Source organism: Brevundimonas sp., assembly GCF_036676055.1.
Taxonomy (GTDB): Bacteria; Pseudomonadota; Alphaproteobacteria; order Caulobacterales; family Caulobacteraceae; genus Brevundimonas.
Map to the genome: position 1 here is coordinate 110,946 of NZ_JAKFDS010000016.1, position 57,671 is coordinate 168,616.

General features: G+C 67.2%; 46 protein-coding genes (2 of these 46 cut by a window edge). 27 read left to right on the forward strand and 19 right to left on the reverse strand.

Features of this window, described 5'->3' with window-relative positions; all coding sequences use genetic code 11:
• The 8 genes from V6M45_RS02800 to V6M45_RS02835 all read left to right on the forward strand — a co-directional run.
• Nucleotides 1-812 carry the 3' portion of a homoserine dehydrogenase gene (locus tag V6M45_RS02800; RefSeq protein ID WP_332653852.1) on the forward strand. The gene continues 421 nt to the left of window position 1, outside the view, so 812 of the gene's 1,233 nt are visible here — the last part of the coding sequence; its start codon lies beyond the left edge, outside the window; the stop codon is at nucleotides 810-812.
• A 266-nt stretch (nucleotides 813-1,078) separates the two neighbouring features.
• Nucleotides 1,079-2,383, forward strand: coding sequence for a UDP-glucose dehydrogenase family protein (locus V6M45_RS02805; RefSeq protein WP_332653853.1), 1,305 nt, complete (start codon nucleotides 1,079-1,081; stop codon nucleotides 2,381-2,383).
• Nucleotides 2,384-2,529: 146 nt separating this feature from the next.
• A complete protein-coding gene (locus V6M45_RS02810; RefSeq protein WP_332653855.1) occupies nucleotides 2,530-4,047 on the forward strand; it encodes an NAD(P)H-dependent oxidoreductase in 1,518 nt (505 codons plus the stop codon).
• 30 nt (nucleotides 4,048-4,077) lie between these two features.
• Entirely contained in the window at nucleotides 4,078-4,311 is a 234-nt protein-coding gene (locus V6M45_RS02815) for an acyl carrier protein (RefSeq protein ID WP_332653856.1), read from the forward strand.
• Nucleotides 4,312-4,519: 208 nt separating this feature from the next.
• Nucleotides 4,520-5,713, forward strand: a complete 1,194-nt coding sequence (locus V6M45_RS02820; RefSeq protein WP_332653858.1) for a class I adenylate-forming enzyme family protein — start codon at nucleotides 4,520-4,522, stop codon at nucleotides 5,711-5,713.
• Complete coding sequence (locus V6M45_RS02825; RefSeq protein ID WP_332653860.1) at nucleotides 5,710-5,883, forward strand: hypothetical protein; 174 nt, start codon at nucleotides 5,710-5,712, stop codon at nucleotides 5,881-5,883. The genes V6M45_RS02820 and V6M45_RS02825 overlap by 4 nt, the downstream gene beginning before the upstream one ends.
• A complete protein-coding gene (locus tag V6M45_RS02830; protein ID WP_332653862.1) occupies nucleotides 5,870-6,970 on the forward strand; it encodes a hypothetical protein in 1,101 nt (366 codons plus the stop codon). Before V6M45_RS02825 ends, V6M45_RS02830 begins: the two co-directional genes overlap by 14 nt.
• Nucleotides 6,967-8,610 (forward strand): MBOAT family O-acyltransferase, encoded by a 1,644-nt coding sequence (locus tag V6M45_RS02835; RefSeq protein ID WP_332653863.1) that lies wholly within the window; start codon nucleotides 6,967-6,969, stop codon nucleotides 8,608-8,610. The genes V6M45_RS02830 and V6M45_RS02835 overlap by 4 nt, the downstream gene beginning before the upstream one ends.
• 120 nt (nucleotides 8,611-8,730) lie before the next feature.
• On the opposite strand, the gene V6M45_RS02840 is transcribed toward V6M45_RS02835, so the two are convergent.
• The 4 genes from V6M45_RS02840 to V6M45_RS02855 all read right to left on the reverse strand — a co-directional run bounded on the left by V6M45_RS02840 (nucleotide 8,731) and on the right by V6M45_RS02855 (nucleotide 17,361).
• Entirely contained in the window at nucleotides 8,731-13,308 is a 4,578-nt protein-coding gene (locus V6M45_RS02840; RefSeq protein WP_332653864.1) for a M10 family metallopeptidase C-terminal domain-containing protein, read from the reverse strand.
• Between the two features lie 148 nt (nucleotides 13,309-13,456).
• Complete coding sequence (locus tag V6M45_RS02845; RefSeq protein WP_332653866.1) at nucleotides 13,457-14,536, reverse strand: acyltransferase family protein; 1,080 nt, start codon at nucleotides 14,534-14,536, stop codon at nucleotides 13,457-13,459.
• Nucleotides 14,537-14,639: 103 nt separating this feature from the next.
• Entirely contained in the window at nucleotides 14,640-16,070 is a 1,431-nt protein-coding gene (locus V6M45_RS02850; protein WP_332653868.1) for a hypothetical protein, read from the reverse strand.
• Between the two features lie 31 nt (nucleotides 16,071-16,101).
• On the reverse strand, nucleotides 16,102-17,361 hold the full coding sequence (locus tag V6M45_RS02855; RefSeq protein WP_332653869.1) for a lipopolysaccharide biosynthesis protein: 1,260 nt from the start codon (nucleotides 17,359-17,361) through the stop codon (nucleotides 16,102-16,104).
• A 245-nt stretch (nucleotides 17,362-17,606) separates the two neighbouring features.
• Here V6M45_RS02855 and hisH point away from each other — a divergent pair, with 245 nt between their 5' ends.
• Genes hisH through V6M45_RS02870 form a run of 3 tightly spaced genes read left to right on the forward strand, consistent with a single transcriptional unit; the run spans nucleotide 17,607 to nucleotide 20,177 of the window.
• Nucleotides 17,607-18,248, forward strand: a complete 642-nt coding sequence (hisH, locus tag V6M45_RS02860) for an imidazole glycerol phosphate synthase subunit HisH (protein WP_332653870.1) — start codon at nucleotides 17,607-17,609, stop codon at nucleotides 18,246-18,248.
• The gene (locus V6M45_RS02865; protein ID WP_332653871.1) at nucleotides 18,241-19,026 is read left to right on the forward strand and encodes an AglZ/HisF2 family acetamidino modification protein; all 786 of its coding nucleotides are present in this window, start codon (nucleotides 18,241-18,243) and stop codon (nucleotides 19,024-19,026) included. Before hisH ends, V6M45_RS02865 begins: the two co-directional genes overlap by 8 nt.
• Entirely contained in the window at nucleotides 19,023-20,177 is a 1,155-nt protein-coding gene (locus V6M45_RS02870) for an N-acetyl sugar amidotransferase (RefSeq protein ID WP_332653872.1), read from the forward strand. Before V6M45_RS02865 ends, V6M45_RS02870 begins: the two co-directional genes overlap by 4 nt.
• On the opposite strand, the gene V6M45_RS02875 is transcribed toward V6M45_RS02870, so the two are convergent.
• Entirely contained in the window at nucleotides 20,174-21,316 is a 1,143-nt protein-coding gene (locus V6M45_RS02875) for a glycosyltransferase (protein WP_332653873.1), read from the reverse strand. The two genes, V6M45_RS02870 and V6M45_RS02875, sit on opposite strands and share 4 nt — an antisense overlap.
• Nucleotides 21,317-21,475: 159 nt before the next feature.
• Here V6M45_RS02875 and V6M45_RS02880 point away from each other — a divergent pair, with 159 nt between their 5' ends.
• Nucleotides 21,476-22,570 carry an acyltransferase family protein gene (locus V6M45_RS02880; protein ID WP_332653874.1) on the forward strand — a complete coding sequence of 365 codons (1,095 nt, stop codon included), beginning with the start codon at nucleotides 21,476-21,478 and terminating at the stop codon, nucleotides 22,568-22,570.
• A 13-nt stretch (nucleotides 22,571-22,583) separates the two neighbouring features.
• Here V6M45_RS02880 and V6M45_RS02885 read toward each other — a convergent pair whose 3' ends face one another.
• Entirely contained in the window at nucleotides 22,584-23,861 is a 1,278-nt protein-coding gene (locus tag V6M45_RS02885) for a hypothetical protein (RefSeq protein ID WP_332653876.1), read from the reverse strand.
• A 179-nt stretch (nucleotides 23,862-24,040) separates the two neighbouring features.
• Here V6M45_RS02885 and V6M45_RS02890 point away from each other — a divergent pair, with 179 nt between their 5' ends.
• Entirely contained in the window at nucleotides 24,041-25,297 is a 1,257-nt protein-coding gene (locus V6M45_RS02890) for a glycosyltransferase family 4 protein (protein WP_332653877.1), read from the forward strand.
• 10 nt (nucleotides 25,298-25,307) lie between these two features.
• On the opposite strand, the gene V6M45_RS02895 is transcribed toward V6M45_RS02890, so the two are convergent.
• Genes V6M45_RS02895 through V6M45_RS02905 form a run of 3 tightly spaced genes read right to left on the reverse strand, consistent with a single transcriptional unit; the run spans nucleotide 25,308 to nucleotide 28,002 of the window.
• On the reverse strand, nucleotides 25,308-26,423 hold the full coding sequence (locus V6M45_RS02895; protein ID WP_332653878.1) for a DegT/DnrJ/EryC1/StrS family aminotransferase: 1,116 nt from the start codon (nucleotides 26,421-26,423) through the stop codon (nucleotides 25,308-25,310).
• A 26-nt stretch (nucleotides 26,424-26,449) separates the two neighbouring features.
• Nucleotides 26,450-26,944 (reverse strand): acyltransferase, encoded by a 495-nt coding sequence (locus V6M45_RS02900; RefSeq protein ID WP_332653879.1) that lies wholly within the window; start codon nucleotides 26,942-26,944, stop codon nucleotides 26,450-26,452.
• Nucleotides 26,941-28,002, reverse strand: a complete 1,062-nt coding sequence (locus V6M45_RS02905) for a Gfo/Idh/MocA family protein (RefSeq protein WP_332653881.1) — start codon at nucleotides 28,000-28,002, stop codon at nucleotides 26,941-26,943. The genes V6M45_RS02900 and V6M45_RS02905 overlap by 4 nt, the downstream gene beginning before the upstream one ends.
• 53 nt (nucleotides 28,003-28,055) lie before the next feature.
• Between V6M45_RS02905 and V6M45_RS02910 the strand changes: the two genes are divergently transcribed.
• The 5 genes from V6M45_RS02910 to V6M45_RS02930 all read left to right on the forward strand — a co-directional run bounded on the left by V6M45_RS02910 (nucleotide 28,056) and on the right by V6M45_RS02930 (nucleotide 32,140).
• Nucleotides 28,056-28,733, forward strand: coding sequence for an acetyltransferase (locus V6M45_RS02910; RefSeq protein ID WP_332653882.1), 678 nt, complete (start codon nucleotides 28,056-28,058; stop codon nucleotides 28,731-28,733).
• A gap of 70 nt (nucleotides 28,734-28,803) precedes the next feature.
• The gene (locus tag V6M45_RS02915; RefSeq protein ID WP_332653884.1) at nucleotides 28,804-29,580 is read left to right on the forward strand and encodes a TauD/TfdA family dioxygenase; all 777 of its coding nucleotides are present in this window, start codon (nucleotides 28,804-28,806) and stop codon (nucleotides 29,578-29,580) included.
• 37 nt (nucleotides 29,581-29,617) lie between these two features.
• The gene (locus V6M45_RS02920; protein WP_332653885.1) at nucleotides 29,618-30,346 is read left to right on the forward strand and encodes a hypothetical protein; all 729 of its coding nucleotides are present in this window, start codon (nucleotides 29,618-29,620) and stop codon (nucleotides 30,344-30,346) included.
• On the forward strand, nucleotides 30,339-30,998 hold the full coding sequence (locus V6M45_RS02925) for a sugar transferase (protein ID WP_332653886.1): 660 nt from the start codon (nucleotides 30,339-30,341) through the stop codon (nucleotides 30,996-30,998). Before V6M45_RS02920 ends, V6M45_RS02925 begins: the two co-directional genes overlap by 8 nt.
• A complete protein-coding gene (locus V6M45_RS02930) occupies nucleotides 30,995-32,140 on the forward strand; it encodes an aminotransferase class I/II-fold pyridoxal phosphate-dependent enzyme (protein WP_332653887.1) in 1,146 nt (381 codons plus the stop codon). The genes V6M45_RS02925 and V6M45_RS02930 overlap by 4 nt, the downstream gene beginning before the upstream one ends.
• 18 nt (nucleotides 32,141-32,158) lie before the next feature.
• On the opposite strand, the gene V6M45_RS02935 is transcribed toward V6M45_RS02930, so the two are convergent.
• Nucleotides 32,159-34,063 (reverse strand): nucleoside-diphosphate sugar epimerase/dehydratase, encoded by a 1,905-nt coding sequence (locus V6M45_RS02935; RefSeq protein WP_332653889.1) that lies wholly within the window; start codon nucleotides 34,061-34,063, stop codon nucleotides 32,159-32,161.
• 218 nt (nucleotides 34,064-34,281) lie between these two features.
• Here V6M45_RS02935 and V6M45_RS14310 point away from each other — a divergent pair, with 218 nt between their 5' ends.
• From V6M45_RS14310 to V6M45_RS02965, 6 genes are all read left to right on the forward strand, one after another.
• Nucleotides 34,282-34,680, forward strand: a complete 399-nt coding sequence (locus V6M45_RS14310; protein WP_442880524.1) for an HIT family protein — start codon at nucleotides 34,282-34,284, stop codon at nucleotides 34,678-34,680.
• A 181-nt stretch (nucleotides 34,681-34,861) separates the two neighbouring features.
• On the forward strand, nucleotides 34,862-35,479 hold the full coding sequence (locus V6M45_RS02945) for a polysaccharide biosynthesis/export family protein (RefSeq protein WP_332653892.1): 618 nt from the start codon (nucleotides 34,862-34,864) through the stop codon (nucleotides 35,477-35,479).
• A 284-nt stretch (nucleotides 35,480-35,763) separates the two neighbouring features.
• Nucleotides 35,764-37,914 (forward strand): GumC family protein, encoded by a 2,151-nt coding sequence (locus V6M45_RS02950; protein WP_332653893.1) that lies wholly within the window; start codon nucleotides 35,764-35,766, stop codon nucleotides 37,912-37,914.
• The gene (locus V6M45_RS02955) at nucleotides 37,914-39,164 is read left to right on the forward strand and encodes a tetratricopeptide repeat protein (RefSeq protein WP_332653894.1); all 1,251 of its coding nucleotides are present in this window, start codon (nucleotides 37,914-37,916) and stop codon (nucleotides 39,162-39,164) included. The genes V6M45_RS02950 and V6M45_RS02955 overlap by 1 nt, the downstream gene beginning before the upstream one ends.
• Before the next feature lie 160 nt (nucleotides 39,165-39,324).
• A complete protein-coding gene (locus V6M45_RS02960) occupies nucleotides 39,325-39,552 on the forward strand; it encodes a hypothetical protein (RefSeq protein ID WP_332653895.1) in 228 nt (75 codons plus the stop codon).
• A gap of 186 nt (nucleotides 39,553-39,738) precedes the next feature.
• Nucleotides 39,739-40,953: an O-antigen ligase family protein gene (locus tag V6M45_RS02965; RefSeq protein WP_332653896.1), complete on the forward strand. Its 1,215-nt coding sequence runs from the start codon at nucleotides 39,739-39,741 to the stop codon at nucleotides 40,951-40,953.
• Between the two features lies 1 nt (nucleotide 40,954).
• On the opposite strand, the gene V6M45_RS02970 is transcribed toward V6M45_RS02965, so the two are convergent.
• The 5 genes from V6M45_RS02970 to V6M45_RS02990 all read right to left on the reverse strand — a co-directional run bounded on the left by V6M45_RS02970 (nucleotide 40,955) and on the right by V6M45_RS02990 (nucleotide 46,279).
• Entirely contained in the window at nucleotides 40,955-41,767 is an 813-nt protein-coding gene (locus tag V6M45_RS02970; RefSeq protein WP_332653897.1) for a metallophosphoesterase family protein, read from the reverse strand.
• Nucleotides 41,768-41,838: 71 nt separating this feature from the next.
• A complete protein-coding gene (locus V6M45_RS02975; RefSeq protein WP_332653898.1) occupies nucleotides 41,839-42,888 on the reverse strand; it encodes a nucleotidyltransferase family protein in 1,050 nt (349 codons plus the stop codon).
• Between the two features lie 88 nt (nucleotides 42,889-42,976).
• Nucleotides 42,977-44,053, reverse strand: coding sequence for an N-acetylneuraminate synthase (gene neuB / locus V6M45_RS02980; protein WP_332653900.1), 1,077 nt, complete (start codon nucleotides 44,051-44,053; stop codon nucleotides 42,977-42,979).
• A complete protein-coding gene (gene neuC, locus V6M45_RS02985; protein WP_332653902.1) occupies nucleotides 44,050-45,210 on the reverse strand; it encodes a UDP-N-acetylglucosamine 2-epimerase in 1,161 nt (386 codons plus the stop codon). The genes neuB and neuC overlap by 4 nt, the downstream gene beginning before the upstream one ends.
• Nucleotides 45,211-45,268: 58 nt before the next feature.
• Entirely contained in the window at nucleotides 45,269-46,279 is a 1,011-nt protein-coding gene (locus V6M45_RS02990; RefSeq protein WP_332653903.1) for an NAD-dependent 4,6-dehydratase LegB, read from the reverse strand.
• A gap of 128 nt (nucleotides 46,280-46,407) precedes the next feature.
• On the opposite strand from V6M45_RS02990, the gene V6M45_RS02995 reads away from it, so the two are divergent.
• Nucleotides 46,408-47,421 carry a M48 family metalloprotease gene (locus V6M45_RS02995; protein WP_332653904.1) on the forward strand — a complete coding sequence of 338 codons (1,014 nt, stop codon included), beginning with the start codon at nucleotides 46,408-46,410 and terminating at the stop codon, nucleotides 47,419-47,421.
• 28 nt (nucleotides 47,422-47,449) lie between these two features.
• Here the strand turns inward: V6M45_RS02995 and V6M45_RS03000 are convergent, their stop codons facing one another.
• From V6M45_RS03000 to V6M45_RS03015, 4 genes are all read right to left on the reverse strand, one after another.
• On the reverse strand, nucleotides 47,450-49,654 hold the full coding sequence (locus tag V6M45_RS03000) for an AGE family epimerase/isomerase (protein ID WP_332653905.1): 2,205 nt from the start codon (nucleotides 49,652-49,654) through the stop codon (nucleotides 47,450-47,452).
• A gap of 98 nt (nucleotides 49,655-49,752) precedes the next feature.
• On the reverse strand, nucleotides 49,753-50,364 hold the full coding sequence (locus V6M45_RS03005) for a hypothetical protein (RefSeq protein ID WP_332653906.1): 612 nt from the start codon (nucleotides 50,362-50,364) through the stop codon (nucleotides 49,753-49,755).
• A gap of 106 nt (nucleotides 50,365-50,470) precedes the next feature.
• The gene (locus V6M45_RS03010) at nucleotides 50,471-51,763 is read right to left on the reverse strand and encodes a sugar MFS transporter (protein ID WP_332653907.1); all 1,293 of its coding nucleotides are present in this window, start codon (nucleotides 51,761-51,763) and stop codon (nucleotides 50,471-50,473) included.
• A 189-nt stretch (nucleotides 51,764-51,952) separates the two neighbouring features.
• Nucleotides 51,953-54,733, reverse strand: a complete 2,781-nt coding sequence (locus V6M45_RS03015; RefSeq protein ID WP_332653908.1) for a TonB-dependent receptor — start codon at nucleotides 54,731-54,733, stop codon at nucleotides 51,953-51,955.
• 290 nt (nucleotides 54,734-55,023) lie between these two features.
• On the opposite strand from V6M45_RS03015, the gene V6M45_RS03020 reads away from it, so the two are divergent.
• Nucleotides 55,024-56,835 (forward strand): alpha-amylase family glycosyl hydrolase, encoded by a 1,812-nt coding sequence (locus tag V6M45_RS03020; RefSeq protein ID WP_332653909.1) that lies wholly within the window; start codon nucleotides 55,024-55,026, stop codon nucleotides 56,833-56,835.
• A 2-nt stretch (nucleotides 56,836-56,837) separates the two neighbouring features.
• Nucleotides 56,838-57,671, forward strand: the 5' portion of a protein-coding gene (locus V6M45_RS03025) for an alpha-amylase family glycosyl hydrolase (protein WP_332653911.1). It continues 798 nt past the right edge of the window; the window shows 834 of its 1,632 coding nt (coding positions 1-834); its start codon is at nucleotides 56,838-56,840; the stop codon falls past the right edge of the window.

Sequence of the window (57,671 nt, forward strand, 5' to 3'; positions counted from 1 at the left end):
TGCTGGTCCGCGATCCGGGGAAGGCGCGCGACGTCGACTTGCCGGACGGACTTCTGCTGTCCGACCCGGCCGCCCTGCTGGCGCGCGAACCTGATGTGCTGGTCGAGGCCATCTCCGAAGCCTCAACGGGACTGGCGCTGATCCGCGCGGGCCTGGCGCGCGGCGTCGATGTGGTCAGCGCCAACAAACAGGCGATCGGCCGCGACCTGCCCGGCCTTACGACCCTCGCCGCAACCTGCGGCGCACGGCTGCTCTATTCCGCCAGCGTCGGCGGCGGCGCGCCGCTGATCGAGACGGTGCGGCGGGCGGCCTCACACGGCGAGGTCATCCGCATCGAGGCGGTGCTGAACGGCACCTGCAACTTCATCCTCAATCGTCTGGCGGAGGGTCGCGCGTTTGATGTCGCTCTCGAGGAAGCCCGGGCAGCCGGGTTCGCCGAGGCGGACCCGTCGGCTGACCTGAGCGGGCTGGACGTCGCCGCCAAGCTGGCGATCCTGGCGTACGAGGCGAATGGCCGGCGCCTGCCGGTCGAAGCCGTGGAGCGCCAGTGTCTTTCCGGAGCGGACGGGTTGCCGGCCGGCGCGGTCCGGCAGGTGGCGAGGCTGGATCTGGCCAGGGCGCAAGCCACAGTGCGCTTCGAGGCGATGAACGCAGACCCGCTGTTCGCCGACCTGGCCGACGAGGGCAACGCCCTGCGGGCGACCACGGCCGACGGGCGCCGTTTCACAGCGACGGGCCGGGGCGCGGGACGGACGCCGACAACAGAGAGCGTTTGGGCCGATCTCGGTGAGCTGGCGATGGGCGGCGACTGACGGAAACGCCCGGCGTCGGCGCCCGGCGGCGCGGGGAGTTTCCGTCGAACCGCCCGGATGCCGCGATACGAAACGCGGCGACGGATTTCGAGATACAGAAGAAGGAGCGATGGTCGACGGCGAGAGGACGGCGCCTTGTTGGCACGGCCGCGCCAACGGGACTTTCCCGCCCAAGTTCGACGGTGGCCGCTACATGATCCCTTCAGGGTGGCCAAAGCCAGGTCCGTCCGCTATCTCCGCGCCATTGTGAGAAAGGGCGACTCCGCATGCGCGTGGCGATGATTGGAACCGGCTATGTGGGCCTGGTCTCGGGGGCGTGTTTCGCCGACTTCGGCCACGAGGTGACGTGCGTCGACAAGGACGCGTCCAAGATCGAGCGCCTCGAGCGGGGCGAAATCCCGATCTTCGAGCCGGGGCTGGACGATCTGGTCGCCGCCAATGTGCGCGACGGGCGCCTGTCCTTCGCCCTGGACGGCGCCGAGGCCATCCGCTCCGCCGATGCGGTCTTCATCGCCGTGGGCACCCCGTCGCGCCGCGGCGACGGCCATGCCGACCTGTCCTATGTCTACGCCGCCGCCGAGGAGATCGCCGGCCTGATCGAGGGCTTCACCGTCGTCGTCACCAAGTCGACCGTGCCGGTCGGCACGGGCGACGAGATCGAGGCCATCATCCGGGCGCGCCGGCCCGACGCCGACTTCGCCGTGGTCTCCAATCCGGAGTTCCTGCGCGAGGGGGCGGCGATCGAGGACTTCAAGCGGCCCGACCGGATCGTGGTCGGCGCCGAGGACGAGCGCGCCCAAGCGGTGATGCGCGAGCTCTATCGTCCCCTGAACCTGAACGAGACGCCGATCCTGTTTACCGGGCGGCGCACCTCCGAACTGATCAAATATGCGGCCAACGCCTTCCTGGCGATGAAGATCACCTTCATCAACGAGATGGCGGACCTGTGCGAAAAGGTCGGCGCCGACGTGCAGCAGGTCGCGCGCGGCATCGGCCTGGACAACCGGATCGGCTCCAAATTCCTGCACGCGGGTCCGGGCTACGGCGGCTCATGCTTCCCCAAGGACACCCTGGCGCTGGTGCGGACGGCGGTGGACGCCGGCTCGCCGGTTCGGCTGATCGAGACCACCGTCGAGGTCAACGACGCCCGCAAGAAGGCGATGGCCGGTCGCGTCCTCGAGGCCATGGGCGGCGATCTGAAGGGCAAGACCGTCGCCCTGCTGGGCCTGACCTTCAAACCCAACACCGACGACATGCGCGACGCGCCCTCGCTGGACGTCGCTCCGGACCTGATCGCCATGGGCGCGACGGTGCAGGCCTTCGACCCCGAGGGCATGACCGAGGCGGCCCACCTGCTGCCCGGGGTGGTGTTCAAGGACGGCCCCTATGACGCCGTCGAGGGCGCCGACGTGGTGGTCATCCTGACGGAATGGGATCAGTTCCGGGCGCTGGATCTGAACCGGGTCAAGGGGCTGTTGCGCGAGCCGGTGATGGTCGATCTGCGCAACATCTACCGGTCCGAGGATGTGCGGGCCCGGGGCTTCCGGTACAGTTCGATCGGGCGGCCCTGAACGGCCGGGCCCGCGCGGCCCGAGCCTGCCGCCATCGGCGGTGAGCGTCGCGGGCGTCCGGTGGAGGATTTCGCCACTGCGCCTGATTTCATGATATGCGCGTCTCAGCGGGCGCCAGCCTCCTGTCGCTACTCGTCGGGCCCATCATGACCACTGTTCTTGCAATCTCGGGAAGTCTGCGAAACGCCCGCTACGGACGCGGCAACGATGCGCTGGTGCGGGAGCTGGAAACCCTCAAGGACCGCACGGAGCTGGTGACCTGGCTCCGGGCGCAGACCCAAGCGCGCCTTAACGACTTCAAGGAAGCGGGTCGCGAAGAGCAGTTGCCGTTCGACGTGATCTACCAGCGCCTCCGGCGCCTGAGAGGCGTGCGCGGCCTGAGCAATTCCGAAGCGCTGGCCGCCGCGGCGCTCTGGGCGGCGCGGCAGGAAGGCGCCGACATCCGATACCTTTCGCTCGCTTCGCATTTTCCGATGAGCGGAGATCCGCGGGATCTGGACTCCCTGAGAGCCGCCCTGATCGCAGCCGATGCAATCATCATCTCAAGCCCTGTCTACTTCGGTGACCGGGGCTCGCTGACCCAGTCATTGATCGAGTTCATCGCCGCCGATCCGGCCCTGCAAAAGGCCTGCGCCGGGAAGGTCTATGCCGGCCTGGCCGTCGGCGCGAAACGAAACGGAGGTCAGGAAACCACGCTGATCTACCAGCTTCTGGACATGGTGAACCTGGACTTCCTGGCCGTCGGCAACAGCAGCGAGACGACCTCGCAGTATGGCGGCACCGGCGTGGCGGGCGACGTCGGCACCCTTCACAACGACGATGAGGGCATTGAGACCAGCATCGGCGCCGGCCAGCGCGCGGCGCGGACCGCAGCCCTGCTGGCGCGGGGCCGCGAGGCCGGCCAACAGCTGGCGGACCGGCTGAGAATTCAGCTTTGGCTGCTGCAGGACACGACGGACGGGGCAGGTCGTCGGTATTTCGAAAGTTGGGCGTCGGAGGCCATGGCGGCCGACCCGGGCCTGGACGTGAAAGTTCTGGACGTCACCCAATCCCGGGTCACACGCTGTATCGCCTGCGATATCTGCCCGATCGAGGTCGGGCCCAAGGAAGACTACCGGTGCATCATCAAGGCTTCGGACGACTTCTTCGTCCAGAACCATCAGGTCCTCACCGAAGCCGACGCCGTCCTGTTGTGCGCCTACAGCCCCAGTGACCGGAGCCAGGTGGTGTCGGCCTACCAGCAGTTCATCGAGCGCACCCGATATCTGCGCCGCGACAACTACGTCTTCAGCGACCTGCTGATGTCGCCGTTCGTCATCAGCGAGGTGTCCGCTCGCCAGAACCTGCACCTGCGCATGCTGACATCGGCGGTGCGGCACCACACCGTGCTGCATCACCCGCTCATCGGCCTGATGCACAAGGGCCAGATCCTGGATGAGAACGGCTTGCGCGAACGCGCCGCCTCATTCATCGCCCGCGCCCGCGAGCTCACGATCGGACGCTATCTTGGCGGCCTGCGCGAGGATGTGGTCTACCAGCCCAAGGGCTATGAGATCAGCGCCCGAAAGGCGGCCGAGGACCAGGCGCTCGGCCGCACCCAAGGCTCCATTCGGGCCAACGCCGAAGCCCATTCCACCAATGCCCGCCGCCGTCTGGCCGGCTGAACAAGCGAACCCCGGACCATGCCGCAGAAGGTGCTTGATACTGTGATCGAGGTCGTGCGCGCCTTTGCGCCGCCGGCGACGACCATCGACGCCGATACTCCCCTGCTGGACCTCGGCCTCCTCGACTCCGCCAGCATGGTCAATGTGCTGCTGGAGCTGGAGTCCCGCCTCGGCATCGTCATTGGCCCGTCGGATCTGTCGTTCGACCATTTCCAGGACTGTCGCCTTCTGGCGGAGACTCTCGCTCACAGGATCCCGGCTTGAGCGACCGATGATTCAGCGGCTACGAACCGGCGGCTGGCGTCGACGCGCGCCCGGGGCGATCGCGCTGACGACCGCGGACGCCGTCCTGACGGTGGGCCAGGCGGAAGCCGCAGCCGACGAAGCCGCAGGACGTCTGATGGGGATGTTTCCCGAGGGCGGTTGCCTGCTATTGCCCTCAGCCGATCCGCCCGCGTTCCTGACAGGTCTGATGGCCTGCTCGCGCGCCGGCCTGACGGCGGTTCCGTGGCGGGAAACCAGCCAGTCGCTGGCGACGATCGCGGACGTGGTCCGCCCGGACGGCGTCTTGCGTCTGGCCGATGGCGAAGTGGCCGTTGAGCCGACCGGAAGCCCGTCGTTCGACGGACCGCGCGTGGGCGATCTGATCATGATGACCAGCGGCTCGACCGGCGCGCCCAAGGGTGTGGCGCTCAGTCTGGATCACGTGATGCTCAACGCCGTCTCCGCCGGAGCAGCGATGGAGATCTGGCGCTGCAACGGCTGGACGATCGACATCGATCTGGCTCTGATGTCGGCGCTCAGCCACATGGTGATGGCCTGGCAGTTCGACCTGCCCCTGCACCACCTGGGGGGCCGCGAGCCGGCGGCCACGACCGCCCTGTTCAGGGACGGCCGCCTCGGCTTTGGCGGCAGTCCGGTCCAGCTGGTGCGCCTGCGCGAACGCCTGGCGTCACCGGACGGGCCGACGATGATGGTGAGCTCGGGCGACTTCCTTCCTCCCGCCATGATCGACGAAATCCGGGCCGCCTTTCCCGAAAGCCGGCTGCACAAGCTCTACGGGCTCACCGAGCTGGCCGGTCGATTCTGCTGCATGCCGCACGACCAGCTGATGGCCGACAAGGCGGCGGTCGGCTGGCCGCTTCCGGGCGCCCGGGTTCGCATCGCGGCCGCCGCCGGCGAAATCGGCGAGGTCGAAGCGCTCAGTCCGTTGTTGATGGCGGGCTACTATCGGCCCGGCGGCGTCTTCGAACCCCAGGCGCCCGGCTGGCTCCCGACCGGAGATCTCGGCTTCGAGGGCGCGGACAACGCCCTGACCCTCGTGGGACGGGCGGATGACGTGATCAAGGTCGGCGGCGAGAAGGTCGACCGGCAGAGCATCGAGCAGGCGCTTTCGGACCTGTTCCCCGACCGCGAATATTGCGTCCTCGGCGTCGAGCATCCGCTGTTGGGCCAATGCCCCGCCCTGTTCGTTTCGAACCTGGCGGGAGCGGCGGCGTGCCCGAGCTGGGCTGCGATTGTCGCTCACATCCGGTCGAAACTGCCGTCACGCTACATACCCGGCCTGATGTACGGCCTGGACTGCGCCTTGCCGAGGCTGGCCAATGGCAAGATCGATCGCGAAGCCCTGAAATCGCAACACCGCAACTTCAGCCGCCTGCGATGAGCGAGCCCGGGCCCCTCAAGGACGGCTTCACAGCAGCCGTCCGGCGCTTCACGGCCTTCGCGGGTCTGGTCGCCCTGTATCTCCTGCCGGCGGCGCTCTGCGTCCTGATCCTTCTGATGGTGGCCGCGCGCCAGGAGGGGGCGAACGCCTTCCGCTATGTCGGTTTCTGAGCGCTTCCAGCGCCTCGTTCGAGGCGCGCCATGGCTCTGGATCGAGACGCCCACGCGCGCGGCGGCGGCGGCGGTCGCGGCGATCGCGGCCTTTAGCCTGGTCGTCGCTTTCGAATGGAGTCAGCCATGGCGTTTGCTGGCCGCGGCCCGGCCAGCCCCTCACGCCGCGCCTGATACGCGCCTGCTGTCGGCCCTGGCCTTGACGGACGTCACGCCGGTCGACACGGTCATTCTGGTCGGCGGTTCGAGCGCGCGGGAATTCCCCGCCAGCGACAGCCATCTGTCCCGCGTGCTGTCCGCGCGCTGCGGTCGACCGATACGCTTCATCAACGGCGGCACGTCTTCGCAGACATTTGCGGAGTCCTGGGCGATCGCCGAAGCGGTGCGGGACGACCGTCGCCGGCTTGTAGTGGTGGGCATGAATTACAGCCGGTTCGAGGAAGGCGCGGCTGAAGTGTCGCGCGACCTGCGGACGCCGCTGCTCCCGCTTCGCCAACCCGCCACGCTCAAGCGGGCGGTCGCCGACGTCGGCGGTTCGTCGCCCATGGGCGCAGGACCGGGCCTGACCCAGAGCTCGTGGCTGCTGCATCGACTGGACGAGGTGACATTCCAGGACGCCCCCGAGTCCTTCCGCGCATTCATCGCCCGGTCCGACGGCGCCTCCCCCTGGCAAGGGCCGGACAACGTCTACCGGGCGCCGCCGCTGGATGCGGAGAGGAAGGCCGATATCGTCCGCCGGATGCAGGCCGAACAGCTGCCGTTGTACGCCGCCCGACGCGGTGAGGCGCTGGCGCTGTGGCTCGCGTTTCTGCGCCGGTTTGACCGGCCGGGGTCCGAGGTCCTGTTGCTGGCGCTTCCCGAGAGCGCGTCGATGGCCCCTCTCAACGCCCGCGCCGGCGCCGCCTTCGCCGCCGATCTCGCCGTGCTGGAGCGCCACGGCGGGCGGGTCGCCGACTGGCGGACGAGCCATGGTCTGGCCGAAGCCGATTTCTACGATCAGCAGCACCTGCTCGAGTCCGGCCGCCGCAAGATCGAGCCCCGCTTCGTCGAGCTGCTGACCAGCGCCCTGCCGGCGTGCAGCCCATGAGACGTCTGGCGATACTCCTGCTCGTGGCCATGGTCGCCGCGGCAGCCTTCTCCTTCGCCCAGCTGGACCGGCGGGTAGCCGTGGATGCCGTGCTGCAGCGTCCGGGCTCATCTACGACGACGATCGCCGTGCCACTGGGTGCGCCCGTCACCCTCGGCGCGGGCGACGCCGTGGCGGTGTCGGTGACCGGCTACGGATCGGATCACGTCGGTGTGCTGCGCGTGCTCTCTGAGGGCGCGCCGCTCGAGGTTGTCGTCGGTGATGGACGCACCGCCCGTCGCCAGACCTGCCCCGCCGAATGTCGGGTGGTCGTCCGGGCCGCCGGCGGCGCCCCCGCCACAGCCCGGATCATCAGCGCCGACGGGATCGTGAAGCTCACGGGGCTTTCCTTCGAACCCGCCACCGCCAAGCGCCACGGCGCCGCCTCCGGCATGGAGATCTTCGCCGGATTTGGCCTTCTGCTGCTGTTCGGGCCGGTCCTGGTGTGGTTGCGGCGATGGCCGGGCGCGGAGCAGATCGCCCTTGCGGTCGGGGGACTGGCCTGGATCGCCTACGCCAGTCTGACAGGCTTCGCCGTCGCCCTCGCCTTCGTCCTTGCGAGCTACGTCGTGATCCGAAGGGTTTCCAGCATCACCAGCCATCGCTCACGCGCTTTGGCGGCGGCGCTCGCGGGCGTCGTTTTGATTGTCGTGCTGCTGAAATTCGCGGCCCCGGTGATGGCGTCAAGCTTCGCCAATCCGGGAGGCCTTTGGCTCGCCCTGCCCCTCGGCGTCTCCTACCTCGCGATCCGGGTGGTGGATCTCATCCTGGCCGCCCACGCCAGGGCGCTGCGTGGCCTTACGCTTCGTGACTACCTGGCGTTCATGCTCTCGCCACATACGCTGCCCGCCGGGCCGATCCAGCTTTACGGCGACTTCCAGCGCGGCCGGATCGAGAATTGGTCAGGCGTCGATTTCGCCGCCGGAGCGGCGCGCATGGGCGTCGGAGTGACGAAGAAGCTGCTGGCGGACAGCCTGCTGCTGCCCCTCGTGACCGGCCATATGGACCACTACCTCTCGGGGGCGGGAGATCCGCAGCGTTCGGTCCTGATCCTGTTGGTGGCGAACCTGCTCTACGTCTACCTGGACTTCTCGGCCTATTGCGACCTGGCGATCGGAGCGGCCAGGGCCGGCGGGCGTCGCCTTCCGGAGAATTTCGACTGGCCGTTGGTGCGAAGCGGTCTGCGTCAATACTGGCGCCACTGGCACATGACCTTGTCGCAGTGGGTCATGCGGCGGGTCTATTTCCCCGCTTTTCTCGCCTCGCATTCCACCACCCTGGCGTTGATGGCCTCGATGCTGACCATCGGGCTCTGGCATGCGCCGACCGTATCCTGGACCCTGTGGGCGCTGCACCACAGTCTGGCGATGGCCGCGGAGGGACGGCTGTTCCCGACCCCGGCCGGCGGAAGACCGGCTCCGGCGTCGCTCCTGGAGCGTCTCGGAGCAGGGGGGCGCCATCTGACCGGCATGGGATTGATGCTGGGCTGGGTGTCGTTGGGGCACAGCTTCACCCTGTTCGCCAACCCCCGTCTGGCGCTGGAGACCTATGCGCTGGCGCTCACCGCGCCCTTCGGCATTCTCTGGCGGTTGGTGAGCTGACAGGCCCCGCGTTGGGCCTGACATCAGCGCCCCGGCCATCTCCGACCCCTGTCGCCGGGATGAACATGACCCCGTGAGACTGCCGCCGGCGCGGCGACAATCTCACGCCCGGACGCCTGATCAGGCCCAGGGATCATGCGGACGCACCGTGTCCGCCGGTTCGTCGGACGGGAGCAGGTGCAGACTGTGCGCCCCGTCCATGACGGCGAGGTCGATGACCGGCCGCTCAAAGAGGTCCCCGTCGGGGTTCCACTGGAAGCTGTCCGACTCGTCCGGCAAGACCAGCGGGGTCTCGTCGTATTGCTCGAACAGGAAGTCGTCCGGGCCCGGGATCACCAGGGGAACGTCGCCCTCGCCCGGCGACACAGGGGTTCCATCCTGCGAACCCTTGGCGTCGCCGAGAACCGGCAGGATCTGCGGGGTGTCGTCGACAACCGTCGGCAGGACCTGCGGGCCGGCCTCCGCGGCCTTGGCGTCCCCGCCCGCCCCCGGCAGAACAAGGGCGTCGGCCCCGGCCTTTTCGGGTGCGACCGGCGCCGCCATCGGCAGGGTCGAACCATCCCCGAAGCGGATGCTTTCGACGGTGGTCATGAGGATGACCCCATCCCGTCCCGCCACATTGTCGGTGATCCGGTATCCGCCGTTCTGGGCGACGATTGTGTAATCCGCCGCGAGACCGGTGAGCTGCAGGGTGTCAAACCCGTCGCCGCCGTCGATCCGGTCGTTACCGCCGCCGCCGATCAGAACGTCGTCGCCGGCATAGCCCAACAGCTCGTCATCGCCCGCTCCGCCGTCGAGACGGTTCACGCCGTTGTTGCCTTCGATCAGATTATCCAGCGCGTTGCCGGTCAGATCGATGGCGTCGACGCCAGCCGTGAAGCTGGTCGACAGCCACTCGATCTCGGAAGCGCCCAGCAGGGTGTAGCTGGTCGAGGCCAGAATCCGGTCGTAGCCCTCGCCCGCGCCTTCGTCGGCGAAGTCGTTGATGTTGTCGACACGGTAGGAATCGTCGCCCAGCCCGCCCGACATCTGGTCGACGCCCAAGCCGCCGTCGAGGTAGTCGTTGCCGCCGTTGCCGACCAGGGTGTCATTGCCGGCGTGGCCCTCCAGCAGGTTCTGGCCGTTGTTGCCCTCGATCAGGTTGTTGAGGGCGTTGCCGCCCAGCGAGATCGTCTCGACCCCGGCCGTGAAGCTGGTCGACAGCCACTCGATCTCGGACGCGCCCAGCAGGGTGTAGCTGGTCGAGGCCAGGATCCGGTCGTAGCCCTCCCCCGCGCCCTCGTCGGCGAAGTCGTTGATGTTGTCGACGCGGTAGAAATCGTCGCCCAGCCCGCCCGACATCTGGTCAGCGCCGAGGCCGCCGTCGAGGTAGTCGTTGCCGCCGTTGCCGACCAGGGTGTCATTGCCGGCGTGGCCTTCCAGCAGGTTCTGACCGTCGTTGCCCTCGATCAGGTTGTTGAGGGCGTTGCCGCCCAGCGAGATCGTCTCGACCCCGGCCGTGAAGCTGGTCGACAGCCACTCGATCTCGGACGCGCCCAGCAGGGTGTAGCTGGTCGCGGCCAGGATCCGGTCGTAGCCTTCGCCCGCGGCTTCGGTCACGACGTCGTTCACATGGTCGACATTGTAGCGATCGTCGCCCGCGCCGCCCCACATCTGGTCGACGCCGCCGGCGCCGTCGATGATGTCGTTGCCGCCATTGCCGAAGATCTCGTCATTGTACGCAGTGCCGGTGATCACATCCGCATTGGCGGTGCCGGCGTAATATTGCCCTCCGCTGGCGCCGACGATCAGCGTTCCGTCCTCGAAGCGGAGACGTTCGACATTGGACACGCTGTCGGTCCCGTCCGGGCCGGTCACAGTGGTGACGCCGCCCACGGTCGAGATGGTCGAGGCCCCGATGGTTCCGGAGAAGACGGCGGTGTCCGTCCCCGCGCCGCCGTCGAGCGTGTCATTGCCCAGACCGCCCCTGATGACGTCATCACCACCAAACCCGTTGATCGTGTCGGCGCCGGTCGTCCCGTTCAGGTCGTCCGCGTTCTGCGTGCCGTCAATGGTCGTATCCAACGGGGCGCCGGTGATGTCGTACAGGCCGTCGGCGAACTGCAGGCGCTCGACATTGGTCAGGCTGTCGGCTCCGTCGGGACCGGTCACCGTGGTGACGCCCGAATTGGTGCTGATCGTATAGGCCGCGCGATTGCCGCTGAAGACCGCCGTGTCGGCTCCGGCCCCGCCGTCGATGGCGTCGTTCTCGGCCCCGCCGTTCAGCAGGTCGTCATCCGCGCCGCCGTTGAGGGCGTCGCGGCCAACCCCGCCGGTGAGGATGTCCGCCCCGGCCTCTCCGTTCATGGTCGCACCGAGGAAGTCGAGGGCGACCACAGGCGCGCTCGGCACGGAGACGTGGAGGGTGTACGTGCCTCCGGCCGGGGGAGCGGTCGTGACCAGCGTGCCGTCAGACCCCGACTGCCACTGCGAAACCTGGATGTAATAGGTGCCCGCCGCCGCGAAGGTGTAGCTGAGACCGGAATCCGTCGCCGGGCCGCCATCGGAGGCGGAATCGTCGTTCTGGACCAGTAGCACGTTCCCCGCGTCGTAAATCCGAAGGACGCTGTCGAAGGTGGCGTTGTCGATATCGAAGACGACCGTCTCACCGGCGGCCACGGTCACGGCGTAGTATTCCATGCCGCCATGGCTGGTCGCCACGACCGTGGCGTGGGGGATGGTGGTGGAATTGGCCACATCAGCGCGCGTGCCGAGGTCGAAGCCGCCCGCCAGGGAGACCGCGTTCGCGATCGAGTCGTTGGCCGTGCCCGACGGCTTGATGATATCCGGCGCGCCGCCGCCTTCTCCAGGCGTTCCGGCGAACAGCTGATCGGCCCCGCCGCCGCCGTTCAGGGTGTCGATGCCGCCGCCGCCGCGGAGGACATTGGCGGCGCCGTCGCCGGTGAGGGTGTCGGCGTAGGCGGTGCCGCGCAGCTCCTCGATGCCGGACAGGGTGTCCGTCCCGGCTCCTCCGCTGGCGAGCCCGGTCGCAAGATTGACGGTGACCCCCGCGCCGGCGCCGGCGTAGTCGGCGACGTCATGGCCGGCCCCGCCGTTCAGCGCGTCGTCGCCCCGCCCGCCGATCAGCAGATCGTCGTTGTCCCCTCCGTTGAGCACGTCGTCGCCGGACCCGCCGTCGAGGGTGTCCGCGCCGGCCATGCCGTGAATGGTGTCATTGCCGCCGAGGCCGCCGATGGTGTCGCCGAATGCGGTGCCGTTGATGGTCTCGTTGGTGATGTCGCCGCCGACCAGCAGACCGCCCGTCGGAGCCGCCGCGATGGTCGTGTCCGAGAACTGCAGGAACTCGACATTGCTGACCGTGACCGTGGCGCCCAGGCCCGTCACCGTGCCGACCTGGCCGTTCCACGTGATGGTGTAGCTGGAACGGGCGCCCGAGAAGACCACCGTGTCAGAGCCCAGGCCGCCGTCGATCTCGTCGTTGCCCCCGTTGCCGGTGATCACGTTGGACGCCGAGTTGCCGCGGATGCTGTCGACTCCCGTGCCGCCGACGACGTTTTCGATCACCACGCCGATGGCGATGGCGACGTTTCCGATCAGGCCGCCGACGCTGGAGAAGGCCCCCTGCCGCAGGTCGATGGTCTGGGCGACGCTGTAGCCGGAGAAGTTGAAGGTGTCCGTCCCGCCCGCGTCCCAGACGGCGAAGATCAGGGCGCTCGAGCTGCTGGTGGCGCTGAACCAGGGCTGCCCGGCGTTGGAGTTGAAGCCGTAGACCGTGTCGCCGGTGCGGGTGGTCGTATTGGCGCCGTACAGGCGCTGGGCCGCGGCGATGTCGTCCAGCAGCGGCACCGCAGAGTAGCGGTTGGCGCCGCCGCTCCGGAAGTCGGCGCCGGTCTCCCGCTCGCTGAAGTAGCTCATCACGGTGTACTGGCGCGAATCCTCGAAATAGGTCGCGTTGCCGGCATAGGTGATGACCCCGTCGGCGCTGGCGTTGTAGGCCGCCGGGTGGCTCAACCCGATGGCATGCCCGATCTCGTGGAGCAGGACCTGCTGGCCGTAGCCCTGCATCACCGGAGTGGCGTTGTAGGACAGCGAGTTGTTGATCCAGACATCGCCCTGGACAGCGCCGGCGGCCGTGGAGCCCGGCAGGTAGGCGAAGGCCGCCGCTCCGGACTGTCCCGAGCTGTAGTTGCCGAACAGTATGGTGGCGTTTTCGGAGTATTCGGTGCCGCCGTCGGTGACGCGCTGGAAGGTGATGTTGGCGACCTCGGACCAGGCGGCCAGCGCCAGCAGCGTGGCGCTGATCTGGGCGGCGCTGAAGCTGGTGTGGCCCGACGTATCCGCGGGGAGCGAGGTCACGAAGGTGTCGCGGAAGGCGAAGGTCACCACCGCCGCCTGACCGAGCCCCGGGGCCCAGCTGAGATTTGACCGGGTGATCTGGGCTCCGGCGTCGATCGGATCGAGCGACGGCTTGCCGTTCGGACCGAACACGCCGCGGTCGTCAGCGTTCAGGATCAGCCCCTGGCCGCCGCCGTCCGTTCCGTCGGTCACGGCGTGGAACCCCCCGCAGCAGCCGCAGATCTGATAGCTGGCGATGGCGCCGAACGACGGATCAAGGGTCGGATCCGCCGTGCCGGAGCGATCGCTCTCGACAAGGCGTGACGAGGTCGAGCCAAAGCTCCGCGAGAAGGAATCAAACATAGCCAGGGCCCAACCGACAAAATTTTCAGGCCATCACCCTAACGGGGCTTCGCGAAACGACAAGCGTCGCCGGTTCAACTCGCAGTGAACGCGCCCCCTGCAACCTTGGATTGATACAGTGAGGACGACGCGACGCGGTCAGGCGGGCTCAAATCCTGCGAGATATGCCGTTGAAGAAATCACGGCCCGGGCTCTCGATCCATCGGAAGGTCAGCAGGGAAACGCCGACGATGAGCCCACAGTAGGCGACCGTCAGAAGATCACCGCCGACCCTGGTTCCCAGGTCCATCCAGGGAGACCCGTCTATATCCACGACCCGTCCGGCGACCGAGGCGAGGCCAAAAGAAACGAGCACAATCAGGTAGTGGACAAGGTAGATCGAGTAGGAAATCTCCCCCAGTTTTATCAGTCTGGGCGTTCGCATCACCCTCGATATCGGGCCGTTCTCGAAAGCGAACACAAAGATCAATACAGCAAACAGGAGCGCCGGAGCGGGCGTGTGGTCCAGCCACGACACGACGACGAATATCGGCACGGCCAGCCACTCAAGCCATCCCGGAGGGGTTTGGCCTCTGGTCCGCCATCCGTTGTAAAGCTTGAACACAAGCCCGCCGAGGAAGAACGAATAGACCCCCCGGGCAAGGGCGGTTGTGCTCTCGCTCTGATCCGCAATCCCGTAGCGGGTATACAGATAGCCCCCCAGACCCGCGAGCATGAACCCGGCCAGCGCCGCCGTACGCGCCGGCAGGGCGAGGGCGCACAGGAAGACGCCGCACAGGACGAACTCCACGCTTATGCTCCAGCTGGGAACATTCCATGTGAAATCGGGGAGAATCCCGGTTCCATGAACAAGCAGGAGATTTGGGAGCAGCGCCGCCGGGTCCGTGGGCCCGACAAACAACGCCCCCCCGACCTCGCGTCCAAGCTGGTGAGAGACCATCCAACGCCCGCACTCCAGGGCGATCACGCCGAGCAGGGTCACCAGGTGGAGCGGATAGAGGCGACCAAACCTGCGGATCATGAAGCGCACCCGATCCCGCATGCCGGCTATGCGGTCGCCGTAAGCGCATGTCAGGACAAAGCCGCTCAGAACAAAGAAGAACTCGACAGCGAGACTGCCGTGGCGAAACAGGTCGACGGCATGCAGATTGCTGACGATGCGGAAGTGGTAGATCGCAACCCACAGGGCGCAGATGCCTCGCCACGAATCGAGAACCGTGAACCTCATCGGCGAGCACCCTCCAGCCGCCAGGCTCCCCCAAGCGGACCGCAGGCTTGTCGATCTGCTATCCGCAGGACCGCCCTTAGGCAATCCATGACCTCCGGGAACGTCACCCCGTCGACACCGCAGCTATGTCGCTGTCCTGCATAATCACGGACTCCTCGACGCGGATGCCGGGCCGGACGCTGTCGATCTCCCGATTGTTGCGCCAGGTCACGTCGACCGTGTTGCTCAGCAGGATCGCGGGCATGTTGATGTTGCGCGCACCGTAGCCAACGCACTCGTTATCGAGCCAGACATTCCCCCGGGCCGGATTCCGCCTGGACAGCCCGATATCGGCAAAGGCGAGTTCCCGTTTCTCGGTCCCGTTCCTGTTGCGGTCAGACAATGGGAACCGGTTGACGGCCCGGACGCCTTCGACGCGACAGTTGCGGGACGAGCAATGAGCGCCATGCGTCAGGACCGCCGCGCGCCGACAGTTCTCGATCCGGTTCCCGGCCCAGTGGACGCCGTCGGCTCCGTGGGCGTCGAGCCCGTGCCAGGTCGGGATGTCGCGAATGACACACCGTTTCGCGCCGCCTCCGCGGGAGGGCGGCGCGGCCTTCAGATCGGCGATGTGCGTGTTGCGGGTCCAGGTCGCCCCATAGGCGTTCTCCTCGCCCGACTCGTCTTCCCCGCCGAGGGTCTCGATGAGGCAGTCCTCGAGCCAAAGATCATCGGCGCTCAGAGCCTCGCTGCCGATGTATCCCACGCCGTGGATATGACAGCGGGCGAGCAGCCCGCCGGTGGTGTAGCGGCAACTTACGGCTTCCCGGCCGACGCCCCGGATCTGGATGTCCTCGAGAACCGGCCCCGCCAGTCGGATCGGGTCCGAACCAGGTCGCCCCTCACGACCCCAGCAGATGACGCCGCGGCCGCCCGCCCGGAAGGCGGAACCCGCTCCGACGATCAGAAGTCCCCGCACCGTACAGCGGTCGCCCAGGCCAAGAACGTCGATCGCGGCCGTCGTGGCGAGAGCGGATCCGTCGCCCAGAATGACGGAGCCCGCGGGGGCTTTCAGGCCCGCGCCCACCCGAAATGCGCGACCGGGATCAAGCCGCGCCGGGCGGCCGAGAGCGGCCGCGGCTTCCAGCCATGTCTGAAGTTCGACGTGTTCTTCGGCCGCGTCGCCGGTCGCCTCGGAGGGTCGATAATCCTGTCCGGCCCGCACCGCCGATGCGACCGGATAGCCCACGGCGCCGAGATGACCGGCCAGGATCTCGGGTTCATCCAGCTCGAACCATTGACCATCCGCAGAGCGGGCGCGCCACGGCGTGGCCGGACCGGATTCGACCCGGCGATAGAAGGCCGCCCCCGGACCGCGCCGATGGTGGCCTGTGGTGCGCACGCCCGGAACGCCGGCCGGCACCCGGGTTTGCGGCAGGTCGGTGAACAGCTCGACCGGGAAGATCACGCTGCCTTGCGCGGGGGCGCAGCGGGCTGCGGTGGGCGACAGCAGCAGAGCGCCCGCTGCAACAAGACTCCGCCGAGAAATCCTCATCACAATACTCCTGCCGCGCCGCCGCCCCGCACTACCGCCCCGCGGCGGCTCCCGCCGTTTGCGGGTCGGGTTTTGGCAACGCTCTGGTCCAAACATAGAAGACCAGGATGAACGCCAGCGACATGCCCAGGCCGTAGCCGGCCACCACCCAGACAAAAGACAGGCCCAACACAGCCGGAAGGGCGACGCAGGCGCCGATGAGCGCCAACCGTCCGATCAGCGTCTTCATCTGCAGGGCCTCGGCGCCCAGAATGTTGAGCGCCGCGAACGGCAGGAGAAAGATCTGGAAAGGCAACGAGAAGCTGACCAGCAAGATGATCCAGCGCACCTCGCGGTACTCCGGCCCCAACAGATATGGCGCGAGCCAGGCCGCGACCGCAGCCAGGGCGATGACCAAGGGCCCGCCCACAAAGACGCCAAGCCCGGCGAAGCGGAAGGTGAACCGCCGCAAGGCGCCGGGATCGGACCGGGCCAACTCGGCCATCCGGGCATAGGTGATCCAGGTCGCACTCTCGCCCAGCATCTGGTTGAACAGGCCGATGATGCGGACCGTCAGGAAGAACAGCCCGGCTTCGCGCAGTCCGTACAGGCTGGCGATCAGGAGCGATGGCAGCTCCGTTCCTGCCTGGGCCATAAGATTGGATGGCATGATGTAGCGCGGATACCGGTGGAAGCGGCGCGCAAGGGCCCACAGCCGCCCCGGGCTGCTGCGGGCGAGTATGGGCCTGCCGTGGCGCCGGAAGACCAGCCAGCTGTTGGAAACCGCGAACCCGGCGGCGTAGGCCAGACACAACAGGCTGGCCACGGGCAGGAGAAGGCCGGCGATCACCTGACCGCCGACATAGGCGGCGCCCTGCCCCAGGCGCGCCTCCCCGAGGGAGCGGATCGGTCCGCTCCGGGTCACCGAATATGACAGCACGTCATTGATGCAGATGGCCAGCAGCATGAGGGGCGCCACCCACCACATGAGGTCCAGCCACTCGCCAAAAGGGCCCTGCAGGGGCAGGGCGGCGCCGGCGCCGAGCAACAGCGCCGCCATGATGGCGAAGCCGACCGAGGTCGTCAGGGTCAACGTCGCCAGGCGACGCGCCGTTCGATCGCCCGGCACCACCGGGATCGCCTGGTGATAGTTGAGCGTCGCCAACTGACGGCCCAGCAGGACCAGGGACATGGTGGTCGCAAGAAGGCCGAGATCCGACGGACGGAACAGCCGCGTGATCAGCGGCGCGGCGAGGAAGAACATCCCCTGCGCCGCCAGCGCCCCGCCCACCAACGCAAGGCTGTCGCCCATCGTCCTGGACTTCAGGACGGTCAATACCTTCGCGCGAAGTGCGTTCAAGCGCGCTGGGAAAGCCATTCGATAGCCCGATTTGGTGAAGCGCCGCTTGTCCGGACTTAGACAGGCGGGGTCAATGGATTTCGTGCATTCTCAGGTCCCGCCTTCCATTCGACGTTGCGCCGCGTCATCCGCGTGTTACATCGTCGCGCCATTCGCTGAAGCAGACGCACCCCCCCCATTTCTGACGAAGTAACTGCATGATCCTCATCGTAGACATCGGCTTGTGTAACGTTGGCTCTGTTCGCAACATGCTGCGGCGGATAGGCGTGCTCGCCGAGATCGTCGATCGACCCGCCGAACTGGCGCAGGGCGATGCTGTCATCCTGCCCGGCGTGGGACATTTCTCCGAAGGCATGCGTCGTATGCGCGAGACCGGATTCGCGGACGCCGTCCGCGAGGCGGCCCTGGTCAAACGCAAGCCGGTCCTCGGCATCTGCCTGGGGATGCAGATGTTGGGCATCTCCAGCGAGGAGGGCGAGGCCGAGGGCCTCGGCCTGGTGCCGGCCCATTTCAAGAAGTTCGACCTCGAGCGGATGGGCGAACGGCTGCCCGTTCCACACATGGGCTGGAACACGCTCACGATGCGGAAATCGAGCCCATTGCTCGCGGACATGCCGCCTCAGTCCCGCTTCTACTTTGTGCACAGCTACTACGCAGAGACTGACGATCCCTCGATCGATATCTGCACCACAGAGTACGGGCTGGAGTTCGTATCGGCCTACTCCAGAAACAACGTTATGGGCGTGCAGTTTCACCCGGAGAAGAGCCACAAGTTCGGCATGCAGCTCCTGCGAAACTTCGCCGCCATGCAAACGGCCCAGGCAAAAGTCTATGCGTAACGCCCGCTTCATCCCCGTCCTGCTCCTGCGGGACGACAGTCTGGTGAAGACGCGGCAGTTCGACCATGCCCGTTACATCGGCGACGCCATCAACGCCGTGTCGATCTTCAGCGAGAAGATGGTGGACGAACTGGTCCTGCTGGACATCGACGCCACGAAACAGGGGCGGCCTCCCGCGGTGGATCTCGTGCGGGACATCGCCAGCGAGGCGTTCGTGCCCCTCTGCTATGGCGGCGGGGTCCGCACGATCGAGCAGTTCGAGGCGCTCCTGAAGGCCGGGGTCGAGAAGGTCGCCGTCAATTCAGCCTTCGCCTCCACGCCCGAGCTGATCACCGAGGCCGCCCGACGCTACGGCAGCCAGAGCGTGGTTGTCAGCATGGATGTCGGCCATGATGGCGCGGCCTACGCGGTCAAGACTCACTCCGGCCGCAAGACCGTCGGCCGCGATCCCGTCGCCTGGGCCCGCCAGGCGGAAGCCGCCGGCGCCGGCGAAATCATGCTCCAGAGCATCGACCGCGACGGCATGGAGAATGGTTACGACCTCGAACTCATCGAGGCTGTCGCCAAGGCGGTGGAGGTGCCCGTGGTCGCCGCAGGCGGGGCTCGCAACGTCAGCGACCTGCAAGCCGCGGTTCGCCACGGCGCGGCCGCCGCGGCCGCCGGCAGCATGTTCGTCTTCTTCGGCCGCCTTCGCGGCGTCCTGATCAACACCCCAGACCCTGAGGAGCTTCGCCAGGCGATGGCGACGCCCCCGGTCCCGGAGTCCGCGTCCGTATGAGCCAGTCTGTCTGCACCATGACCGTCATGGACGACTCCGATCCGGAGATCGTTTTTGACGAGAACGGCGTATCCAACCACTACCTCCGCGCCAGGAAGCGTCTGGCCGAAGAGTGTTTTCGTGGCCCCGAAGGCGTCGAGCGCCTGAAGACGATCGTCGAGCGCATAAAGGCCGACGGTCGCGGCAAGCCGTATGACTGCGTCATGGGGGTGAGCGGCGGGGCGGACAGCACCTACGCCGCTGTCCTGGCCAAGGAGCTGGGTCTGCGTCCATTGGCTGTTCACCTGGACAACGGCTGGAACAGCGAAACCGCCGTCTACAATATCGAACAGCTGCTCAAGCGGCTGGACATCGATCTCTACACCCACGTTGTCGACTGGAAGGAAATCCGCGCTCTGCAGAGAGCCTTCTTCAAGGCATCGGTCGCCAACGTCGAGGTGGTCACCGACCACGCGATCAATGCGCTGCTCTACAAGCAGGCGGCGAGCCGCGGGATCCGCTGGATGATCACCGGCTCCAATCTCGAGACCGAATCCATTCTGCCCGCGGCCTGGGGCTACGATTCCCGCGACGCCCGCAGCATCAAGGAAATCTACAAGCGGTTCGGAGACGGCACGCCGCTCAAGACCTACCCGATGGCCAGCGCGCTGGAGTTCATCTGGTACATGATGGTGGTGCGGACCCGCACGCTGGCGATCCTGAACTACGGCCCGTACAACAAGCGGGAGATCATGAAGCGTATGGAGCTTGAGTACGGCTACAAGCCGTATGAGCGGAAGCACGGCGAGAGTCGCTTCACCCGCTTCTTCCAGGAACACTACCTCCCGACCAAGTTCGGCTACGACAAGCGCAAGGCGCACTTCTCCAGCATGATCGCCTCCGGCCAGATGACCCGGGACGAGGCCTTCGCCGAATTGAACAAGCCGCTCTACAAGGCGGACGAGCGCACCATCGACGTCGAATATGTGACCAAGAAACTGGGTTTCAGCCCGGAGGAATGGGACGGCGTCATGAAGGCCGAGAAGCACAAGGCGACGGACTATCCCACCAACGCCTGGCTGTTCGATCCGAACAGCAAGCGAATGCGGGCCATGCGCCGCTACGGCAAGGGCGAGATCGGGGTGATCCAGGCCGTGCGCGACCTCTTCTAGGATCGGGCCAGCAGCTCGTCATAGAGGGCGATCAGCTGCTGGCTTTCCGTTTCCCAGCAGGGAACGGAGTCAACGGATTTCAGCCGGCGCGAGCGAATGTCGTCGTCGCTCAGACCCTCCAGCAGTTCCTCGAGACTGCTGGCCGTCGGCTGGACGAACCAGCCGGCGCCGTGTTCGGTCAGGAAGTCCCGCATCTCCGGGAAGTCACTCGTGATCACCGGCAGTCCGGCGGATGTCGCCTCAAGCACCTTGTTGGGGAGGGCGTAATAGTGCGAGAGCGCGTCGCCCTGGAAGAGCGCGAGCCCGACGTCCGCCCCGGCGGCCCAGGTCAGAACGTCCTCGCCCTTCACCGGCGGCAACAGGTGGATTGAGGGGCTCTTCGCCGCCGCCTCGCGGATCAGGCCTTCCAGCGGGCCGCGCCCCATGAATACGGCATGCCGCCCGGGAGGCGCCGACTGGAACACCTCCAGGATGGTTTCCACCCCGCGGTTCGGTCCCTGGGCGCCGAGATAGAGGAAGACGACGTCGTCCTCAGGTATCCCGAGGGCGGCGCGCATGGGCGAGGGCCGATCGACCGGCCTCCAGCGCCGCATGGGGAAGTTTCTCACGAGCAGATAACGCCGTGTGGAGGACGGGTAGCTCTGCCGGTAGTGGTCGACAATGCGACCGGCGACGCTGAGGACCGCATCGACGGACGGCATCAGGGCGGCTTCCACCCTCTTCGCGATCATCCGGACGGGCCAGGGCCAGACGTTCCGCTCTGTCTCAAGCTCATGGGCGTCATAGACCAGCGGGACGCGCGCCCGGTTCGCCAGGGATACGCTGGCCGGCAGCGAGGCGAGCGAGTGGGCGTGGACCAGGGCCGGTGACAGATCGCTCGACGATCGGCCGACCGCGCGGGTCCAGAACAGAAACTGGACCGCCCGCTGGAAGATCCGGGGTCCCTTGACCGTCTTCAGAGCGATGCGCCGCACCTCGACCCCCGGCGCCAGCGTCTCCTGTCGGACGAAGTCGCCCTCGCCATAGGCCAGGAAAACGACCCGGTCGAACCGCCCGGATTCGGTCGCCGCCAGGGCCTCGCGCATCGCCCGGGTCTCGGTGCGAAACTCGGTGAAGAAGGGGTGGACGATGGTGGGCATGAAATCTCACGTCGAAGGCTGGGGAGCGATAGCCCATGGATCGCCAGACGTCAGCCCCCGACGCCCTCCTCCCGCCCGTCACGGCTCTGGACCCTCGCAGGAACGGACTCTACGGTCCGTGCGGGCGCTGCTGACTGCGCTATGGGTCAGGAGACCGCCTTGTCCGCCTCGCCGGCGAAAGATCGCCTACAGTCCATCCAGCTGCTCAGGGCCTTCGCCGCCCTGTTCGTCGTGGTGCTTCATTCCTACACCCGCACGCTCGCCGCCCAGCCGGATGCCGGACCGTCGATCTCATCCCTGTTCGCCCTGAGCGGTAACGCGGGCGTCGACCTGTTCTTCGTCATCAGCGGCTACATCATGTTCCACGTCCACCATGATGACTTCGGCAAGGGGCGCTCGGGGAGTTTCCTGCTCAAACGATTGATCCGGATCGCTCCGATTTACTGGATCCTCAGCACCGTCGCGCTCCTCGTGATCGTGTTTGTCCCGTCGATGTTCGTGGTTCCGCGTACGCTCGACCCTCTGTGGATCGCAGGGTCCTACCTGTTCTTTCCGGTAGAATACGCGCCGTCGCTCAACACGCCCCTGTTGCAGGTCGGCTGGACGCTGAACTACGAGGCCTACTTCTACCTCGTACTCGCCGCATTCCTGTTCCTGCCCCGACGGATTGCGGTGGTTGGCATCACCCTTCTCTTCGTCGGGTCGGTCGCTGTGGGCATGATGAGACCGTTTGCCCACCCCTGGCCCCAGATGCTGACCAGCTGGCTTCTGCTCGAATTCCTGCTGGGCGGCTTCATCGCCCTGGTTCAGCACGCCTCCGGGAACCGGTTCCGCACTGCGCACCTTGCCGGCCTTGCTGTCGGACTTGTTCTGCTCGCCGCCAGCTTCCCCATGGGGCGACTGGATGACGACGTGACCCGCTTCGTGTTCTGGGGCCTTCCGTCCGTCCTCATCGTCAACGGCGTTTGTCGTTTGCGGTATGAACCCAAGGGATGGTTCGGCCGGGCCTTCGTCACGCTGGGAGACGCCTCCTATTCCATCTACCTCGTCCAGGTCTTCAGCCTGCCGGCAGCCGCCCTGGTGCTGGGCCGGCTCGGAATCCTGACCGGGGCGCCCGTCGACGTGAACGTCATTCTTCTGACGGTCGCGACCGCCCTCGCCGGATGGCTGACGTGGCGGATCGTCGAACGGCCCCTGACACGCTGGCTCCGGCGAACTCTGGAGCCGCGCGAACCCCGGGCAGTGACGCCCTAGAAGGGGCAAGCCGTCAGGCTGGCCGCTCCCAGGGCATCAGACGACGAGGCGTCTTGGCCATGCGCGCCGCCTCCCCCGCCGGTCCGCGCACTTCACTTGTGAACCAGGCCAGCAACAGAGCCGGAAGAACACCGCCGGTAAGCAGGCCGGTGGTCACGTCCGCTTCGCTGAACATGGCGCCCGCGAGGACGCCGAAGCCGATCGCCAGGACCGGCGCGGTCGAGCGCAGACTCTGGGCGGCCGCCAACACCAGTCCCACGATCAACGTATAGATGCCGACGCCCCAGAGCCCGCCCTGGGCGTAGCCGGACGCAACCCAGCCCGCGTTGGCGGCCAGGCTTTCGAAGCCCAGATATTCGCCGACGATGTACGGAATGGTGACCCCGTAGGTATTTTCGAACAGTCCGAAAGTCAGACGGCTGTCGCGCCACCACATGAACGGCAGCTGCGTGAATACGTCAAAGTGAGCGAATGTGTTGATCGCCCGCGTGATCCCGCCGCGTCGGACCAACAGGTCGTACAACGGCGCTTCCTGTCCGAGAAACACGGCCTGCTGAAGCGTCAGGAGCGCCGTCAGTCCCAGCAGCATCATGGAGACGAACACCGCCCCGTTTCGCCGGCCGAAGTAAAACATGAAGAGGAACAGCAGGAGGGCGAAGGGAAACTTCACGTTCGAGAAGCCCATCACCAGCACGAACAGGACCAGCGAAACCCCCGCCGGAATCCACCAGCGGCGGTAGAATGCGATCAGGCATGAGACCGGCGCCAGGAAGTACAGGTACAACATCTGCACATAGCGGGCGAGCAGCGGGATACTCTCGTAGCTCTCGCCCCGAAACTCATAGACCCGGGATATGTCCAGGTTGAACACGGACAGGCCGACGAAATAGATGAAGGTCAGGACCAGTCCCAGGCCGAGCGCCGATGCCAGCGCCACCAGATGGCCGAGGGTGAACAGGGGGCGGGGCCGGATAGAAATCGGAATTCGGCTGATCAGCGCGATCCCGCCCATGGACAGGGTGAACATGACCCCCTCGGACAGCGGCCGTGCTTCCATCGCGCCCATCGCCATGAAGGGCAGGAAATAGAAGGCGCTGGCCAGATACAGGAAGGCTCCGCGAGGGTCGTCCGCCCGGCGGGGCATGAACAGACTGGTGACGAGCACCAGCAGGCCGAAGGCGATCAACGGCCAGGGGGCGAAAACGTAATCCCGATCATAGCGATACCCGAGGATCAGGGGCCACATTGCACAGTACAGGGCGTAGCCCGCGAGCTGGACCAAAGACAGCACGACACGCTGCTCCGACAGTCTCGGACGGCGGCGCTCTCTCGCAAGAGAAAGAGCCGGGCTCGGGTGGGTCATGCTGATAAGAGTTCCGATTGAGATTGCGAGGTTTATAAGGGGCCATCCCTGCCTGACCAAGATACTTGGTCGAGATCGCCCCTTCCCCTGCTGCTGCCCGGACCTGGATGAACATCTGGATTATCAATCCCGCCGCCGCGCCCCCGCGCGAGGGCGCCGGCACCCGTCACTTCGACTTCGCCCGCCGGCTTGCCGCACGCAATCATGACGTGACCCTCGTGGCGTCGTCGATCAGTCATCTGGGCGCCCCTTACGAGGCGCTTGGCGAGGTGAAGGCGGCGCGGATTGAAGTCATTGACGGCGTCCGGTTCCTCTGGCTTCCAGGTCTTTCCTATGCCGGCAACGGCGCGCGGCGGCTGCAGGGCATGCTCGATACGGCGCGCCGGATCTGGAGCGGTCGGGACCTTGCGGCGCTTCCTCGCCCGGACGTGATCGTAGGCAGTTCGCCCCATCCGTTCGGCGCCTTTGGAGCGATGCTGCTGGCCCGGCGGATGCGCGTACCCTTCGTGCTCGAAATTCGCGACGTCTGGCCGGCGTCGATCACCACGACAGGCAAGCTCAAGCCGTGGCACCCGCTGATTATCCTGCTGGCCTGGATGGAGCGGGCGCTTTATCGCGGCGCCGAGCAGATCATCACGCTCCTGCCAGGCACACCCAACCACATCGCTCGCCATGGCGGCCGGCGCGACCGGATCACGTGGATCTCGAACGGGGCTGACCTCGAGCGCGCGGGTCCCCCCCGGCCGCAGCCGGATCGGGCCGGTCTGCAGATCGTCTACATCGGCACAGTCGGCCTCTGGTACGGCATAGACACGGCGATCGAGGCCATGGCGCTGATCAAGGATCGCCCGGAGGCGCGGGACATCTCCCTGACCTTCATCGGGGGCGGCACCGAGGAGGCGCGGCTGAAGGCGGACTGTGAAGCCCGCGGCCTGAGTTCGGTCAGCTTCTTCGGACGAATCCCCAAGGCCGAGGTCTCCAGCCGGCTGGCTGAATACGACGCCTGCATGGCCATCGTGAAGGACGCGCCGCTCTACCGCGAGGGCGGGGTGGCCCTGAACAAGCTGTTCGACTATCTGGCCGCCGGCCGGCCGATCCTGTTCTCATCGAGCGCCTATAACGACCCCGTCGCGGACGCCGGGGCAGGCTACACGTCTCCCGGCGGCGACGCCGCGGCCCTGGCGCAGAATATTCTGAAGCTGGCGGCTGCGACGACGGCGGAACGCGCCGCCCTCGGAGCCGCCGGGCGCGCTCATGTCGCCGCGCGGTACAATTTCGACACCCTGACCGGCGCGCTCGAAGAGGTCCTGGAGAAAGCCCGCCGCGGAGACCATGCTCCGGGCGGGCCCTCCCGGACGGCGTAAACCGTCGAAGTCAGGGTCGCGCGACGGCCAGGAAGGTCTCGATCACGTGCGCCTGTTCGTCATCCGTCAGGTGGGGACAGATGGGCAGGCTCATGATGCGGTCGACGATGGACTCCGTTTCCGGCAGCGCGGCGGTGGTCCAGCGGGTGAATGCAGGCTGGCGATGCAGGGGCACCGGATAGTGAACGCCTGAAGCCACGCCGGCCGCCTGCAGGGCCTTCTGGACCTCGTCCCGGTTCGCGACCTCGACCACGAACAGGTGATAGACGCTGGTCGCACCGTCCAGCGGCTCGACCGTCTTGAAGCCCTTGGGACGCAGCGCATCGTCATAGCGACGCGCCACGGCCCGGCGGCGCTCGGTCCAGGCGCGCAGATGCGGCAGCTTGGCCGACAGGAACGCGCCCTGAAGCCCGTCCATGCGGTGGTTGTAGCCGACGATGTCGTGCTCATATTTCGACATACGACCGTGGTCGCGCAGCTTGCGGATCAGGTTTGCGACCTTGGGATCGCGGACCGTCACCGCTCCGGCGTCACCGCAGGCGCCCAGGTTCTTCCCGGGATAGAAGCTGAAGGTGCCGCCCGACGACTGGGCGCCCAGTTTGCGGCCCCGCCACTCGCCCAGGTGGCCCTGGGCGGTGTCTTCGATGATATGCACCACGCGGTCCGTGGGCAGGGCGGCCGCGATGGCGTCGAGGTCCGCCGCCGTGCCGTAGATGTGAACCGGCACGACCGCCTTGGTCCGCGGCGTGACAAGCTCACGCACCGAAGCGGCGCTCAGGGTGTAGGAACTGGTTTCGATATCGGCGAAGACCGGGGTCGCGCCGACGTGCAGGACCGACTCCGCCGTGGCCGCGAAGGTATGGGTCGGGACGATCACCTCATCGCCCGGTCCGACGCCGAGCGCCTCCAGCAGCAGCGACAGCGCCGAAGTCCCGGAACTCACGCCGATGCACTGCAGCGGCTGTTCAGGCGACGGGTCGTCGAGCATCGTCGCGAACGCCTTTTCAAACGCCTCGACATAGGAGCCGCCGATGAAGGCTGTCTCGCCCAGCACGGCGTCGTAGGCAGCCTGGAGTTCGGAGGCCAGCTCGTCGTGCTGACGCTTGAGATTTACCAGAGGGATCATTGTCTCGCCTGAAATGAGTAGAGAGGTCAGTCTAGGGCCCGAACGAGCCGCGCCGGGTTGCCCGCATAGATCCCCTTGACCTTGCAGTCCCGGGTCACGACGGAGCCGGCGCCGATGACGCAGCCGTCGACGATCTCGACCGGCAGGATGGTGGCGTTCGAGCCGATCGCCACCCTTGAGCCGATGCGGGTCGAGCGCCACAGCGCCTTGTCGCCGTTGGCGGGGCCGCCGGTCTGGAACAGGTCATTGATGAACATGACGCCATGGGCGATCACCGTGTCATCGCCGATCGTCACCAGTTCGCAGATGAAGCTATGCGACTGGATCTTGCAGCGGGCGCCGATGACGACATCCTTCTGGATCTCGACGAAGGGGCCGATGAAGGTCCCCTCCCCGATATCCGCTCCATAGACGTTGGCTGGCTCGACGATCTTCACGCCGGCCCCGAAGGTGCAGTTCCGGATACCGGACTGCAACAGCGCCGGCTGGTGCGAACCTTCCCGCAGTTCCGTCCCGCTCAAGCCGTCACCTTCCCGAGGCGCGAGTGGCGCGGCGAATAGCGAAGATAGACTTCCTGGCCGGTCTCGATCGATTCATAGATCGCGTTGATCAGTTCGAGGCTGCGACGCCCCGCCAGACCATCAACGAGGTGGGCGGTGCTGGTCTGGATCGCGCGAACGACGTCCTCGTAGTAGGCCTTGTGGCCGAAACCGTAGACGTTCGGGGGATTGACCGAATAGTGCTCCTGAACGGTTTCGTCCCCTTCGCGCGGCTCGACGAAATTCCAGTGCTTCAGCTGGTTGACGGCGAAGCCGCCGATTTCCACCGAGCCTCCGGAGCCCAGGATGGTGATCGATCCCTCGAGGTCCTTGGGCCGCACCGCGGTCGTCGCTTCAATGAGCCCGAGCGCGCCATTGGCGAACTTCAGCATCACGACGGCGGTGTCCTCGGTTTCGATGTCGACCATGGCGGTCAACGACTTGGCCGTCACCGAGACCACATCGCCCATCATCCACTCCAGGAGATCGACGTGATGGCTGGCCTGATTGGTCAGTACGCCGCCATCGTGCTCCCAGGTGCCGCGCCATGCGTCCTGGTCGTAGTATGACTGGTCGCGGCACCAACGGACACGAATCGTGCCGAGGATCAGCTTGCCGAACCGCCCCTCTGTCAGCGCCTCGCGGAGTTTGACGACGGGCAGGTTGAAACGGTTCTGCTTGACCACGAACAGCTTCACGCCGGCCTTGTCGCAGGCCGCAATCATGCGGTCGGCGTCGTCCAGGCGGAGCGCCATCGGCTTCTCGACCACGATGTGTTTGCCGTAGGGGGCCAGGTCGACCACGTTCTGCGGGTGTGATCCGCTGGGCGTCAGCACCGAAACCACGTCGATTTCGGTTCCTCGCATCATCTCGTGCATATCCGTGTAATACGGGACGCCGTACTTCTCGCCGAAGGCCCGCGCACGCTCCGGAACGATGTCGCAGACAGCGGCCAAGCTCGCCCCGGGAACATCCGAGCTAAGAAGGTCGGCGTGGCGTTTCGCGATGCGACCGCAGCCAACCAACGCAAATCTAAGCATAAATTTCGATCCCCTCTCGGCCCATCCGCTTGGCGCAGACCTTGTAGTGAAGAATGTGGCCACATGCTATTAGCGTTGGAGTGACAAGCGCTGATTTCTTTGTCCAGCCCGCAGGGCCCCGCCGCTGCGGGGTGATCGGAGCCGGCGGACACGCCAAGGTGGTTGTGTCTGCCTTGCAGTCAGCAGGGTTTGAGGTTGTCGGCTGTTTTGACGACGACCCGGCGCTTTCGGGCCGGAGCGTCTGTGGCGCTCCGGTGCTGGGCGGCCTTGCGGACGCATCGGCCAGCGGCCTCGCCCTCATCATCGCCGTCGGAGCCAACACCGCACGCGAGCGCCTCGCGCGTCGGTTTGAAGGGTCCGGCTGGATCACCGCCGTGCATGCACGCGCCTTGTATGAGGCGGCCGCCCCGCCCGGCCCCGGCACGCTCGTCGCCCTCGGCGCGATGGTCCAGGTGGAAGCCCGGATCGGAGCCCATGTGATCCTCAACACGGGTTCGATCGTCGAGCACGATTGTCGTATTGGAGACTTCGTCCACATCGGACCCGGCGCCGCCCTGGGCGGCGGCGTGGTGGTTGAGGACGGCGCTTTCGTGGGCCTGGGCGCGCGGATCCTGCCCCGGGTGCGCATCGGCGCGGGAGCCGTGATCGGCGCAGGGGCGACGGTTGTCCGCGACGTTCCCCCGGGCGCGACCCAGGCGGGAACACCCGCCCGCGAGCTCCGGCCCCAATAAGCGGCGCCCTCCTTCAACCGTCCTCGTTCTTGCGTTAGAGGGGGGCCGAAGAGCCTTCCAGGGGATTGTCATGCTCAAGGTTATCGATCTGGCGAGCGACGCCACGCCACAGGATTGCGCCGACGCCGTGCGGGCGACCTGGGCCGACAACAAGGTGATCCACCTGAAAGGACTGCGCCCGGCGGATGACCTTCGGGCCTTCTACGGGGCCTTTTTCGACCAGGTCGGCCATGCCGAACGGCTTGCCGAGGATGCGCGGATCAATGATCGTTCCGCCCAGCGCACCGGCGAGATCTGGTTTGAAGTCCGCTATGATCCCGAGGTGCCGGACGCCTACCGCCACTCCGCCAATCCGCAGCCGCTGCATACGGACGGCTCCTACATCCCGGGCTTCCCGAACGGTGGCTTCCTGGCGTGCCAGGCGATGCCGGCCGAGGGCGGCGCCACGGTTTTCATCGACGGCGTGGACCTTGTTGAAATTCTTCGTCGCAAGGCTCCGGATCTGCTCGAGGCGCTGGAACGCACGCCCATGCCCCACGCCCGCTCAGGCGACCGGCGGGTCGAGCCCGTCGTGCGTTACGAGGACGGCGAACCCGTGCTGAACTGGAACTTCTACTGCGTCGATGAAGCCGCCGACCCCGAAGCGCAGGCTTTGCGGGCGCATCTGTTCGAATTCCTCGCCTCCGACGAGGATGTCCAGGACCGCATTCAACGCGTCAAGCTTTCGCCCGGCGAAGCGGTTTTGTGGAAGGACGACAAGACCCTGCACGGTCGCGACGGGTTCGACGCCTCCACTCCCTCCGAGCGATTCCTCTGGAAGGCAGCGGTGCAAATTGAACTCAGTTGAGCCCGCCGCGCCGCCATCCCGACTGACCTTCGGCACCATGAGGCTCCATGGTCTGGGAGACGTCGCCCGGGCGGCGGACCTCATTCGGCGAGCGGTGGATGGCGGGGTCACCTCGTTCCACGTGTCCAGCGAATACGAGAGCTGGCCATTCTTCGTCGAAGCCTGGAACGCGGTACGCAAGGATCGCGACGTCTCGCCTGTGCGATTTACGGCCAAGGTCGCCGGCCCCCACTTCGGCGAGGCGACGTTCGATCCCGCGGACTTCGCCCGGCGGATCGACGTTTACAGGCGCGGCCTGGACCTGGAGCGGCTGGATGTCGTCCAGTGGCTGCTGCGACATGATCTCAAGGACGAGGCGGGACGCCTGGCCATCTTTCGGCGTGATGCCGGATTGATCGCCGCCACGACGACCGATCTGAAGGCGGCCGGCGTGATCGGGGGACTGGTCAGCTTCCCCTACACCGAGGGGGTGGCCGAACTGGCGCTCGAGGCCGGGTGGTGCGACGGACTGGCGCTCTATGTGAACCGGTTCGAGACAGAGCTGGCGCATGTTCTGCCGTTGGCCGCCGCCAAGCCCCTTGGCGTGCTGGCGATCCGTCCGTTCGCCGCCGGCCGCGTGTTCGAGTCGCAGGACCAGAGCGCCGCAGAAGCGCTGCGCTACGCTCTGCGCCAGCCCGGCGTCCGGACCGTGGTCGCCTCCGTCTCCTCGGCCAGCCATCTGGACGAGGCCCTGGCCGCCATCGCGGACGAGCGCCCCAATGTATGAGCGTTACGGTAAACGGCTGCTGGACCTCTTCCTGGGGAGCCTGGCGATCCTCGTGCTTTGCCCGGTGATCGCCCTGACCTGGCTGTTGGTCCTGGCCAATTTCGGGAGGCCGGCGATCTTCCGCCAGAAGCGGGGCGGCTATCGTTGCGAGCCCTTCGACGTCATGAAATTCCGCACCATGACGAATGCTCGGGATGCAACGGGCCACCTGTTGCCCGACGAGCAGCGCCTGCCGCCGATCGGACTGAAGCTTCGCGCCCTCTCCCTCGATGAGTTGCCGGGTCTGTTCAACGTGATCCGCGGCGAGATGAGCCTCGTCGGCCCCCGCCCGCTCATCTATGGATACATGCCGCACTATACGGACCACCAGAAGCGTCGCCATGACGTTCGACCGGGCATTACAGGATGGGCCCAGGTGAATGGTCGAAACGCTTTGAGTTGGGAGCAGAAGTTCGACCTCGACATCTGGTACGTTCAGAACGTCTCATTCTGGCTGGATATCCGGATACTGTTCATGACGGTCCTGAAGATCCTGCATTTCAAGTCCGTCAATGCCGAAGGGCACGCCACCATGCCGCTGTTCGCGCCGGTCGACGATCTCAAGGGGGCGCCGCCTGTCGGCGCCGGGAACGACAAGGAACAAGTCATATGACGAACGAACGCATCTTCCTGTCCCCGCCGCACATGCTGGGCAGCGAGCGCGAGATGCTGCTGGAGGCCTTCGATTCAGGTTATGTGGCGCCGGCGGGCCCGATGATCGAGCGGTTTGAGGCGGCCTTCGCGGAGTATGTGGGCGGCCGGTACGGCGTGGCCTTGTCTTCAGGCACCGCCGCCCTCCATCTGGCTCTGCGGATTGTCGGAGTGGGCCGGGACGATCTCGTGGCGGCTCCTACCCTCACCTTCATCGGCGGCGTGGCCGCCATCGACTATCAGGGTGCGGCGCCGATCTTCGTGGACGCCGATCCAGGCGATTGGTGCATGTCGCCCAAAGGGCTGGAAGACGCCTTTGATCTTGCCGAACGCGCAGGGAAGCGGATCGCGGCCGTTGTGCCGACCGATCTATATGGCCAGGCGTGCGATATCGACGTCCTGCAGTCCATCTGCGACGCGCGCGGGGCGCCTTTGGTGATGGACTCGGCGGAGGCCGTCGGCGCCCTTTACAAGGGCCGACACGCGGGTGGCGGGGTGGCCTCGGCTTTCTCGTTCAACGGCAACAAGATCATCACCTCCGCCGGCGGCGGCATGCTCGTCACGGATGACAAGGCGCTGGCCGACCGGGCCCGCTATCTGTCGACAGCCGCCCGTCAACCGACCCCTCACTATGAGCACACCGAGGTCGGCTACAACTATCGGCTCAGCAACCTGTCGGCGGCCGTCGGACTGGCGCAGCTGCAGACCATTGAACAGCGAGTGGCGCTGCGGCGCGGCATCTTCGACACCTATGTCGCGCGCCTGGGCGGGCTGCCCGGCGTCTCGTTCGCCCCCGAGGCCGCTGACCGGCGCCACTCTCGCTGGCTCACCGTAATGCTGATCGAACCGACGGTCGCGGGCGTAACCCCCGAACAGGTCCGCGTCGCTCTGGAAGCGGTCAACATCGAAACCCGCCCGCTCTGGAAGCCGATGCACATGCAACCGGTCTTCCGTGGGGCCCTTCGGACCGACTGCGGCGTGGCGGAACACCTCTACGAGAGAGGCCTGTGCCTTCCATCCGGCTCAGGCATGACCGCGGCGGACCTGGACCGCGTTTGTGCGGCCCTTGAGCAGGTTCTCGGCCGGGCGAGCGCCGCCGCCTGAAACAGAGGCGGCCCGGCCTCAGACCGCCGGAACTCTGCCGTGGCCGAGGCGCACGCCATGCAACATTTCGAAGACGATCGTCTTGACCCGCTCGCCGTCGCCGCCCTCGGCGGCGGCGATCAGATCGCTGATGTCAGCACGGCCGAGCCCCGGGTGGGCGTGACCGTCGCTCACCTCCATGACGCCGGCGTGGGTGGACATGATCGTCTCGGTCTCATCGACCAGATCCTCCGACAGCTTCTCGCCGGGCCGGAGCCCGATGATGTCGATGCGGATTTCATGTTCGCGCCGTCCGGACAGTTCGATCATGCGCCTGGCCAGGTCGTGGATCCTCACCGGCTTGCCCATCTCGAGCACGAACACGCTGGGGATGTCGCGTGAGCGCGCCTGGGACAGGGCGGCCGCCTGCAGCACCAGCTGCACGGCCTCGGGGATGGTCATGAAATAGCGCTCAACATCGGGATGGGTGACCGTGATCGGCCCTCCCCGATCGATCTGGGCCTTGAAGATGGGAACGACCGATCCCGCTGAAGCCAGGACGTTGCCAAAGCGCACGACGCTGAAGCGGGTGGTCTTGTTTCGGCCTGCGCTGCGAACAACAGCCTCCGCAAGGCGCTTTGTCGCCCCCATGACATTAGAGGGACTGACCGCCTTGTCGGTGGAAATCTGGACCATGTCGGCGGCGCCGCAGGCGGCCGCGGCCTCAGCGACATTGCAGGTGCCGAGGATATTGGTCAGCACGCCTTCGGCGGGATGGTCCTCGACCAGCGGAACATGTTTGAGCGCGGCGGCATGGAAGACGATGTCGGGGCGCTCGGCGTCGAAATGCGCCCGCACCTTGCGCCCGTCACGGATGTTGCAGAGCACCGCACGGCGCGAGAGCGTCGGATAGGAGTCCGCGATCTCACGGTCGATCAGGAACAGGGCGAACTCGGAATGATCCAGAAGGGTCAGGTGAGAGCAGCCCAGGGCAGCGGCCTGGCGGCAGATTTCGGAGCCGATGCTGCCTCCGGCCCCGGTCACCAGGATGCGCTTGCCGGCCACCAGCGACTTCACCGCCGACATGTTCAGATCGACCGAGGGTCGCGACAGCAACTCCTCGATGGTGATCTCGCGCAGCCCTTGGGCTCCGGCGCTCTCGCTTTCGGAAAGCTCCATGATACGGGGCCGGCGCAGCAGGGTCACGTTCTCCGCAGTCAGCCGCCCGAGGGCGTCGGGCGGGAGCACGTCGGTGGGCTCGTCGAGGAAGAGCACCGCCTCGACCGGCGCGCGCGCCACGCCCAGTGACTCGCGAAGCTTTTCCCAGTCCTCGACCGAACCCAGCACGGGCACGCCGCGAATATGCTTTCCCGCGTCGCGCTTGGACCGTGTCACCACGCCCAGGGGGAGGAATTCAGGATGGCTCGACCGCTCGAACTCCCGCAGGAAAGCGTCCGCGCCCTCCACCTCGCCAACGACCACAAGGGTCTTCGAATCCTTGGTCTCCCGCCCGCGCTTCAGCAGGGGGACCAGCGAGGTGGTCAGGACCCCTTCATATATCGAGCGGCGCAGCAGCCGGACCGCGGCCAGCGCGCCCAGGTACAACCCCCACGCCAGGACGACCGTGGACCGCGGCAGGCCCTGACCCCGGTTGGCGAGGAACATGAAGACGACGAAGATCGCCGTCGTCAGCGCCGTGCTCCGAAACAGGATCAGCGCATCGCGCACGGACACGAAGCGCCACGGCGAGCGCTCCACGCGAACGAACAGCTCGACCAGCAGGGCGATGCCCGCATAGATCACGGCGAGTTGCAGAACCTGGACGGCGGCCGGATCGTTGACCCACCATGTCGGCGAGCGCCAGACGATCGCCTGGTAGGCGGTCAGGAATCCAAGGAACGCCAGTGCGACATGGACTGCGACTTTAGGTATGCGATCAAACATGGTCTTCAGCGCCTCGCCGTAATGGGACGAACGGCGGGTCGGCCTACGGGAACTGGAAAAGCAGCGCAACCTTTGTCCCGCGACAGACGCAAGCTCCATTCAGGCATTCCCTTCGCGAGGCGCACTTGTCCGATCTCCGCCATTCAGCCGCCAGGGCCATCCGTCTCCTGCCCAGCCTGATACGGCGAATGACGGGGGATCGGCGCTTCACCGACATCATGGAAGGCCGGAAGCCGGCCTTCGTAATCTACGATACCCGGGCCGTCGTCGCCTTCCTGGACGCGCAGCCCACCGCGCCAGGGCATGCTTTGATCGTGCCGCGACGGCGGGCGCCCGGCCTTCTGCAGGTGGACGCAGACACGTGGCGTGAGGTCTTTGAGGCGGCGCGACTGATCGCAAGGGCGCAGAGTGAAGCCCTGGGCGCAGAAGGCGTTCGCCTTCTCCAGTCCAATGGACGGGCGGCCGGCCAGAGCGTGTTTCATTTGCATCTGCATGTGGTGCCCAGTTGGGGGCCGTCAGCGGTGCCTCCGACCTATACGCCGGCCGAGGTCGCAACGGTCCTGAGGAATGCGCTTCGCGCCTCATTTCCGACGGCGGGGGATGAAACACCGCCTTGACAAACGACTTGCTAACCAGTCCCTGCCTTCATCCAGAAAATGATTACGGCTCGGCCTGAGCGCTCCCGCTTCGTCGTCCGGTTTCGAGGTACTGACATCCATGCGATTTGCCCTCGCACTGCTCCTTCCGCTGTTCCTGATGGCCTGCGCCGGCTCCGGCAAAGACCGGAACGCGGGCTCGATGACCGCTGCTGACCTAGTCGATGGCAGGGAGATGCAGGCGGTGGTCTCGACGGACCGCGATGACAGCTATGTCATCGGCGCGACGGACCTGCTCCGGATCATGGTGTTCCAGGTTCCGGACCTCTCCTCGGAACAAATCCGCGTCGATGCGGCCGGCGATATCCAGATGCCGCTGGTCGGCTCGATCCGCGCGCAGGGCCGCACGCCCCTGGGCCTGGCCCAGGAAATCGAGTCCCGTCTCGGCGAAAGGTACCTGCAGAACCCCCAGGTGAGCGTTTCGGTGTCCGAGGCGGCCAGCCAGAAGATCACAGTGGACGGCGCGGTGACGAAACCCGGCGTCTACAAGATGCAGGGCCGCACCACCCTCCTGCAGGCCGTGGCCATGGCGGAAGGCCCGACCCGCGTCGCGGCGCTCAACAGCGTCGCCGTGTTCCGTGAGGTCGACGGACGCCGCATGGTCGCCGTCTTCGATCTGGGCGCGATCCGCGCCGGTCGGGATTCGGATCCTGAGGTGATCGGCAACGACACCATCATCGTCGACACCTCCAGACTGAACTCGGCCATGCGTGAAGTCATTGCCGCCCTGCCGGCTCTGGCCAGCTTCGCCTACTACTAAAGGTCGGTCGGCGGGGCGCCGCCACCGGCCCCTTGACCGCCTGCCGATGTCCCCCGACAAGGGCGGGGGGCCCCAGGCTGGACGTCCGACTTTTCACGCACCCCGCGCCGTCCAAAGGTAGGATGGCGTGCAAGATCAAGGTTTTGTCTCCGCCTTCGGTGGCGGACGGCATCGCAGAAGAAATGGATTAGGCGTTCATGCTCGGTGATAGTTTCGCGTCTCGCGGCCGCCTCCCGGTATCCTCGGATTGGGATGGCGCGGCCGGTCGACCGGCCGCGCAGGGCGTGGGCGGGGAGTTCGGCATCGACCTGACCGCCTACTGGCGGATGGCCATCAAGCACCGCTTCCTCATCATCGGCGTGGTCCTGGCGGCCGTGGTCCTGGCGACGGTCGCGACCCTGCTGATGACCCCGATCTACACCGCGTCGACCACCATTCAGATCGACCGCGAAGCTGCGCGGGTTCTTGCGTCGGAAGACGTGGGACCGCGCGACAACATCGGCCCCAGCCAGGAGTTCTTCGAAACCCAGTACGGCCTGCTGCGCAGCACTTCGCTGGCCGAGCGGGTGGTCGACTCCCTGGGTCTGGCGACCTCGGACGAGTTCATCGAGCAGATGGGCGGGACCCCTCCGGTCCGGAAAGGGACGGCCGCCCAGCACGCCGCCGCGCGGCGCGAGGCCGCCGTGGGACTCGCCGCCGGCGGATTGAGCATCTCTCCCGTCCGCGGCTCGCGCCTGGTGGCGATCAGCTTTGACAGCCCGGATCCGGTCCTGTCCGCGCGTCTGGCGAACGCCTTCGCCGAGAATTTCATCCAGGCCAACCTCGAGCGCAAATTCGAGTCGTCCCAATATGCGCGGGACTTCCTCGAGGAGCGCCTCGCCCAGACCAAGAGCCGTCTGGAAGAGAGCGAGCGTCAGCTTGTGGCCTACGCGGCCAATCAACAGATCATCAACGTCGGCGAAGTCCGTGAAGACGGCTCCCAGCCCCAGTCGCTGGTCTCCAGCGATCTGTCGGCCCTTAATTCCGCCCTCGCTGAGGCGACCGCCGCTCGCATCGGCGCCGAGCAGAAGTGGCGCCAGGCCCAGTCGTCGGCGATCATGAATCTTCCCGAAGTCCTGGAAAACGGCACGATACAGCGCCTCTCGGAAGAGCGCGCGCGGGTTCAGGCCGAGTACGAACAGAAGCTCAGCATCTACAAGCCTGACTTCCCCGAAATGCTGCAACTGAAAGCGCGCGTTGACGAACTCGACGCGCAGATCGCCAGCATCGCGAACGGCATTCGCAACTCGATTCGCAACCAGTTTCAGGTTGCCGCCAACCAGGAGGCGGCGCTTCAGGGCCGCGTGAACGGACTCAAGGGCGACGTCCTGAACCTGCGTGAGCGCACGATCCAGTACAACATCCTGCAGCGCGAGGTGGACACCAACCGCGAGCTCTATGACGGCCTCCTGCAGCGTTACAAGGAAGTCGGCATCACGGGCGGCGTGACCACGAACAACGTCTCGATCGTCGATGTCGCCGAAGCGCCTGATGGTCCGTCCAAGCCCAGCCTGTTTGTGAACGTGCTGCTCGCCGTCTTCCTTGGCCTCACCCTTGGTCTGGGCATCACACTGATCCTTGAGGCCCTCGACGAATCCCTGGCCACTCCTGAGGACATCGAGAGCAAGCTGGGCGTGCCGGTTCTGGGTGTCATTCCCCTGCTCCCGCGCGGGACGACCACCGGCGAAGCCCTGGCCGACATCCGCTCGCCCTTCTCCGAGGCCTATTACTCGCTCCGGACGGCGCTGCAGTTCTCGACCCCGGACGGTTCGCCCGCGACCATGCTGATCACCAGTTCGCGCCCGGGCGAAGGCAAGTCCACAACGGCCTATGCGGTGGCGCTCAACCTCGCCCGCGTGGGCAAGCGGGTCCTGCTGGCCGATGGCGACCTGCGCAATCCCTCGATGCACCGCATCGTCGGTGTTGAGAACGTCGCGGGGATGAGCAACCTGCTGTCGGGCGCCGCCGAGTTGGGCGAGGTGGCCCGCGAAACCCGCCAGAAGAACCTGTGGTTCATTCCTTGCGGCCCGTTGCCGCCCAACCCCGCGGAACTTTGGGGCAGCGACCGTATGCGCCGCCTGCTCGCCGAGGCGGGGGCGGAGTTCGATCACATCGTTATCGACGGCCCGCCGGTCCTGGGTCTGGCCGACAGCCCGATGCTGGGCTCGATGGTCGCGGGTGTGATCTTCGTGCTCGAGTCCAAGACCACGCGACGCGGTCAGGCGCGCGGCGCTCTCAAGCGGCTCCTGATCGGCGACAACCGTCTGCTCGGCGCCGTTCTGACCAAGCTCGACGTCCGTTCGACCCAGTACGGCGACTACAATTACGCGTATGACTACGAATATGGACCGAGCCGGTCCTCGAAGGGCGGCAAGGGCAAGAACGGTAAGGTCTAGTGGCCCGCACTCGCAGTCAGGGTAGCCGGAAGGAGCGGGCCTCGTCGCTGGTCGGGGAGCTTCCCCGGTACGGCGTCGTGATCGCCGCCGTAGTGTTGGCCTGGCAAGTGGTGCGGATCCCGATCGAGGACCGCGCCCCGGCCGCGATGGCTATCCGCCTGTCTCCGACCTCGCCGCTCGTGCTTCGCCGGGCGGCCGAGGAGGAACTGGCCGCCGGCCGGATAGAAAACGCCAGAAGCCTCGCCGCCGATTCGCTCGCCCGGGACCCGTTCAGCGCGCGCGCGCTGCGGGTCCTCGGCCTTACCTACGCCCGGACCAATGACAACCGGCGTGCCGATGAGTTGCTCACCCTCGCCGGGAACTGGAGTCTGCGGGACGACCCGGCCCACGCCTGGCTCGTTGAGTATCGGCTGAGGCAAGGGGATTTCGCTTCCGCCTTCGCCCATGCGGACACCCTCGCCCGACGCCGGCCAGACCTGAACCCCCAGCTTTTCCGGCTGTTCGTGGTCGCCGCGGAAAGCAGCCCCCGGGGACTTACGGCCCTGGCCGGCCTGCTGGCGCGTATGCCCCCGTGGCGGGACACCTTCCTTGAACACCTGTATGGGATCCCCGAGGGCGACACCCTCCTCGGCTCCCTCGCCCTCTCGCTTCGCTCCGGCGAGGGTCGATTCAACGATACCGAGCTGGCCCATCTCTATCTGAACTGGGCGGGCGAAGGCCGAACCGCCGGCCTGAAATACCTGCGCAGCCAGCTGGGACGCCCGCCTCTGGACAGGCTCATTCAGGACGGGAGCTTCTCCGGACCGCCGGCGCCCGCGCCGTTTGCGTGGGTCATGGCCCCGGCGCCCGGCCTGACCGCAGACATCACAGCCGACGAGACCGACAACAACAACCAGGCCCTCCGGGTGCAGTTTCGCGGCCTGGACCGAAACGAGGTCGGCTACCAACTCCTGCTGCTTGAGCCGGGGCGCTACAGACTGCAGGGCCGCATCCGGGTGCAGGAGGGCTCAGGCGTCCTCCCCCTCGCCTGGACCCTCGCTTGCGTAGAATCGACCGAAGTCCTGATGGATCACCCCGTCGTGGCGCCCGCGGAAAACGAGGAGCGGGCCTGGTTCTCGTTTGACAGAACGGTCGTGGTGCCGGCCGCTCGCTGCACCGGACAATGGTTGCGCCTCGTGACCAGACCGGGCGACAGACGCACGACCGCTGTGGCCTGGACGGACGACCTGAGGCTCTCCCGGGCCGACTGAACCTCTCCCGGGAGGTCATCTGCGAGGCCACGCCGCTCCGGCGCCCGGTCTTCCGGCAACCCTTTTCGGGTTGCATCATGGGCAGTTAGTGAGTATTTGCAGTCTCGGTACCGGTCGCTTGCGACCATAAATTAGTGCACTGAAATAAAGGGGACAACGCATGCGTAAGACAATCGCCGCTGTGACGGCAGGTCTGCTGCTCGTGGCCGGCCAAGCGGCTGCCGCTGGTTCCGCCACCGCGGTGAACCGTGTTGGCGATCGTGTTGGCGCTCGCGCCGACGCTGCTGAAGAGTTCGCCGGGATTCCGCTCCCCGTGCTGCTGATCGGCGCAGCTGTCATCGTGGCCACCGTTGTGGTCGCTTCGGATGACGACTCGGAAAGCGACTGATCTGAACGAATAGTCCTTTTACGGTTCGCCGTGAAAGCTGATTTCAAGTCAGGATTGGGCCAGTGGAATGTCATGGTTTTGGCCATGGTCATTTTGCTGGCTCTTTCAATTGTTTTGGGCGGCGCCAGCCGGGAGAACGCTCTTCGCCTCGCCCTGCTTGAGCTTGCTGCTCTTCCGGTGCTCGCCATGTTCGCGATCACTGCATTGGAACGCCGTCCTTGGGCGGAACACCGATTTGCGTTCGGCCTGTTCCTGGCGACGGCGGCCCTTCCGCTGATACATCTGGCGCCTCTGCCTCCCGGCATCTGGACCAACCTGCCTGGACGGGAAGACCCCAATCTCGCCCTTTCGCTGGCCGGGCTGGGGGTTCCCTGGGCCCCGATCTCGCTCACACCAGAGCTTACCTGGCGGGCGTTCCTCGCGCTTATCCCCCCGGCCGCAGCCTTCTTCGGCCTGACGCTGATGCCGGCGGAGGACCGCAGCCGTTTGATGGGCCTGGCGATCGGCCTGACGGCGATCAGCCTCGTTCTGGGCGCGGCCCAGATGGCCGGAGGGCGCTGGCTCTATCCCTACGCCACAACGGCTGCGGGCGACGTGGTCGGCTTCTTCGCAAACCGGAACCACCTGGCCACCCTGTGCCTGATGACCGTGCCCTTCGCCGCAGTCTTCCTCGGATCAGCCGCCCGGCGGCGGCGACCGGCGGACCGGCTTGTCATCTGGACCTGTGGCGTCTTCCTGGTTCTCGCCCTCTTCGCGCTGATCGCCATCCGGTCAAGAGCGGGGATCGTTCTGGCGGCCCCGGCCTTCGTCCTCGGCGGCGTTGGGGCCTGGCTGGCCGCCGGCCGCGGTCTGAGCTGGAAGCGGTTCGTCGCCGGCGCGGTCATCCTCGCCATCCTGGGCGGGGCGGCCTATTTCGGAGGCCAGCGCGTGCTTCAGCGGTTCGAGGGCGCCACCGCCTCGACCCAGAGCCGGCTGGAGACCTGGCCTGTGGTCGCCGAAACGGCGGGCGGATATCAGCCGCTGGGATCCGGTCTCGGTTCGTTTGACGCCGTCTATCGCGCCCACGAGCCTCTGGAATTCGTCGACCCCACCTTCCTGAACCACGCGCACAACGAATATCTTGAGACATGGCTTGAGGCCGGATGGCCGGGCGCGCTTTTGATCGGGGCCTTCCTGGTCTGGTTCGCCCGGCGGACAGTCCGGGCCTGGCGGGCCGGAGAGAACGCGGATGCGGGCCTGCAGCGCGCCGCGAGCGTCGCCGTCCTGGTCGTGGTGCTGCATTCCTTCGTCGACTACCCGCTGCGCACGGAAACCATCGCAGTGATGTTCGCCATTTGCTGCGCGATCCTCGAAAGTCCGATCGGCGTCAGGCCACGGCGTCGGCGCCTGCAGGAAGCCTAGATCAGGCCAGGCCTTCCGGGCGGATGGCCACTCCCTCGGGCGTCTCAACGGCCTTGAGCAGCCGGCGCTCCCCTTTCCACAGACCCAGCGCCGTCAGCATCCCGGACTCATAGGCCTTGGTGTCGATACCGACCCGACGGGCATCGACGTGGACGTCGCTGGTCGGCGTGTGGCCGTGAACCACGATTCTTTCGAAGGGAACGTCGCTGTCCAGAAACGTTCGGCGGATCCACATCAGGTCGTGCGGCCTCTGCTTCAGCAACGGCACCCCAGGGCGCGCGCCGGCATGGGCGAAGAAGTAGCCGCCGATCTCGACGCTCAGCTCAAGCCCCTCCAGGAACGCCTGTTCTCCCGGCAGGAGCTTGTGCGCCAGGTCTTGCGACAGGCTGGCCCATCCGCCGGCCACATGCTTGACCGCGGGCGGACGCAATCCATACGACCGCAACGTCGTGTCCCCGCCATAGGTGCACCACGCCGGTCCGACCGACGGGTCGTCGAGGAAATCCAGCATGGTCTCCTCGTGGTTGCCCTTCAGGAACCGCCACTCGATCGGCCCCGCGCGGTCGAGACCGGTCAGGAACCGGATGACCTCGCAGGAGGCCGGGCCGCGATCGATATAGTCGCCGAGGAAGATGCAGACCTTGCGGGTCGCACCGGAGGCTTCGAGATCGGAACGGACGGCGGCCACCAGCGGCTCAAGCAGGTCCAGCCGGCCATGGATGTCGCCGATCGCCCAAACCCGTACTCCCGAGGGAATCTCCGGGCGGCTGGGTGCAGGGGTCGTTCTGGGGCGTCCGAAGAGCTTGGTGAGCATGGGCAATGGAGATTGATGCGCCATATGGCGAGACCAAGGCCGCAAACAGGTCCCGGGTCGCCAGGCGACTGTCAGCCTTCAAACATCTCGCCAAAGTCGGCGTTGGCCTGCGCATAGTCCGGCGGGCGCCCGATGTCTATCCAATACCCCTCCGCAGGCTGCTCCCGGACGTTCATTCCAGCCGCGATCATGTCGGCGATCAGCGCGGGCATGTCGTGATATGTGTCCGCGGGGACCAACCGCAGGGCGGCAGGCGACAGCACATAGGCTCCGGCGCTGATCGTGTAGCGCCGGGTCGGCTTCTCATCGATCCGGAGGATCTGCCCCGCCTCGGCGTTCACCACGCCGAAGGGAACCTGCATCTCGTAGTCACGGACCACCACGGTCGCGTCCGCCTCGACCTCAAGGTGGGACTCCAGCACATGGCCGTAGTCCACCTTGGCCAGAACGTCGCCATTGGTCACCACGACGGGGACATCCTGTGGCGGCAGCAGCGCGAGCGCCCCGCAGGTGCCCAGCGGCTTCGTCTCGCGCAGGTAGCGGATGTCCAGGCCCAGAGCGGAGCCATCCCCGAAATGGCGCTCGATCTGCTCGGCCTTGTAGTTCACGGCGAGCCAGAAATTGCGGAACCCCTGCCCCGCCAGATTGCCGACGATGGTGTCGAGGATCGGCCGGGGGCCGACCCTGAGCATGGGCTTGGGCGTATCGCGGGTCAGCTCGGCCAGCCGTTCGCCCTTGCCGCCGGCCATGATGATCACCGGATTTCGGCGCACGGGGATGTTGAGGAAGTCCGACACCGTGGTCAGGCCGACCACCCGGCGGCCGGCGTCAAGCACGGGCAGCTGACGCAGGCCGTGGGCGCGCAGCATGGCGAGGGTCGCCGCGCGATCCTGGTGCTGGTCGATGCAGAAGGGCTCCCGATTGGCCCCCGTGAGCGCCGCATCCTCCAGCCCGGCGCCGCGGATCAGGGCCCGGCGCAGGTCGCCATCGGTCAGAACGCCCAGCAGCCGCCGTTCACCGTCAGCGATCAGCGCCATGCCGGCGCCGGTCGCATCGATCGACACCAGCGCGTCGCGGAATGTCGCCTCCGGCGGGATGACGGCTTTCACCCAATCCTTCATCGCTCTGTCCTCAACATGACCGGAAACCTGAAGCGCGACCCGCCGCCCGGCCGCCCGGGCGCGGCGCCTGTCTGTGGGGGGCGATCGTTCATGGTTCGATCGCCTCGTCCTCGGCATAGTTCCGGGCGGATGTTCGCCCGAGCAACGTCCAGATCGCCATCGGAGAGAGACCGTCCGCCGGTCTCTTGGCGGTGAGGTTTTCGAGGCTGAAGGCTTCGCCGGCGCTGATCGGCCGGGCGGCGACGAGGCTGCGCCGCGCGATCGCGCGGTTGCCGATCTCCTCGGGAGCCGGTTCCTTGCGCGGGCGGCCCAGCGCCGTCTCCACATCACGGATGGCCGCGACCATCGCACCCAGTTCATCCGGCTCGAGGGAGGCGGCGTGGTCCGGCCCGGGGCGTGTCCTGTCGAGGGTGAAATGCTTTTCGATGACCGCCGCGCCCCGCGCCGCGGCGGCGATCGCCACGGTGGCGCCGAGGGTGTGATCGGAATAGCCGACCGGCAGGCCGAAGGTCTCGGCCATGACGTCCATGGCCCGCAGATTCACCGCGGCCAGAGAGGCGGGGTATTCGGTCGTGCAGTGCAGGAGGGTGACCCGGTCCCGCAGCAGGACGCGAGCCCGGGCGTCGTCAAACGCCGCCTCGACCTCCGCCGGGCTCGACGGAACGCCCTCTCGCGTCAGGCCGAACGCGATCACCGCCAGGGCCTGACGGATTTCATCCAGCGTCGCCATGCCGGTCGAGACGATCAGCGGGCGTCCGATCCGCGCCGCGCGCAGCAACATCGCGGCCCACGTCAGGTCGCCCGACGGAATCTTGACCGCCGGCATGTCGAGCGTGGCGAGAAAGCCCAGACTGTCGAGGTCGAACGCTGTCGACATGAACCGGAGGCCCCGTTCGGCCGCGCGGGCGGCCAGCGCCCGGTGCGCGTCCCGGTCCAGCTCGAGCGACCTCAACATCGCCAGCTGGCCGTCGTCCGCCCCGGTGTTCCGTACCTGATAGGCCGCCTTTCCGGCCCGCCGGGTCGCCAACAGCGTGGAATCGAAGGTCTGGAATTTGACCGCGTCCGCCCCGGCCTCCGCGGCGACGTCGACCATACGCAAGGCGTCGGCCACGGAGCCGTCATGGTTGACCCCGGCCTCGGCGATGATGAAGACCGGTCGACTCATGAGGCTGGCCCGTGGAAATGCTTGATCAGCAGGCTCTCGCGAGGCGGCGCGGCGCGCAGGACCTCCACGATCCGCCCGGCGCTGCGGCCATCGCCATAGGGGCTGCACGGCGTGCGGTCGTCTGTCAGGAAGGCTCGCCGGATCGCGTCTTCAATGGCGCGCGCCCCGGGTGCGCAGCGTATCACCGACGGGGCGGAGAGCCGGCCCTTCTGCCGGTCCCCGATGTCGACCGTGGGCACGCCCAGCGCTGGCGCCTCATACAGGCCGCTTGAGGAATTTCCGACCACCGCATCGACCTGCGCCATCAGCGAAAGATAGCGCAGCTGCCCGAGAGAGGTGAACAGATGGACGTCCGCTCGCCCGGTCGCCCAGCGATCCAGTCGGGCCTCGATCGCGACACCGCCGGGATCGGCGTTCGGCCGAGTGATCCATTTGGTCACCTCCGGGCCGAGGGCGTCCAGCGCCGCCAGCAGGGCATCGAACCCGCCCAGGCCGCGGTCTGCGTCGAGAGTCACGGGATGATAGGTGACCAGCACGTTCCGGGCGCCCGGTGGGGCGCCGAGGGCCTCCGCGAGCGCCGCGCCCTTCAGCAAGGGCATGCGACGCAGGTGGTCGAGGCCGGGGCTGCCAACCACATGCACCCGGGCCGGATCCTCGCCCATCTGTATGACGCGCGCGGCCGCCGGCGCATTCGTGGTGAGGTGGATGTGGGCCAGCTTCGTCAGGGCGTGCCGGATCGATTCGTCGAACGCGCCTTCGGTGACATCGCCGCCGGCGATGTGGGCCACAGGCACGCCCTGGATCAGCGCCGCCTCGGCCGCCGCAAGGATTTCATACCGGTCTCCCAGCACCAGGACGATGTCGGGCGACAGGCGCCGGAGGGCGTCCGACACCCCGACCAGACAGGCCGCCATCGCCCGGACGACATCGTCGGGGGAGTCGCCGCCGAGACCGAGCGGGACCCGTGCGTCGATCGCGAAGCCCTCGGCTTCGATCTGCTCTACGGTCAGGCCGAAGCGCGGTTCGAGATGTGTCCCCGTGACGACCAGCTGCAGCTCGAGGTCGGATGCGGCGCGGATTTCGTGCATCACCCACTGCAGCAGGCCGTACTCGGCCCGGCTGCCCGTGATCACGCAGATGCGGCGGCGAGCGGTCATGCGGCGGCCGTCGCGGCGCGGCGGTCAAAGATCCCGACCGCTGTGAGCCTCGCCGGGCTCACAGAACGTACCGATCGGTCTTGTAGCGGCCCAGGTTCGCCGGATCGCTGAACCAGTCGATTGTCTCCCGAAGCCCGCGGCGGAAGCCCTCGCCGCCGCCGTACCCGGGCGTCCAGCCGGTGAGCGACCGCATCAGTCCCGTGTCGGCCCACAGCCGCTCGACTTCGCTGGCCTCCGGGCGGAGGCGCTGATCGTCGGTGGTGATGACCACGTCCCGGCCCGTCAACTCGATGATGGTCCGCGCCGTGTCGCCGATCGAAATCTCGAACTCGCTGCCGGCGTTGACGGTCTGCCCGACCGCCGCGTCACATTCGGCCAGCGCCTCGAAGGCGCGGACCGTGTCGGCCACGAAGGTGAAGTCACGCGTCGGATGCACCGCGCCCAGCTTGATCTCGCGGGCGCCGGCGGCGATCTGGCTGATCACGGTCGGGATCACCGCCCGGGCGGACTGGCGCGGGCCGTAGGTGTTGAACGGCCGAATCACGGTCACCGGCGTGCCGAAGGCGGCGTGGAAGCTGAGGGCGATCTGGTCGGCGCCGATCTTGGAAGCCGAATAGGGCGACTGCCCCTGCAGGGGATGCGCTTCGGTCATCGGCACGAACCGCGCGGTGCCATAGACCTCGCTGGTCGAGGTGTGGACGACGCGCTCGACACCCAGGTCCCGCGCCGCCTGCACGACATTCAGCGTGCCGAGGACATTGGTCTCAACATAGGTCTGGGGCGAATGGTAGCTGTAGGGAATGGCGATCAGGGCGGCCAGGTGCAGGACAACGTCGCACCCCGTCATCGCGGTGCGCACGCCGTGCGGATCGCGAATGTCGCCGGCGAAGACGTCCAGATCCCTGCGGATGTCCGGCGGACTGTCATCCAGCCAGCCCCATGACCCCAGGCTGTTGTACTGGACGAAGGCGCGCACCTCGCAACCCCGGCTTACCAGCCGTTCGGTCAGGTGGGAGCCGATGAAGCCATCGGCGCCGGTGACCAGTATGCGCTTGCCGTCCAGCTTCATCGATCCGTTCCACGCCCCGCGTTCCTGCAGCGTGATTAGCGCCCGTTAAGGAACCGAAAAAAGGAGCGGCTGAAAGTCATCCGCGGCGATCGCGTTGTTTTCGGCCGGCAGATGGTGTTGTTGGCCGCATGACTTCAGGCCGTCCGCTCTCTCGCCGCTTGGTCGTCGCGCTGGCGATCGCCGCGGCGACCGTCGCCTGCAGCCCGACGCCCGCCCCCTCCACGCTCGAACCCCTGGAGTCGGATGAGGCCCTTCGGCTTGCGGCCCTGACCGACCTCGATCAGCGGGTCGCCCGGGTGGCGTGGAGCCTGTCGGAGGCCAACGCCGCCCTGTGCCCGACAGTGCGGCTGTCAGCCGGCTGGGCCCTGCATTCGGCGCGACAGTACAGCCCCGCCCTGCGCCCCCACGCGGAAGCCCGGTTCGGCCTTCGCGGGGATCTGCCGGGCGTCATCGCAGCGCCTTCCGGCTCTCCCGCCGATACGGCCGGCTTCCGCACCGGAGACGTCCTGCTGGCCGTGGCGGGCGCACCGCTTTCCGCCGGCGAAGCGACAGGGCCCGCGGAATGGGAAGGGCTGGAGGCCAATATCCGGGCCATCGACGCAGCCTTGGCGCAGGGCGCGGCGACATTCACGGTGCAGCGCGGGCACGACAGGCTCGACCTCGCCGTCCAGCCCCGCCGCGCCTGCGGCTATGAGGTTCAGCTCGACCCTTCCGACGAACTCAACGCCCGCGCCGACGGCCGCCGACTGTTCATCAGCACGGCCCTGGCCGGGTTTGCACAGAGCGACGACGAACTGGCGGTGATCCTCGGCCACGAACTGGCCCACCACGTCCTCCGCCACCGGCCATGGAATGACCGGGGCGGCGTGGCCCGGCGCGCCAATGACGGCGCCTGGCGGGCCGAAGGCGGAAGCGGCGGCGCGGAGCAGCAGGCGGACCGGGTGGGGCTCTATCTCGCCGCGCGCGCCGGCTACGATCCGACCGTCGCGGCGCCCTTCTGGCGCCGGTTCGGAGCATCGAACTGGCGGGTGCGTTTTCCGCAGATCGGCCACGCCTCGGCGGGCGCACGGGCCGCGGCCCTGGAGACGGTCCAGCACGAGATCGAAGCGAGACGGCGCGCCGGCGGCGAACTCCTGCCCTGATGGACCGGTGGATCGCCGGTGAAACCGGCTAGCGACCGCCCGTGCTGTCCCGCAGCTGAAGCCACGCCGCCGCGATATGGTACAGCGAACTCGCCGGCGCCGGCTCCTCGATGAATCCGCCGTCCGGCTCCTGCTTGTCGCGCCACAGCCCTGTGGGCTCCAGATAGAGCTGCAGGCCCTTCAGCGCCCGCACGGCGTGGTCGGGCGGCGCGACGTCTCCGAGGATCAGCGCCGCCTTCAGCCGTTCGGTCTGCGGCCAGAGCCGGGCCCGGGCGGAACGAAGCGCCAGCCGGTCATCCAGTTCATCGATCGCGACGCCTCGCAGGCCGTCGATCCCGCGCAGACCTGACTCATACAGGCGGCGCGCCGCTCCCGCCCCCCAGTCGTCACCCCTCGCGCGCGCCCAGCGGGTCAGCAGCCAGGCCCATTCGAACTGGTGACCCGGCTCCACCAGCCGTCCCGCATCCCCGGAGGCCGGCCGCCAGTCGGCGTCGAAGAACTCGCGCAGGAAGCCGCCCTCGGGATCGATGAAGGCCCGGCGGGCGAGACCGACGATGGCGTCGGCCATCTCCGACCATTCTGCGGCCGGCTCCAGCGCCTCCCAGGCAAGGCAGGCTTCCAGCAGATGCATGTGGGCATTGGCCTGATGCGGATGGCCGGCGTCCTCGCGCCAGCCGCCCTCCGGAAGGGCCAGTCCCGCCAGGGCCCGGCGCAGGTCTTGCGCCCGCGCCTTCATCTGCTCCGGCCGCACCCCCGCCTGCGCGGCGGCCGCGAGGGCCAGCAGAACGAAGGCCTGGTCATACAGCGAGGCCGTGTCGTCCAACACCCCGCCCGCGGCCGACACCCGCGTGCGGTACAGTCCATCCGGACGGCGATTGGTCGCTTCGAACCGTCCAAGACTGTCCTCGACCAGTCGCCGCCAGGGCCCCGCCCAGCCGGCCTGTCCGGCGATGCTGTAGACCCAGGCCTGCCGCGCCTGCACCCGGGCCCGGCGGAAGTCGCCGACCGGAAGGCCGTCGCCGTCGATGGCCTCGTGAAAGCCCCCGTCTTCCGCCACCCCCACGGTCGCCCACAGCGGCAGGGCGTTGAAGCGCATCCACCGATCAAGGGTCCGAGCGAGGTCGTCGAGCGGCTCCAGCGCCAGGGGTCCGCCCCGCACGTGGGCCGGCGAGAGCTTGCGCAGCCGTTCGACCAGGCCCTTGACCTCCTGGGAGCGGCTGAGGTGGCAGACCAGGACCGCATCGGGTTCGGCGATGATGGCCAGATCGCTCACCCCGGCGGTGGCGATGACCATCCCTTCAGCCGCGCGGACAAGATTGGCCCCGTCGCCGTCGCCGCCGATCCACAAACCGCGACCCGCGCCGCCGGTCGCCGCCACGGCGTCCCAAGCCCCCAGATCCGACCAGCCGAAGTCGACCGGAAGCACCGAGACGCGATCGCTCTTCTCAAGCACCGCATAGTCGATCGAAACCCTGGGCGCCGCGCCGAAGGCCTCGGTCAGGGCGATGGTGGCTCCCGTCTCCCCGGGGAGGGCGGCCCGGGCGGCGTCCACCACCTCGGGGGCGTATCGCTCCAGTTCCGCCAGCAGGACGTCCGCGCGGACCACGAAATTGCCGCTGTTCCACAGATAGCCGGCGGCGACATAGGCTTCCGCGCGGGACCGGTCCGGCTTTTCGACGAAGCGTTTGACCCGGGCCAGGCCGGGCCCCTCAGGCTGGATGTAGCCATAGGCGGACGACGGGTCGCTGGGTCGAACGCCGAAGGTGACGATCCGCCCCCCTTCGGCCGCCTTCGCCCCCTCCATGACCGACGCCCGGAAGCCCTCGGCGTCGGGGATGTGGTGGTCGGACGCCACGAACAGGGCCACGCCCTCGGGGTCACGCCGGGCGATCCACTCCGCCGCAGCCGCCATGGCCGGCGCCGAATCCCGGCCCGCGGGCTCGACCAGCAGCACGGCTGCGGCCTCGCCCAGCTGTTCCCGGATCGAGGCGGCGTGATCGCGACCCGCGACCACGACGATCCGGCCGTCAGCCCCCGTCAGCGGCGCCACGCGCGCCAGGGTTTCCTGAAACAGCGACAGGTCGCCCGCGAGGCTGAGAAACTGCTTCGGCCTCTGGTCCCGCGACGCCGGCCACAGCCGCGTGCCGGCGCCGCCGCACAGGATCACCGGATAGATCGCCATGGCTCCCCCTGTCGACTGGCCTTCTGACACCCCGCCCCCGCTGGAGGTCAACCGCCATATCTTGCCGACGCGATCCTAACAGCTGGTGCACCCTCCGCCCATCGACGCCGTCGTCCGCCTGGGGGGCCGGACACGGACCGGACCCGGTTTCAGAAGCCGCCGCCGGAGACGCCCACGCGGCCAGGTTCGGCGGAGGGCGCGATCACCACCGCAGGCGGCGGCGCCGCGCTCGGCGGCAAGGACTCCTCCCGCCAGGCCGCCTCGGGATTCAGCGCCGCCGTGGCTTCCAGGAAGGTCCCGGGTTTCATTGACGGTTCGGGCGCGGTTCGCAGCCCCGCCACCCGGGCGAGGTCGGCGACGAAGGTGATGCAGTTGCGCTGTCTCAGATCGTAGACCGAGCCGTCGGGGCTATTCCACCAGTCGGCGCGGGTCTTCAGCGCATGCCAGGTGGCGTCGTCGACCGTGAGCTTCAGGAACGGCTTGCCCTCGTCGATGTAGCGGGCGTCCGGGCTGGCCACCACGCCGCCGCCGCGGGCGAACAACAGGTGAGGCCCGGGACTCTTGGCCGTGAAGCCCGCCGACCAGTCGACCGCCTCCCCCGTGGCGTCAACCGTCCCTTCCGCATGCACATAGGCGTGGGGGAACAGCAGGTCCCCGCCGCGGATCCGCGCACCAGGGTGAGCGTAGAATGTCACCGTCACCTCGGCCCAGGCCTGGCCGGCGATCAGGGCCAGAAGAACACCCAACACCCATGCACGCATACTGTCAGGCTCCCGCCGCTCCACCCGATGATGGCTGACCCTTCGAAACGCACAAGGGCCGCCGGGGATGCCCCGACGGCCCTTGCTCTTCTTCGTCCAGTCGGGATCAGTGCCCGCCGGGCGCCGCCGACACGTCCGCATGCCTTGATTTCGCCCGCGAGGCCGCGATGGCGAAGCCGACCAGCAGCAGATACCCCACGAGCGGCACATAGAAGACCGGGTTGAGCGTGGCCGAGACGTCGCCGATACGGCCCGCGATCAGGGGCAGCACGGCCCCGCCGATGATGCCGAACACCAGCAGTCCCGACGTGGCCGGGATCGGGGCGGTGGAGCGCTCGAGCGTCAGGGTGAAGATGGTCGGGAACATGATCGAGTTGAAGAAGCCGACGGCGATCGCCGCATAGGCGGCCGTGGACCCCGACGTCTGGGTCACGACCAGGCACAGGCTTGCGGCCACGATCGTGTTGACGATCAGGATGGTGGTGGCGCGGACCCTGGTCAGCATCAGCAGGCCGCCGACCAGCCGGCCCGTCATGGCCCCACCCCAGTACCAGGACACCATGCTGCCCGCCGCGACGAGCGGGATGTCCAGGATCTCGGGGCTGTGCAGGAAGTTGGTCAGCAGGTCGCCGATGGTCACTTCGGAGCCGACGTAGAAGAAGATCGCGAGGGCGCCGAACACCGCCCAGGGCGATTTCAGCGCGACCAGGGGCGACATCCGGTCCTCTGCGGTCGGAGCCGGAGCCGCGGCGTTGATCGTCTTGCGGGCGGTGAAGATGAAGGCCGCCACGACCGCGAAGAAGGCCCCGACCGCGAGGAAGGCGAAGTCGATGCTGCGGAGCGACTCGGCCCGCGTGGCCGGGTCGGTGATGATGGCGTCGGCGGCGAACACGCCCCCGGTCAGCAGGATCGGCGCCGCGATCAGGGGTCCAAGCGTGGTCCCGAGCGAGTTGAAGAACTGCGAGAAATTCAGGCGGGCGTGCGAGCTCTCGCGACGGCCCAACGCCGCCACCAGGGGGTTGGCGCCGACCTGCAGCAGGGTCACGCCCGAGGCGATCACGAACAGGGCGATCAGCACGCCCGGATACCAATCCACAATGGTGGCGATCGGCACGATCAGGCAGCCGGCGACCATCGTCACCAGCGCCACGATGATGGCCTTGCTGTATCCGAGCCGCCCCAGAATCGCGGCGGCCGGGATCGAGGCGACGCCATAGGCGATAAACCACGCGGAGGTCGTCAACGTCGCCTCGGCGTAGCTGAGCTCGAACACCCGCCGGACGGCGGCGATCAGCGGCCCTATCAGCGAGGTGACGAAGCCCCATGCGAAGAACAGGGTGGTCACATAGGCGAAGGCGAGGCTCGTGCCCTGACGCGCCGGTGCTTGGGTTTCGGTCATCTTTCTCCCCGGGGTGGCCGCGCGTCCGATGCGCACGGCGATTGCGTAAACGGTTTCATCCGCAAACGGTCCCGTCCAGATGTTTCACGCCGGCCGTAACCAAAAGTGGCCGCTTGCGATGGCCCTCAACACGAAAAAGGCCGCTCCGGTCGCCCGGAACGGCCCAGTCTCGCTGATCGGTTGGGCCGATCAGTAGCGGTAGTTGACCCCGACCAGATAGGTCCGTCCGTACTGCTGGTAGTCGATCACGCGGCGGGGGTCGTCGTTCTCGAAGGTCTTGAACTGCTCGTCGGTCAGGTTGTTGACCTGCGCCAGAACCGACAATCCCTCCAGACGCCCGGACTGGAACTCATAGCCGATCTGGGCGTCGACGATCGATTCCGCGTCGACCATCCGCTGGATCCGGTCGGTGCCGACGCCGGACAGCTCGCCCAGGAACTCGGACCGGTAGCGGTTCGAGATCCGGGCCTGGAAGCCGTCACGCTCGTAGTAGACCGTCAGGTTGCTGACCTTTTCCGACAGGCCGGGCAGCGGCTGGGAGGGATTGCCCGGGTTCGGCGTGATGTCGCTGTCGGTCCACGAGGCGCTGAAGGTCGCGCCGAAGCCTTCCAGCGGCTGCCAGATCAGGTCGAACGGCACCGACACCGCGAACTCCACGCCCTGGATCACGCCGCCTTCGCCGTTCTGCGGCGTGGAGATGTAGCCCTGGCGCAGGACCGGCTGCGGACCGGTGATCGGATAGCCGGTGAAGTCGGTCAGCTGCTGCTGGTCGTAGATGTAGCTCTCGAGGTCCTTGTAGAAGCCGGCCAGCGAGACATAGCCCCGACGGCCGAAATACTTCTCGACCGACAGGTCCAGCGCATTGGCGATCCACGGGCGCAGGTTCGGATTGCCTCCGCTGCCGCCCCACGGCGACGCATTGATGTCGGTGCTCGCGGCGAGGCCGCCATTGTAATCGACATTGATGGAGGCCCGCATCTGGTCCATCCGCGGACGGGCCAGCTCCCGGGCGGCGCCGACACGCACGAACAGATTTTCCCGGACCTCGAAGGCCAGGTTCGCGCTCGGCAGGATGTAGCTGTAGTCGTCCCCGCCGGTGGTGGGCACCGGGGTGGCCGGATTGCCCGAGGCGATCACGCCCTCCGAGCTCTGCTCGGTGTGGACGACCTGGAAGCCCATGTTGCCGGTGACCGGCAGGCCGAACAGGGTGCTGTCGATGTCAGCTTTCCAGTAGCCGGTGAAGACCTCTTCCGACACCGACCAGCCAAAGGCCAGCAGGTTGTCGTCCTGCGGCGCGAGCAGCTCATAGATGCCGCTTTCGACCAGGGCGAAGGGGTCGTAGCTGATCATCGGTCCGAGACCGAGATAGGTCAGCTCGGTCGGCTCGAGCAGGAACTCCGCCGGCACGGGCACGCTGGTGTTGTGCAGCGGGTCGGCGCGGTTGGCGGCCAGCGACAGGTAGTAGCGCTCGAGCGACAGCTCCTTGTCGCGGCTGGTCAGGTTGAAGCCGAACGAGAAGCGGCTGAAGGGCCCTTCCTCATAGTCGCGGCCGAGGTCGGCGCGAATCGACGACAGCTCATCGACGATCGTCGGGCTGTTGATGAAGCCGTCCTGGCCGCCTTCGATCCCCTGCGGATAGACGCCGCCGCCCCAGCCCTGGGCGCTGGTCAGCAGGATCAGGGAGGCGTCCGCGTAGTTCAGCGACGAGGTGAAGGTGGTGCCTTCCGGCGTGGTCACGAAGCTGAGCGTGTCCAGCGCGCCGTCAACGTTGCGGCCGGTGCCGGCGTTGGTCTCCAGCACCACGTCGGTGCGGTCGGCCTTCGAGTAGCTGAGGTCCACGGTGGCCGACCAGTTGTCATCCAGCTGGAACACGTTGTTCCAGCCCACCGAGGTCAGCTCGGCGGTGCGGCGGTTGCCGTCGTTGCGCACCACGCCCTTCACGTTGTCGAAGGTGCCGGCCACGATCATGCCGTCCTCGACCGTGTAGCCGGGCCGCAGCGTGGGGGCCGGGCGGCAGACCGCGACCGGCCCGGGGCAGGCGCCCGCGCTGCCGCCCCAGGCCAGCGGGAACTCGATGCCGCGCAGGATCTGGGTGTTGTCGAACTCGGAATAGAAGGCGTCGAAGGTCGAATGCCACCGGTCATTCGGCTGGAACTCGATGGTGGCGATATAACCGTCGCGGACCAGTTCGCTGGACTGGACATAGGGCTTGGCCCCGCCGATCAGCAGATTTCCGTCGGAGAAGGTCGGATAGCCCCAGGCGTTGAAACGCTCGGCCTGGTAGGGCGTCGACATGTGGGCGTAGCCCAGCACCACGCCCAGGGTGTCGTCCATGAACTGGTCGATGTAGCTGATGCTGTAGCGCTGGCCGGTGTCCTCGGTGCCCGAGTTCAGGGCCCCGTAGTCGTTCCACTCGTAGCGCGCGTTCAGAGCGATGGCCTGACGGCCGTACTCGAGCGGGCGGATGGTGCGCAGATCGGCGGTGCCGGCCAGGCCCTGACCGATCAGCGCCGCGTCGGGAGTCTTGTAGACCAGCACGCTGCCCAGCAGCTCCGAGGGATACTGGTCGAACTCCACGCCGCGGTTGTCGCCGGCGGACACCTGTTCGCGGCCGTTCAGCAGGGCGGTGGTGAAGTCCGGCGCGAGGCCGCGGATCGAGATCACCTGGCCGCGGCCGTCGAGCCGCTGCGCCGTCAGGCCCGGCAGGCGGGCCAGCGATTCGGCGATGGAGACGTCCGGCAGCTTGCCGATATCCTCGGCGGTCACGACCTCGACGATCGAGGAGTTCTCGCGCTTGCTGGCGATCGAACTCTCGATCGAGGAGCGGATGCCGGTGACGACCACCTCCTCGACCTGCGTCGTATCCGTCGGCGGCGCATCCTGCGCGGCGGCGGCTCCGGCGAAGGCCAGCACGGCGAGGACAGCGGCGCCCCCGAGCAGACGGGCACGGCGAGTGACTTGGGTTCTCATCATCTTCTCCCTAAGGCCGTCGCATTTCTAACGAAGCGTCCGGTGTTACCGCAAAGTAATGCAAACTTATGGAAAGGATGCAAGCGTCCGTTCCCCGAGCGTGACCGATCCGTGGCGCAAATGTGACGCACCGCTTTAGCTCTGCCGCAGCGCACAAGGGATTTTGCCCTGCGGCGCCGCAATTTAGTCCTGACGCCTGAACCGGTTGACATCGACAGTTGTCGCTGCAAAATCTTGCAAACGATCCGATCAGCCACGCCGCCGACGGACACTCCAGAGGGACGGAGACTATGCAGGGAAGACCGAGCCGGCCGAACCGCGCCCGCGTGACCGCCGTGTGCGCCGCGCTCGCCATGCTCGGGGCCGCCCCGGCGTCGGCCAGCGCCGACCCCGTCTCCGCCCTGCGCGACCGTCCTGCCGAAGACGAGGTGATCTACTTCCTGCTGCCCGACCGCTTCGCCAATGGCGACCGGGCCAACGACCGGGGCGGCGTCGATGGCGACCGCCTGCGCACCGGCTATGATCCGACCGACCCCGGCTTCTATCACGGCGGCGATTTGCGGGGGCTGATGGACCGCCTCGACTATCTGCAGGGACTGGGCGTCACCGCCCTGTGGATCGCGCCGCCGTTCGTCAACAAGCCGGTGCAGGGCCCGCCGGGTCAGGAGAGCGCCGCCTACCACGGCTACTGGATCACCGACTTCACCCGCATCGACCCGCATTTCGGGACCAACGACGACTTTCGCGCCCTGGTCGACGCCGCCCACGCGCGCGGGATCAAGGTCTATCTGGACATCGTCATCAATCACACCGCCGACGTCATCCGCTACCGGGAGTGCCCGGCCAATGACTGCGGCTATCGCTGGAGGGGCGACTATCCGTACCAGCGCCGCGGCGGCCTCGACGGCGAAGCGATCAACGACGGTTTCACCGGCGCGTCGGGCGGCGACTTCTCGCCCCTGGTCCGTCCGGACTATGCGTACACGCCGTACGTCCCGGCTGGAGAAGAGACGGTCAAGGTCCCGGCCTGGCTCAACGAGGTCGGCCTCTATCACAACCGGGGCAACAGCGCCTGGTACAGCGAGGCCCGCATGGACGGCGACTTCGCCGGCCTCGACGACCTGTTCACCGAGCATCCGCGCGTCATCCAGGGCTTCATCGACGTCTACGGCGGCTGGATCGACGACTACGGCATAGACGGCTTCCGCATCGACACCGCCCGCCATGTGAACCCCGAGTTCTGGCAGGCCTTCGTCCCCGCCATCCTCGAACGGGCCCGCGCCCGGGGTATCCCGAATTTCCACATCTTCGGCGAGACCTACGACTTCCAGAGCGGCACGGCGGCCATGCACACGGTCGTCGACGGCCTGCCGACGGTGCTCGACTTCGCCTATCAGCGCGTGGTCCAGAACATGGTCACGGGGGCGGGCCATCCGGACGCCATGGGCTATCTGCTGATGGAGGACGCTATCTATGCGGGCGGCGTCGAGACGGCACGGCGCCTGCCGACCTTCACCGGCAATCACGACATGGGCCGGATCGGCCACCTGATCCTCAAGGCCATGCCCGACATCTCCGACGCCGAGTTGCTGGACCGCTCGGCCCTCGCCCACGCCCTGGTTCTGCTCGGGCGCGGCGTGCCGGTGATCTACTACGGCGACGAACAGGGCTTCACCGGCGACGGCGACGATCGCCATTCGCGCCAGGATATGTTCGGGACCGACGTCGCCTCCTATGCCGACGACCGGCGCGTCGGCTCGGCCTCGGGCCCCTTCGACGCCGAAGCCGACATGTATCGCCGCATCGCCGAAATGACCCGGGTCCGCGCGGCCGACGCGCGGCTGCGCCGCGGCCGCGTCGCCGTCCGGATCGCCGACCAGACGCCGGGCATCCTCGCCCTGTCCCGCCTCGATGATGACGGCGAGACCCTGGTGGTGTTCAACACCTCCACCGAGGCGCGCGACGTCAACATCCCGGTCGAGACCGGGTCCCTCGAATGGCGCGCCCTGCTCGGCCAGTGCCCCGCCCGCGCCGCCGCACCCGGCGCCGTCTCCGTTTCCGTGCCCGCCCTGGGCTATCTTGTCTGCGTTTCCGAAGGTTGAGCGTGACCGTCCAGATTATCGAGTCTCCCCGGGCCCGCTCCGACGCCGCCGAATGGTGGCGCGGCGCGGTCGTCTATCAGGTCTATCCGCGCAGTTTCGCCGACTCGAACGGCGACGGCGTCGGCGATCTGAAGGGCATCACCGACCACCTCGACCACATCGCCTCCCTGGGGGTCGACGCCGTCTGGCTGTCGCCCTTCTTCACCTCGCCGATGAAGGATTTCGGCTACGACGTCGCGGACTACTGCGACGTCGATCCGATCTTCGGCACGCTCGCGGACTTCGACGTCCTGATCGACAAGGCCCACCGCCTCGGCCTGCGCATCATCACCGACCTGGTCTTCGCCCACACCTCGGATCTGCACGCCTGGTTCCGCGAGAGTCGTCAGTCGCGCACCAATCCAAAGGCGGACTGGTACGTCTGGGCCGACGCCAAGGCCGACGGTTCGCCGCCGTCGAACTGGCAGTCCGTCTTCGGCGGTCCCGCCTGGACCTGGGACGCCCGGCGCGGCCAGTACTACATGCACAACTTCCTGCCGGAGCAGCCGCAGCTGAACCTGCATCTGCCGGCGGTGCAGGACGCCCTGCTGGACGCGGCGCGCTTCTGGCTGGACCGGGGCGTCGACGGCTTCCGCTTCGACGCCATCAATTTCTCGATGCACGACCCGCTGCTGCGGGACAATCCGCCCCTGCCGCCCGGCGGCAAGCGGACCCGGCCGTTCGACTTTCAGGACAAGGTCCACAACCAGTCCCAGCCCCAGATCGCCGACTTCCTCAAACGCGTCCGCGCCCTGACCGACAGCTATGGCGGCCGCTTCACCGTGGCCGAGGTCGGC

What these genes read in the sequence shown, in the direction of transcription:
- V6M45_RS02805 (WP_332653853.1), top strand. Translation starts at nt 1,079, where the DNA reads ATGCGCGTGGCGATGATTGGAACCGGCTATGTGGGCCTGGTCTCGGGG.
- V6M45_RS02810 (WP_332653855.1), top strand. Translation starts at nt 2,530, where the DNA reads ATGACCACTGTTCTTGCAATCTCGGGAAGTCTGCGAAACGCCCGCTAC.
- V6M45_RS02820 (WP_332653858.1), top strand. Translation starts at nt 4,520, where the DNA reads ATGGCCTGCTCGCGCGCCGGCCTGACGGCGGTTCCGTGGCGGGAAACC.
- V6M45_RS02825 (WP_332653860.1), top strand. Translation starts at nt 5,710, where the DNA reads ATGAGCGAGCCCGGGCCCCTCAAGGACGGCTTCACAGCAGCCGTCCGG.
- V6M45_RS02830 (WP_332653862.1), top strand. Translation starts at nt 5,870, where the DNA reads ATGTCGGTTTCTGAGCGCTTCCAGCGCCTCGTTCGAGGCGCGCCATGG.
- V6M45_RS02835 (WP_332653863.1), top strand. Translation starts at nt 6,967, where the DNA reads ATGAGACGTCTGGCGATACTCCTGCTCGTGGCCATGGTCGCCGCGGCA.
- V6M45_RS02840 (WP_332653864.1), bottom strand. Translation starts at nt 13,308, where the DNA reads ATGTTTGATTCCTTCTCGCGGAGCTTTGGCTCGACCTCGTCACGCCTT.
- V6M45_RS02845 (WP_332653866.1), bottom strand. Translation starts at nt 14,536, where the DNA reads ATGAGGTTCACGGTTCTCGATTCGTGGCGAGGCATCTGCGCCCTGTGG.
- V6M45_RS02850 (WP_332653868.1), bottom strand. Translation starts at nt 16,070, where the DNA reads ATGAGGATTTCTCGGCGGAGTCTTGTTGCAGCGGGCGCTCTGCTGCTG.
- V6M45_RS02855 (WP_332653869.1), bottom strand. Translation starts at nt 17,361, where the DNA reads ATGGGCGACAGCCTTGCGTTGGTGGGCGGGGCGCTGGCGGCGCAGGGG.
- hisH (WP_332653870.1), top strand. Translation starts at nt 17,607, where the DNA reads ATGATCCTCATCGTAGACATCGGCTTGTGTAACGTTGGCTCTGTTCGC.
- V6M45_RS02865 (WP_332653871.1), top strand. Translation starts at nt 18,241, where the DNA reads ATGCGTAACGCCCGCTTCATCCCCGTCCTGCTCCTGCGGGACGACAGT.
- V6M45_RS02870 (WP_332653872.1), top strand. Translation starts at nt 19,023, where the DNA reads ATGAGCCAGTCTGTCTGCACCATGACCGTCATGGACGACTCCGATCCG.
- V6M45_RS02875 (WP_332653873.1), bottom strand. Translation starts at nt 21,316, where the DNA reads ATGCCCACCATCGTCCACCCCTTCTTCACCGAGTTTCGCACCGAGACC.
- V6M45_RS02890 (WP_332653877.1), top strand. Translation starts at nt 24,041, where the DNA reads ATGAACATCTGGATTATCAATCCCGCCGCCGCGCCCCCGCGCGAGGGC.
- V6M45_RS02895 (WP_332653878.1), bottom strand. Translation starts at nt 26,423, where the DNA reads ATGATCCCTCTGGTAAATCTCAAGCGTCAGCACGACGAGCTGGCCTCC.
- V6M45_RS02905 (WP_332653881.1), bottom strand. Translation starts at nt 28,002, where the DNA reads ATGCTTAGATTTGCGTTGGTTGGCTGCGGTCGCATCGCGAAACGCCAC.
- V6M45_RS02910 (WP_332653882.1), top strand. Translation starts at nt 28,056, where the DNA reads ATGTGGCCACATGCTATTAGCGTTGGAGTGACAAGCGCTGATTTCTTT.
- V6M45_RS02915 (WP_332653884.1), top strand. Translation starts at nt 28,804, where the DNA reads ATGCTCAAGGTTATCGATCTGGCGAGCGACGCCACGCCACAGGATTGC.
- V6M45_RS02920 (WP_332653885.1), top strand. Translation starts at nt 29,618, where the DNA reads ATGAGGCTCCATGGTCTGGGAGACGTCGCCCGGGCGGCGGACCTCATT.
- V6M45_RS02925 (WP_332653886.1), top strand. Translation starts at nt 30,339, where the DNA reads ATGTATGAGCGTTACGGTAAACGGCTGCTGGACCTCTTCCTGGGGAGC.
- V6M45_RS02930 (WP_332653887.1), top strand. Translation starts at nt 30,995, where the DNA reads ATGACGAACGAACGCATCTTCCTGTCCCCGCCGCACATGCTGGGCAGC.
- V6M45_RS02935 (WP_332653889.1), bottom strand. Translation starts at nt 34,063, where the DNA reads ATGTTTGATCGCATACCTAAAGTCGCAGTCCATGTCGCACTGGCGTTC.
- V6M45_RS14310 (WP_442880524.1), top strand. Translation starts at nt 34,282, where the DNA reads ATGGAAGGCCGGAAGCCGGCCTTCGTAATCTACGATACCCGGGCCGTC.
- V6M45_RS02945 (WP_332653892.1), top strand. Translation starts at nt 34,862, where the DNA reads ATGACCGCTGCTGACCTAGTCGATGGCAGGGAGATGCAGGCGGTGGTC.
- V6M45_RS02960 (WP_332653895.1), top strand. Translation starts at nt 39,325, where the DNA reads ATGCGTAAGACAATCGCCGCTGTGACGGCAGGTCTGCTGCTCGTGGCC.
- V6M45_RS02965 (WP_332653896.1), top strand. Translation starts at nt 39,739, where the DNA reads ATGTTCGCGATCACTGCATTGGAACGCCGTCCTTGGGCGGAACACCGA.
- V6M45_RS02970 (WP_332653897.1), bottom strand. Translation starts at nt 41,767, where the DNA reads ATGCTCACCAAGCTCTTCGGACGCCCCAGAACGACCCCTGCACCCAGC.
- V6M45_RS02975 (WP_332653898.1), bottom strand. Translation starts at nt 42,888, where the DNA reads ATGAAGGATTGGGTGAAAGCCGTCATCCCGCCGGAGGCGACATTCCGC.
- neuB (WP_332653900.1), bottom strand. Translation starts at nt 44,053, where the DNA reads ATGAGTCGACCGGTCTTCATCATCGCCGAGGCCGGGGTCAACCATGAC.
- neuC (WP_332653902.1), bottom strand. Translation starts at nt 45,210, where the DNA reads ATGACCGCTCGCCGCCGCATCTGCGTGATCACGGGCAGCCGGGCCGAG.
- V6M45_RS02990 (WP_332653903.1), bottom strand. Translation starts at nt 46,279, where the DNA reads ATGAAGCTGGACGGCAAGCGCATACTGGTCACCGGCGCCGATGGCTTC.
- V6M45_RS02995 (WP_332653904.1), top strand. Translation starts at nt 46,408, where the DNA reads ATGACTTCAGGCCGTCCGCTCTCTCGCCGCTTGGTCGTCGCGCTGGCG.
- V6M45_RS03005 (WP_332653906.1), bottom strand. Translation starts at nt 50,364, where the DNA reads ATGCGTGCATGGGTGTTGGGTGTTCTTCTGGCCCTGATCGCCGGCCAG.
- V6M45_RS03010 (WP_332653907.1), bottom strand. Translation starts at nt 51,763, where the DNA reads ATGACCGAAACCCAAGCACCGGCGCGTCAGGGCACGAGCCTCGCCTTC.
- V6M45_RS03015 (WP_332653908.1), bottom strand. Translation starts at nt 54,733, where the DNA reads ATGAGAACCCAAGTCACTCGCCGTGCCCGTCTGCTCGGGGGCGCCGCT.
- V6M45_RS03020 (WP_332653909.1), top strand. Translation starts at nt 55,024, where the DNA reads ATGCAGGGAAGACCGAGCCGGCCGAACCGCGCCCGCGTGACCGCCGTG.